Raw genomic sequence first — 55,900 nt, 5'->3', positions numbered from 1 at the left:
GCAGGCACCGCCCAGCCTGCGCCATTTCCATCGGGTGTGGAACGGCCTGGCACCCGGAAAGCTGCCGGTGGTGGACGCTGCACTGCTACAAAATTGGGGAACATGTGTCCGCGCGGCACGTGAACGTTTGCTCGCACAAAACGATTTGTTGACCCAACTACTGGGTTTTTGCGCAAGCAAACGCTAAAATCGCAGGCTTTGCGCAATCAGCGCCGGTCGCATTTTGCTCCGGCGCAGCGCATTCCCCGCCGCGGAACATGCTCCGGCGCGGCTGCCTTCCGGCACGCTAGCGCTTCGCATTGAGCGGCCAAAACCCAGCACTACGCTATGAAAATCGCTCAAGAAATCCGCGCCGGCAACGTCATCATGCACGGCAAAGACCCCATGGTTGTCCTTAAAACCGAATACTCCCGCGGCGGCCGCAACTCGGCCACGGTGCGCATGAAGCTCAAAAGCCTGATCGGCAACTTCGGCACCGAAGTGGTGTTCAAGGCCGACGACAAGATGGACCAGGTCATCCTCGACAAGAAGGATTGCACCTACTCCTACTTCGCCGACCCGATGTACGTCTGGATGGACCCTGACTACAACCAGTACGAAGTCGAAGCCGAGAACATGGGCGACTCGCTCAACTACCTCGAAGACGGCATGACGGCCGAAGTGGTGTTCTACGACGGCAAGGCCATTTCCGTCGAACTGCCGACCAGCGTCGAGCGCGAAATCACCTGGACCGAGCCCGCCGTCAAGGGCGATACGTCCGGCAAGGTCTTGAAGCCCGCCAAGATCGCCACCGGCTTCGAAGTGCCGGTGCCGCTGTTCGTCTCGCAAGGCGACAGGATCGAAGTTGACACCCGCACGGGCGAATACCGCAAGCGCGTCTAAACGCGTTCGGCGCCCATCAAAAAGGCTTCCCTCAGGAAGCCTTTTTGCTTGCCGCGCGGTCTATTCTGCTCAGATGGGTTGTGCTACCAGGTCATGCCCCTGCACGCCAACGATGCGCGCGCGGGTGAATTCGCCCACTTTGAGCTGTTTGCTGATCTTTTCGGGCGGCAGCAGGTGCACCACGCCATCAATTTCGGGTGCATCGGCGTAGCTGCGGCCCACGCCGCCCTTGCGCCCCATGGCCGGCGCGTGGTCCACCAGCACCTGCATGGTGGCACCCACACGGCGCCGCAGCTTGGCAATCGACACCTCTTCGGCCACCGCCATGAAGCGCGCGCGGCGCTCTTCGCGCAGCTCGATGGGGAGCATGCCCGGCAGCCCGTTGGCGGCAGCGCCCGCGACGTCGCTGTAGGCAAAGCAGCCGGCGCGGTCGATCTCCGCCTCGCGCAGGAAGTCCAGCAGATGCTGGAACTCTTCTTCCGTCTCACCAGGGAAGCCGGCGATGAAGGTGCTGCGGATGACGATTTCCGGGCAGGCGGCGCGCCAGCGCTCGATGCGCTCGAGATTTTTCTCGCCGCTGGCTGGGCGCTTCATGCGTTTGAGCACATCGGGGTGGCTGTGCTGGAACGGCACGTCCAGGTACGGCAACACCTTCCCGGTGGCCATCAAGGGGATGATTTCGTCCACGCTCGGGTAGGGGTACACATAGTGCAAGCGCACCCAGGCGCCATAGGGCTCGGCGATCTCGCCCAGCTTTTGCACCAGCTCCAGCATGCGTGTCTTGACCGGCTGGCCATCCCAGAAGCCGGTGCGGTATTTCACATCCACGCCGTAGGCCGAGGTGTCCTGGCTGATGACCAGCAGCTCTTTGACGCCGCCAGCAAACAGCGCCTTGGCCTCCGCCAGCACGTCACCCACCGGGCGCGATACCAGGTCGCCGCGCATCGAGGGGATGATGCAGAAGGTGCAGCGGTGGTTGCAGCCTTCGCTGATCTTCAGGTAGGCATAGTGGCGCGGCGTGAGCTTGATGCCGGCCACGCCAAAGGCTCCGGGAACCAGATCGACAAAGGGATCGTGCGGCTTGGGCAGGTTGCGGTGCACCGCATCCATCACCTCCTGGGTCGCGTGCGCACCCGTCACGGCGAGCACGCTGGGGTGCATCTGCTGCACATAGTTGCCGCCGCTCTCGCCTTGGCGCGCGCCCAGACAGCCGGTGACAATGACCTTGCCGTTTTCGGCCAGCGCATCGCCAATGGTGTTGAGGCTCTCGCGCACCGCGTCGTCAATGAAGCCGCAGGTATTGACGATCACCAGATCGGCGCCCTCGAAGGTCTTGGACGTCTCGTAGCCCTCGGCGCTCAGTTGCGTGAGGATCAATTCGGAGTCGGTCAGATTCTTGGGGCAGCCCAAACTGGCGAAACCGATTTTGGGAATTTTGGGTGGGGAAACAACGTCGTTCATCCCCATATTGTCCTGTACCGCCAGAAAACAGCGGAGGAAACACGCGTCAGCGCTTCAAACCCATGGCGCCGAGCATCTGCTCGGTCTGCTTTTGCATCTGCTCCTGCATTTGAGAAAACAAGGTGCGCGACTGCTCAGCGTAGTTGCCCATCAGGCCCGGCACCATGGGCGACTGGCCACCCATGAACTGCGTCCAGGCCTCGGGCGTCATGCCGTGTGCCTGCTCGGCCAGCTTGGCCTGGATATCGGTGAACGCCTGCACGTTCTTCTCCAGGTAGCTGCCCATGAAGCTCTGCATGGCATGGCCGTAGAAACGAATGATGTTGGCCAGCGCCGCCTCGGTGAACATGGGGCGGCCGCCCGCCTCTTCTTCGAGAATGATTTGCAGGAAGATGCTGCGCGTGATGTCTTCGCCCGACTTCGCATCGCGCACCACCAGCGGCTGGCGCTCCATGACCAATTGCTTGACCTCGGCCAGCGTAATGTAGGTGGAGGTGGCGGTATCGTAGAGACGGCGGTTCGGGTATTTCTTGATCACGCGGACGGTCGCGTGGCTCGAAGCGGCGGATGCTTGCTCAGTCATGTGTGGATATTTCCCTGGGCATCGCCCTCTATTGCACTGCAACAGATTCTAGGCAGGTGCTCTGCCCTAACCGCGCAGGAATACCCTGAGCATGGCGACATGCTTCGCACGGCTGGAGGGATCGTTGGACGACAGGCGCCCGCCCTCGCTCTTTCGCAATCGCCAAATACTCACCGCTGGAGGCTCCCTACGCCCAGTCCTGACTCCCAAGACGTCCAAGAAGCCGAAAAAAGTGGCGCTACGCCCGAAGCACTGGAAGAAGAAACCCCGTCAGATGTAACTCGCATTGAGCGGGAGGATGCGGTCGGCACCAACCCTGAAACGGGCCGCCCCAAAGTGCAAAAAGGTGTGGACACCAGCGTCACACCAAGGCAACAGCGGTACTGGACTTGGTCAGGTTCCGGCAAAGCGCGGCCATAGAAAAAGGGATCAGCATGTCTGCTGACCCCTTGATTTCATTACCATTTCTGGTAGGCGCGATTGGACTCGAACCAACGACCCCCACCATGTCAAGGTGGTGCTCTAACCAGCTGAGCTACGCGCCTGCGTGTATTCGAGAAGCTGAAATTGTAGCAGTAAAAATCGAGCTTTCAGCCGAGTTGAATGCGCTTTAGCGTCTGCGCGCCGAATGCACACCCGCAACCTGCGCGACGGTACCCAGCACTTTGGAGAGCCGCGCTGCGTCAACAATTTCAACGGTAAAGGTCATCCAGGCCGTTCCTTTGACAGACTGCGTCTTGACGCCAATCACGTTCATTTTTTCTTTGGCAAAAATTTCAGAAATATCGCGCAGCAATCCCTGGCGGTCGGCCGCTTCTACCGCCACGTCCACCGGATAGAACGCAGCATTGGCACTGGCCTTGGGAAGGCCCCACTCGACCTCAATCACGCGCTCGGCGTTGCGGGCGGCCATCTCGCGGAAATTGCGGCAGTCGGAGCGATGAACGCTGACCCCTTTGCCCCGCGTCACGAAGCCGCGAATATCATCTGGCGGCGCCGGTTTGCAGCAACCCGCCAGTTGCGTCATCAGCGAATCCATGCCCACCACCAGTACGCCGCCTTTGGGCGCCTTGTCGGGAGCGCGCGCTTTTTTCAGAGGCAGGTAGTCGTCGGGCTGCAGCGCAGGCTCAGGCGGGCGCAGCAGATTTTCAATGTTGCGCAGCGAGAATTCGTCCTTGCCCACCACCTCAAACAAGGCGTCGGCCGAGCGAAAACCCAACTGGCTGGCAAGCTCTTCGAGCCGCATCGCGGTCTTGCCTTCGCGCTGCAAGAGCTTTTCAACGGCCTCACGCCCGCGCGCGATGGTCTCGTGCTGCAGTTGCGCATTGAACCAGGCGCGGACCTTGGCGCGTGCACGGTGGCTGGTGAGGTAGCCAAGCTCGGCGTTGAGCCAGTCGCGCGAGGGGCCGCCTTCCTTGGCCGTGGTCACCTCCACCGTCTGGCCGTTTTGCAACTGCGTGTTGAGCGACACCATCGCGCCATCGACACGCGCGCCGCGGCAGCGGTGGCCGACGCTGGTGTGCACCGCATAGGCGAAATCCACCGGCGTTGCGCCCTGTGGCAATTCGACGATGGCGGCATCTGGCGTCAGCACATAGATGCGGTCATCGAACAGATGGCGGTGCTGCGGCGCCCCCGAGAAATCACGCTCCCATGCGAGCAACTGGCGCAGTACGGCGATCTTGGCGTCGTACTCGCTGCTGGCCGACACACCGGCATAGCCCTTGCTGCCCGCTTCCTTGTAGGCCCAGTGGGCCGCCACGCCGCTTTCGGCATGGTCGTGCATGGCCTGGGTGCGAATCTGGATCTCGACGGCCTTGCCCAGCTCGTCGCGCACGATGGTGTGCAGCGACTGGTAGCCGTTGGGCTTGGGTTTGGCGATGTAGTCGTCAAACTCCTCGACCAGCGGGGTGAAATGGCTGTGCACCCAGCTGAGCGCCTGGTAGCAGTCTTTCACACTCGGGACGATCACGCGCAGCGCGCGCAGATCGAACAGTTGCTCGAACGCCAGCGATTTGCCACGCATCTTCTTGACGATGCTGTAGATGTGCTTGGGCCTGCCCTGTACGGTGGCGCTGATGCTGTGGGCGCGCAGGGCCGATTCGACTCTGGCACGCAGTTGCTCCATATACAGCTCTCGCTCGGCACGCTTCTCGTCGAGCAGCCGCGCGACTTCCTTGTAGGTGTCCGGTTCGAGAAAACGGAACGCCAGATCTTCCAGCTCCCACTTGAACTGCCAGATCCCCAGCCGGTTGGCCAGGGGCGCGAACACATGCAGCGCTTCGTGCGCGATGGCTGGCGACACCGGGCGCTTGCTCGCTGCATAAAAGCGCAGCGTCTGCAGGCGCGACGCCAGGCGCAGCATCACCACGCGCAGGTCGCGCGAGAACGCCAGCAGCATCTTGCGCACGCTCTCGGTCTGCTCGCCAGGGTCGTCCGGCGCGCGCGCCTCGCGCGCCTGCTCTTGCAGGTGCATGAGTTGCGTGGTCTCCACCGCCAGCGTGGCAAAGTTGTCGCCAAACGCCTTGGCGATGACCTCGCGCGGACGATTGAGGTGCGGGCAGGTGTGGACCAGGTAGGCGGCCGCCTGCATGGGTTCAGAGCCGCCAATGCCCTTGAGGATGGCGGCCACGGCATCGGCGTGCTCCAGCGCGTTCTCACCGGTGCCCAGCAATTCGCTGCCGATCAAGGGCTCGGCAAACGCGCGCGCGCGCACCAGCGCATTCGCCTGCTCTGGCACCGCGCCAGCGGTAGCCGCCACCAGCACGGGAACGGTCGATTCGCCAGAGGCACCAGGCTGCACCATGGCCATCACGTTTTTCATGCGCTGCCTTTCGGCGGCGGTGCCAGCAAGAAGCGGGTCACCGCCTCGACCTGGCCAGGTGCCACCAGCGTTGGCGCATGCCCGACACCTGCAAACTCGACACACCGGGCCTTGGGGCCGCGCTCTGCCATGGCCTGCACGGTGGCAGGCGACAGCAAATCGGACTCGGCGCCGCGCAGCACCAAAGTCTGCGCGCTGATCGCGTCATAGAGCTGCCACAGCAGCGCTTCGCCCTTTTCGGCGGCTTCGCGCGTCAGCGCGCGAAAGGGCTGTGCAATAGCCGGGTCGTAGTGCAAGCGGTACTGCCCTTGCGGCGTTGTGCGCAGCATGGGGCGCGTGAGCGCCATCCACTGTTCCGGCGTGTGCGGCCCAAAGCTGGTGGACATGGCCCACAGCTGCGCAGCCGCCTGCTCGGGCGAATCAAAGCGCAGTGGCGCGCCCAGGTACTGGCCAATGCGCTCAAGCGCTGACCACTCGATGGCAGGCCCCACATCGTTGAGCACCAGGCGGCGTACGGGCACCGGCAAAACGCCGGGCGGCAGGCTGGACACCACCATGCCGATCAGGCCGCCCATGCTGGTGCCGACCCAGTCCAGCGCATCAATAGGGGCTTCCTGGTGCAACTGCTGGAGCATGGCGAGCATGTCGCCCGCGTACTGCTGCACGTCATAGGCCATGGGGTCAGCAAGCCAGTCGCTCTCGCCCCGGCCGACGACATCAGGGCAGACAACGCGGGCGTGCGGCGCCAGCGCACGCGCCAGGGTATCGAAATCGCGCCCCTGGCGCGACAGGCCATGCACGCAGACCACCACCTGCGGGTGCTTGGGGTTGCCGGTGGCATTCCATTCCCAATACGCCATGCGGTGGCCGGGAGTGGTCTCGCCGTCTTCGGCGCGGACCGCCTGGGCGCCGGGGCAGCGTACGTAGTTCAGCCTAGGTTCAATCATGGTGTCGGGGAGGCGTACGCTCGCTGGATAATTGCTCGATCGCATCGTAAATCATCCGGAGAAACCCATGCTTCAAGGAAAGACCGCTCTCGTCACAGGCTCCACCAGTGGCATTGGCCTTGGTATCGCCAAGGCGCTGGCCCGCCAGGGCGCGAACGTCATGCTCAACGGATTCGGGGACAGCGAAGGCCCCAAGGCAGAGGTCCTGGCGGCAGGCAAGGGTACTGGCGCACGCGTGGCCTACCACGGGGCCGACATGTCGCGTGTCGCCGACATCGAGGACATGATCGCCAGTTGCCAACGTGAATTTGGCGCTGTGGACATCCTGGTGAACAACGCCGGCATCCAGCATGTGTCCAACATCGAAGATTTCCCTGCCGACCGCTGGGACGCCATCATTGCCATCAATCTCAGCAGCGCTTTTCACACCACGCGCTTGGCGCTTCCGGCCATGAAGGCCAGGAACTGGGGCCGCATCATCAATCTGGCCTCTGTCCACGGCCTGGTCGCATCGGCGCAAAAATCGGCCTATGTGGCAGCCAAGCACGGCCTCGTGGGCCTGACCAAGGTGACCGCACTGGAGACGGCCACGACGGGCGTCACCTGCAACGCCATCTGCCCCGGCTGGGTGCTGACCCCGCTGGTGCAAAAACAGGTGGACGCCAAGGCGGCCGAGCATGGCCTCTCAAACGACGACGCGAAAAAGCTGCTGCTGGGCGAGAAAGAGCCCTCCATGCAGTTCACCACGCCCGAGGAACTGGGAGAGCTGGCGCTGTTCTTCTGCTCGCCCGCCGCCAACAACGTGCGCGGCGCGGCCTGGAACATGGACGGCGGCTGGGTGGCGCAATAAGTTCCGCCGGCCCGGCGCTACGGGCCACCTTGGCTGGAATACTCCTGAAACTATAGCTGCTAGCGCATACTGCATAAGCGCTAGAGGCCATTTTCACCTAAAATTTCAGCGCATTTGCACGCTGCCCGTCACCGTCACGGTGACGCTGGCCTTGCCGGCTTCCACCGGGATCGGCGCGTCGGGCATGCTGGCGCCGCGTGCTTCCATGGCCATCATGCGCGGCTGCAGGCCAGGGCCACTCTGGCTGCTGTGCACGGCCACCTCGCGCAAGCTGTAGCCGCCAAAGCCAAAATTGGTGCTCAACCGCCCTGCCTGCTCCTTGAAGCGGGCAATCGCCTGCTGCTGCGCTTCGCCTTCGACGCTCTCGCGCTGCTCTCGGCTCAGGTCAAAGGCGACGCGGCTGATGGTGAGCGTCGTCGCGCGCGCCGCCGCGCCCGTGATGCGAGGGAAATCGCGCCCCTCCAGCACCAGCTCTGCACGGCCCTGCCAGCCGGTGATCTGCTGGTTCTGGCCATAGCGGGGCGAGAGCGAGAAATTGCCAGTGCGCACGTCCATCAGCTTGGGCTCGGCGGTTTTGCGCACCTCGGCCAGGGCGGTATCAAGCGCCTGGCGCAACTGCGTCTGGACGGTGGCAGCGTCCTTGCCTTCCTTCGCGGTCCCCAGGGTCAGCACAAGCACGTCCTGCTGCACCTCGACGGTGCCAGAGCTTTCCAGCGTGACGACGTTTTGCGGCGCGGGGGTGAGCGTGGCCTGCGCCTGCACGGCGCCCGTGGCGCACGCCAAAGCGGCGGCGGTAATAAGGGGGCGAAAAATGTTCATGAGCGTTCAGCAAGCGAGAAAAGGGCCTGGACCTTAGCGCGAGGCGAGCGCTCGCCCTGTCAGCCAACTGCCTGACTTCCCCTACCCTGCGGGCCGAAGTGTGCGCAGCGGGAAAAACATGTAACCGGAGGTCAGACTCCGCGCACATTGGCGTTTTCCGGCCACAAACTGGTAACAATGGCCGCTGTTACAAATTGGACCGAGGAGTCACCATGGCCACAACCAACAACGCGCGCACCGACAAGGTGCTGGTGGTTGATGACGACGCACGCATCCGCGATCTGCTGCGCCGCTATCTCACCCAAGAGGGTTTCGAAGTCATCCTGGCCGAAGACGGCAAAGCGCTCAACCGCATTCTGCTGCGCGACACCGTCGACTTGATCGTGCTCGATCTGATGATGCCGGGCGAGGACGGCCTGTCCATCTGCCGGCGTTTGCGCGCGGTTCACGATCGCACCCCCATCATCATGCTGACCGCCAAGGGCGAGGACGTGGACCGCATCGTCGGCCTTGAAGTCGGGGCCGACGATTACCTTGGCAAGCCGTTCAACCCGCGCGAATTGCTGGCACGCATCCACGCCGTGCTGCGCCGCCGCCCGCCGCTGGAAGCGCCCGGCGCCCCATCGGGCGACAACGAGACCGTGCACTTCGGCCCGTTCACATTTGACCTGGGCACGCGCGCACTGCAAAAAGGCGGGGAAGAGCTGCCGCTGACCACCGGCGAGTTCGCCATGCTCAAAGCCCTGGTGCGCCACCCGCGCCAACCCTTGTCGCGCGAAAAACTCGCCGTTCTGGCACGAGGCCGCGAATTCGAGCCTTTTGACCGGAGCCTGGACGTGCAGGTCTCGCGCCTGCGCAAACTGATCGAGGACGACGCCGCAGCGCCCCGCTACATCCAGACCGTCTGGGGCGTGGGCTATGTCTTCGTGCCGGACGGAGCGGGTTGATCGACCGTTTCTGCCACTGAACCACTGCCTATGGCCAGCCTTGCCTCATCCGACCCAGAGGTCACCAGTCCCGCGCCGCTGGAGTCTCCAAGCGGAGACAGCACATCGCGCAAGCGCGTGGGGCTCAACCTTTTCTGGCGCACCTTTTTTCTGCTCAGCGTGCTGCTGTTTGGCAGCATCCTGGCCTGGCTGCAAACGCTGCGCGCACTGGAGTTCGAGCCGCGCGCGCTGCACACCGCCCAGCAGATCGCCTCGCTCGTCAACCTGAGCCGCGCCGCGCTGGTGCATGCCGACCCGATTGCGCGTGTCTCGCTCCTCAAGACCATGGCCGATCAGGAGGGCGTGCGCATCCTGCCGCGCGAGCCGGGCGATCGCTTCGAGCTGCTCGACAGCACGGATCTGGGCCTGCGCCTGACCGAAGAGCTCACACGCCGGCTCGGCGAGGGCGCCATCGTGGCGCAAAGCGTGAATGGCGAAAAGGGGCTTTGGGTCGGCTTCACCATCAACGGCGACGCCAACTGGCTGCTCATGGACCGTTCGCGCTTTACGCCCGCTGGCGGGCGCACCTGGCTGATCTGGCTGGCCACTGCGGGCGTACTCTCCCTTGCCGGCGCTGCGGTGATTGCCCGGTTGATCAACCAGCCGCTCAAACGCCTCTCCTACGCCGCCAACCGGGTGCGCGACGGCGACTTTGCCGCCAGCCGCCTCGACGAGGAAGCCGTGACCAGCGAGATCCGGGAGGTCAACATTGGCTTCAACCGCATGGCGCAAAAGCTCGCCAAGCTCGAACAAGACCGCGCCGTGATGCTGGCTGGCATCTCGCACGACCTGCGCACCCCCTTGGCGCGCCTGCGGCTGGAAACCGAGATGAGCGTCTCCGACGAAATCGCCCGCGAGCACATGGTGGCCGACATCGTGCAGCTTGACGCGACCATCGACAAGTTTCTCGACTACGCACGGCCTGACCACGTCACGCTCACGCCGGTGAACCTGCGCGGCGTGGTCACATCCTGCGTGTACGCCGTGCAGGACCATCGCGAACTGCAGATCACCATGGAGGTGCCTGAAGACCTCAACGTTCTGGCCGACGAGGTCGAACTGGCCCGCATCCTCTCCAATCTGCTGGAAAACGCCCGCCGCTACGGCAAGACCAGCGACACCGATATCGCCCATGTGGACATTGCCGCCAAGGGGCGCGAGGAGTGGGTGCTGCTCAAGGTGCGCGACCATGGCCCGGGTGTGGCACCCGAGCAGTTGTCGAACCTCGTCAAACCATTTTTCCGCGGTGACTCCGCACGCACGGCAGCCGCCGGCGCGGGCCTCGGCCTGTCGATTGTGGACAAGACCATTCAGCGCATGGGCGGTATTTTTGCCTTGGCGAACTCGTCCTCCGGCGGACTCGTCGCGCATGTGCAATTGCGGCGCGCCGGCGGTTCCGATGCGCACCCGCGCCTGCAGCGCCCTCAGGTCAAGCGCAAGCTCCCTCCGCTCGCGGGCAGGAGCTGAAGATCAGCGCCACGGCGCGCGCCTCGATCGCCAAACCCTGCCCCACCGGCCCAAGCCGCTCAGCGGTCTTGGCCTTGACGTTGACCTGCTCCACGGCGACGCCGAGCGCGGCGGCAATGCGCAAGCGGATGGCCGCGATATGCGGGGCCAGGCGTGGCGCCTGGGCAACGACGGTGCTGTCGATGTTGCCAATCTCCCAGCCCGCGGCGCGCACACGCCGCGTCGCCTCGGCCAGCAAACGAGCGGAATCTGCCCCCTTGAATTCCGGGTCGCTGTCCGGAAAATGGCTGCCAATATCCCCCAGCGCCGCTGCACCCAGCAAGGCATCGGTAATGGCATGCAGCAGGACATCGGCATCGGAATGCCCGAGCAAGCCCATCGAATGCGGGATGGCCACCCCACCAATCACGAGCGGCCGCCCCGGCACCAAGGCGTGCACGTCCCAGCCCTCGCCTATGCGCATGCCCATGGTCATCCTGTGCTCCTCTGCGCATCAGCGCCTTCAGGCGGGGCGGGCGCTGTGGGTTCGGATACCCGCAGCAGCCCACCAAAACGCGCCAGCGTCCCCGCGTGCATGCGCTGGGCAAGCACGGCCTCTGCCAGGGCAAAGTCCTCTGGGTAGGTGACTTTGAAATTGAGGGCACTGCCCGGTACCAGCCGTGGGTGCTGGCCCGTGGCTTCCATGGCGCTGGCTTCGTCGGTGGCGATGGAACCAAACTTTTCCAGCGCCTCGGCCAGCGGCCCCAGGCGGAACATTTGCGGCGTTTGCGCGAGCCATTTGTCGCCCCGGTCCACCGTCGAAACAACGCGCACACCGCCCGGCCCGCTGCTGGCCGTCTTCAAAGTGTCGGCCAATTGGTGGGCCAGCAGGCCGCCTACCTGGTCGCTGACGCAGGCGTCGATGAGTGCATTGATCTGTTCGGTGGTCACCAGGCAGCGCGCCGCGTCGTGCACCAACACCCAGTCGCGCTCTTGTGCACCGCGCGCGCGCAGCTCTCGCAAGCCGGCAAGTACGGTATCGGCGCGCGCGGGCCCGCCGCAAGGGGCCACGAAATAAAGGGGCGATGGGTGTGCTGCAAAAAACTGATCGCCCGGCGCTACCGCCACCAGTGTGCTGCGCAAGCGGTCCACCCCGGCAAACGCTGCCAGCGTATGCAGCACCAGGGGAAGGCCCGCCACAATGTGGTATTGCTTGGGCAGGTTGGCGCTACTGGCCGCCACGCCTGCAACGGCCCGCGAGCCACTGCCGGCACAGGGCAGAAGTGCCCAGAACTGGGCAGGCGGGCTACCCTGCACGGTCTGCAGTTGCGCGGCAAGAGGCGGCGTGCCCGGAGGTGCGGAAGCGGGGTTCATCCCAGCATTCTAGAATTGCGCTCTCCCGCCGCACCGGGTGGCAGCCTGCCCGGCGCCATCCTGGCGCCGGCACGCTTCTCTGTCGCCTGTGCGCATGCAACTCCCCAAACTCTCTCCCGGCAAGCGCTTCGCCTTGCCCCGCCCCCCTGGCAGTGCCGACGCGCTGCTGCTCGCGCAGCTTGCCGAGCGCGAGCGCAGCCAACACGGTGTCACCGCCATCGTCACCGCCGACGCGTCCGACGCCCGGCGCCTGCTCGATGAAATCGCGTTCTTCGCGCCCGGATTGCGCTGCGCCTTGTTCCCCGACTGGGAAACGCTGCCTTACGACAGTTTCTCACCCCACCAGGACCTCATCAGCGAGCGCCTGGCCACGCTCTGGCGCATCAGCCAACGCGACCGCGACACCGGCGCCGACGTGGTGTTGGTGCCGGCCACCACGGCGCTCTACCGCCTGGCGCCCCCGTCGTTTCTGGCGGGCTACACCTTTCACTTCAAGGTCGGCCAAAAGCTCGACGACGCCAGGCTGCGCGCCCAATTGACGCTGGCGGGTTATGCCCACGTGGGCCAGGTAGTCAGCCCTGGCGAATACGCCGTGCGTGGCGGCTTGATCGATCTGTTCCCCATGGGTTCGACGGTGCCCTACCGGGTCGATCTGTTTGACGACCAGATCGATTCGCTGCGCGCGTTCGACCCGGACAGCCAGCGCAGCCTCTACCCGGTACCCGAGGTGCGCCTGCTGCCCGGCCGCGAGTTCCCCATGGACGACGACGCACGCGCGCGCTTTCGCAGCCGCTGGCGCGAAATGCTGGAGGGCGACCCGACCAAGAGCCGCGTCTACAAGGACATCGGCCAGGGCGTGGCCACGGCCGGCATCGAGTACTACCTGCCGCTGTTTTTTGACGAAACGGCGACCGTATTCGACTACCTGGGCGACAAAGCCACTGTCGTGCTGCACGGCGACCTGGAGCCGGCATTTCAGCGCTTCTGGCAGGACACGCGCGACCGCTACCGCCTGGTACAAGGCGATTCCGAGCGCCCTGCCTTGCCACCCGAAGCCCTGTTTCTTAGCGCCGACCAGTTCTATACACACGCCAAGGAACACGCCCAGCTGACCATTCGCCCTGGCGTGGAAGACGTCGAATCCAGCGCCCAGTTCCAGCGCCTGCCGGAACTCGCGGTTGTGCGCGGCGCAGCCGAGCCGCTCTCGCGCCTGCAGGCGCACGTGCAGGCAGGCCAGCACCGGGTGCTGCTGCTCGCCGAGAGTGCCGGACGGCGCGAGAGCCTGCTCGATTTTCTGCGCGCTGGCGGTGTCAACCCGCCGGCCTTTGATTCGCTCGAAGAATTCGAACAGCACGACAACGAAGTCTTGGGGATTGCCACCGCCGCACTGGCCGAGGGCTTTGCCTGGGTCGAGCACGGCATCGACTTTGTCACCGAAACCGAGCTCTTTTCCACCCCAGCGACCGCCCGGCGCCGGCGCAAGCAGGAACAGGTCAGCGATGTCGAGTCGCTCATCAAAGACCTCTCCGAGCTGAGCCTGGGCGACCCGGTGGTGCACAGCGCACATGGCATTGGACGCTACCGTGGCCTCGTGAACATGGACGTGGGCAACCAGAACCCCGACGGAACGCCCGCGTTGCAGGAGTTCCTGCACCTGGAATACGCCGCGGACGCCGTGCTCTACGTACCGGTGAGCCAGTTGCAGCTCATCAGCCGCTATTCCGGCGTATCGCCCGACGATGCGCCGCTGCACCGACTGGGCAGCGGCCAGTGGGAAAAGGCCAAACGCAAAGCGGCCGAGCAGGTACGCGACAGCGCCGCCGAGCTGCTCAACATCTACGCCCGCCGCGCCGCACGCGAAGGCCATGCCTTCCGCTACAGCGCGCCAGACTACGAGCAGTTTGTGAGCGACTTCGGCTTCGAGGAAACGGCCGACCAGAATGCCGCCATCCACGCCGTCATCCAGGACATGATCAGCCCACGCCCCATGGACCGCCTGGTCTGCGGCGATGTCGGCTTTGGCAAGACCGAAGTGGCCTTGCGCGCGGCCTTCATCGCGGTGACAGGCGGCAAGCAGGTGGCCTTTCTGGCGCCGACCACCTTGCTCGCCGAGCAGCATTACCAGACGCTGGTGGACCGCTTTTCCAAATGGCCGGTGAAGGTCGCTGAGGTTTCGCGCTTTCGCTCGGGCAAGGAGGTGACCGCCGCGCTCAAGGGCATTGCCGACGGCACGGTGGATATCGTGGTCGGTACGCACAAACTGCTCTCGGAATCGACCAAGTTTCATGACCTGGGGCTGCTCATCATTGACGAAGAGCACCGCTTTGGCGTGCGCCACAAAGAGCAGATGAAGCAGTTGCGCGCCGAGGTGGACGTGCTGACGCTCACCGCCACACCCATCCCACGCACGCTGGGCATGGCGCTGGAAGGCCTGCGCGACCTCTCGGTGATTGCCACCGCTCCGCAGCGGCGCCTGGCCATCAAGACCTTTGTGCGCAGCGAAGGCACGGGCGTCATTCGCGAAGCCGTGCTGCGCGAATTGAAGCGCGGCGGTCAGGTGTACTTCCTGCACAACGAGGTCGAGACCATCGAGAACCGGCGCCAAAAGCTCGAAGAAATACTGCCCGAGGCGCGCATCGCTGTCGCCCACGGCCAGATGCACGAGCGCGAGCTGGAAAAGGTCATGCGCGACTTTGTTGCCCAGCGCTACAACCTGCTGCTGTGCTCGACCATCATTGAGACCGGCATCGACGTGCCCACCGCCAACACCATCGTCATGAGCCGCGCCGACAAGTTCGGCCTGGCGCAACTGCACCAGCTGCGCGGGCGCGTCGGCCGCAGCCACCACCAGGCCTATGCCTACCTGATGGTGCCCGACGTCGAGAGCCTGACCAAACAGGCGCAGCAGCGGCTCGACGCCATTCAGGCCATGGAAGAGCTTGGCAGCGGCTTCTACCTCGCCATGCACGACCTGGAGATTCGCGGCGCGGGCGAGGTGCTGGGCGACAACCAGAGCGGCAACATGATGGAGATCGGCTTTCAGCTCTACAACGAGATGCTGAGCGAGGCCGTGCGCAGCTTGAAGGCGGGCAAGGAGCCCGACCTGCTGGCGCCGCTCAACGTCACCACCGACATCAACCTGCACGCCCCCGCCCTGCTGCCCGACGACTACTGCGGCGATGTGCACCTGCGGCTCTCGTTCTACAAGAAGCTGGCCACCGCGCGCACGGGCGATCAGATCGACAGCCTGCTGGAAGAGCTTGTCGACCGTTTCGGCAAGCTACCGGCCCAGGCGCAAACGCTGTTCGATGTGCACCGTCTGCGGGTTCTCAGCGCGCCCTATGGCGTGCTCAAAGTGGACGCGGCACCCGGCGTCACGACCGTGAGCTTCCGGCCAGGCGCCCCGGTGGACCCGATGCGAATCATTGATCTGGTGCAGAAAAACCGGCACATCAGGCTTGCCGGCAACGAGAAGCTGCGCATCGAGCGCGAACTCCCCGACGTGCAGGCGCGCGCCCAATTGGTGCGCGACCTGCTGCGCAGCCTGGGCACGCCGCTGCCAGCAGCGGCATAGGCGCAAAAAAGCCGGCACGCGGCCGGCTGGCTCAGGCAGCTGCGGCTAGCCGCAGCGCCATGGGTTGCCCGTGATCAAGCGGTTGCAGCCATGTTCGCACGTCTACAGCACCGCCTTCTCGTCCATGGTGGAAAGCGCCATTTTCATCGCTGCCCAGCCACGGTGCAGGGCGCCGGCCATGGTGCCGCCTCCGTCCTCACGAATCATGTGAGGTCGCGGTTTGCATCGCCGTGCTCGGACATGAAACCGCCTTGGCTGAATCAACGGCGCCGTTCTGGGAGCCGCTGGGCCGCCACCGGGTGCGCCCTCAGCGCACCTGCACATGGGGCTTGGACGCGCGCAAAAGGGGCGCGTACCGGTTTCAAATTATTATCAAATTGATAGCTTTAAGCGCTTACCCAATAAGCGCTAGAGGCCATTTTCATATATATTTTTTGCCTCCAGGCCAAGGTCCTGGATTTTCCGGGTGATGGTGTTGCGGCCTATGCCCAGGCGCTGTGCGGCCTCCATGCGCCTGCCATGCGTGGTGTCGAGCGTGCTGCTGATAAGGCACGATTCGAATCGCTGCGACAAGCAATCCCAGACGTCGTGCCTACCTGCGGCGAGCAAGCTGCGCACTTCGTTCGCGAGGCCCTGCTCCCAGTCGGCTTTGGATCCGACCGCCGCTGGTGCCGCCGCGAAGCCCGGCCTGGGTTCGCCGAGCGCTCCTGCCCCGGACGCCAAGAAAGCACCATGGCCTGCCGGAACGCTCCCCTGGCCGAGCACCTCGTCGCTCGGAGCCTGCGGGTCTTGCAAAGCGGGTTCCAGAACCGGCTTGAGAGCGCCGCTTGCAGGCAGCGCCGCAACCTCCAGCACTTCAGGCGGCAAATCCTGCACCGAAATGACCTGCGCCGGCGCCATCACGGTCAGCCAGTGGCAGACGTTCTCCAACTGGCGCACGTTGCCTGGAAAACTGAACTGCTCCAGGCGCGCCAGCGCGGCATCGGAAATGCGTTTGGAATCCACACCCAACTGGCGCGCGCTGACCTGCAGGAAGTGGCGCGTCAGCATGGGAATGTCCTCGCGGCGCTCGCGCAGCGCGGGCAGGCGCAGGCGAATCACGTTCAGCCGGTGGAACAGGTCTTCGCGAAAGCCGCCTTCCTTGACGCGCTGCTCCAGGTTCTGGTGCGTCGCGGCCACCACGCGCACATGGGCCTTGACGGCGCTGTGCCCGCCGACGCGGTAGAACTGACCATCCGAGAGCACGCGCAGCAGACGCGTCTGCAAATCGAAGGGCATATCGCCGATTTCATCCAGAAACAGCGTGCCGCCTTCGGCCTGCTCGAAGCGCCCGCGCCGCTGTGTCTGCGCGCCGGTGAAGGCGCCACGCTCATGGCCAAAGAGTTCGGATTCGAGCAGGTCTTTCGGAATGGCAGCCGTATTGATGGCAACGAAAGGCCCCTGTGCCACGGGCGAATGCTTGTGCAGCGCCCGCGCCACCAGCTCCTTGCCGGAGCCCGACTCGCCGGTAATGAGTACCGTCACCAGGCTCTGGCTCAGGCGGCCGATAGCGCGAAACACATCCTGCATGGCGGGCGCCTGACCCAGCATTTCGGGCGCGATCTCGGGGCTGTCCTGCGCGACCTCCTCGCGCTGGCTCTCTTGTACGGCGCGGCGTATCAATTCCACCGCCTTGGGAAGGTCAAATGGCTTGGGCAAATACTCGAAGGCGCCGCGCTGGAAGGCCGAAACGGCGCTGTCCAGATCCGAATACGCCGTCATGATGAGGACGGGCAGAGCGGGATGCAAGGCATGCACCTTCTCCAGCAGTTGCAGACCCGAGCCACCCGGCATACGGATATCGCTGACCAGGACCTGCGGACCGGGCTCGCTGTCGTCCCCCGCCGCAATGGCGGCCAACGCATCGAGCACTTCGCGCGAATGGCTGAAGCTTCGCGTGCTCAGGCCCTCGCGGGCCAAGGCCTTTTCAAGCACGAAGCGGATCGAAGGGTCATCGTCTGCTATCCAGATCGGCTTCATAAGCGTTGCATTTCCTGGGTTGCGGTACTCGTTCCTCAGGGCAGCGGCAGGAGAATGCGGAAATCCGTTCGTCCCGGGACACTCTCGCATTCGACCAAACCATGGTGCTGCTGCACAAACGTCTGCGCCAATGTCAGCCCCAGCCCTGAACCGCCCTCGCGGCCCGATACCAGGGGATAGAAAATTCTGTCCAGAATGGCATCGGGCACGCCGGGCCCGTTGTCAATGACATGCAATTCCAATGCCAGCTTGTAGCGCTGCCGCCCAAAAGTGATCTGGCGCGCCACGCGGGTGCGCAAGGTGATGCAGGCGTCACCCTGCGCCATGCGCGGCGCCAGCGCCTGGGCAGCGTTCTGCACGATGTTGAGGACGGCCTGGATCAACTGCGCGCGATCACCGCGAAATTCGGGAATGGACGTATCGTAATCACGCAGCACCTTCAAACCCAGCGGGTGCTCTACCAGGACGAGAGAACGCACCCGTTCGCACACTTCGTGGATGTTGACATCACCCACCTCGTGCGGGTGGCGGTGCGGCGCCAGCAGGCGGTCCACCAGCGTCTGGAGCCGGTCGGCCTCGTGGACGATCACATCGGTATATTCGGCCAGTTCCGGACTTTGCAGCTCCAGCTCAAGCAACTGGGCAGCACCGCGAATGCCGCCCAGCGGGTTCTTGATCTCGTGAGCGAGGTTTCGAATCAACTCTTTATGGGCCTGCGACTGCTCCAGCAGACGCTCTTCGCGGTCTTGGCGCACCTGCTGCTCCAGCGGCCACAGCTCGACGACCAAGTGTTCGCGCAATTCCCCCACGCCCAAGTTAACGTGCACCGGAATCCCGTCCTGGTGCAGGCGCCGCAGCACGGCTTCAAAACGCACGGCAGCGAAATCGTGGCTGTGCGTGCCGGCCACAGCCGACTGAATCAGTGAGGGATCGGTAAAGTACTGGCTGAAGTCGCTTCCCACCAGCGTGCGCCGCGACACCCCGAGCATCTGTTCCAGCGCAGCATTGGCGTACTGCACCGAGCCGTCTGGTTGCAGCACCGCCACCAGGACCGAAAGCCAGTCGAACGCGGCAAACGACCTGGAACTGCGGCGCGCGGAAGCACGCTCCGGCACCACGGCGTCAGCGCACCGGAGGAAGGCGATCGATCTCGCGCTGAATCCCTGCTACGTCGGCTTCGGCGCGGTCGAGCTGCGCCTTGAGGTCAGCGGTGCGCTCCATGTACTTCTGCGTATTGCGCAAATCGAGCGCGTTGCGCTGCGGCGAGCCATTGTTGTATTCCTGCTTGACGTCAGCCAACCGCGCCTGAGCCTTCTTCAGCTCGGATTGCAATATGGCGCGCGCATCCGCGTCGCGTGCCTTCTGGTCATTGGCATCCACGCGCGGTGCCGAAGGTGGCGAGCTTGCTGCCTTGGCACCCGAGCCAGTTGCGGGACGCGTACCTTGGACCACTGTGACATTGCCACCCTCCACCACCTTGCAGCCGCGGTCCTTGGCGACGCTGGCATTATTGGTGTATTCGTTGCCGCAGCGGTAAATCCGGTCCTGGGCCAAGACCGGAGACTGGGCCACCCCAGCACCGACGCCACAGGCAAATAAAAGGAAAAAGAGTTTTTTCATAAGCATCCGGCTGCACATACGGTGCAGCCCTCGCCGCAGTATCGCCCAAAACGCCGACCACCCTCAATGCACGAAGCGTAACCAAGCAGCCAAATCGAAGCGCTTGCGCAACGGATAGCCGATCCGCGCGTCCGTTCAGCCGAACATAAAAAAAGGCGGCCGAAGCCGCCCCAGGGTGCATTGCAGTCTGGCTGTACCAGCTTACAGCGAGTAGTACATATCGAACTCGACGGGGTGCACGGCTTGGCGGAAGCGCGTCACTTCGCCCATCTTGAGCTCGATGTACGCGTCCAGCATGGCATCGCTGAAGACCCCGCCCTTGGTCAGGAAAGCACGGTCGGCATCCAGCGCTTCGAGGGCCTGGTCCAGGCTGTGGCACACGGTGGGCACCAGCTTGTCTTCTTCCGGCGGCAGATGGTAGAGATCCTTGGTGGCGGCTTCGCCCGGATGAATCTTGTTCTCCACACCATCGAGACCGGCCATCAGCAGAGCGGCAAAGCCCAGGTAGGGGTTCATCAGTGGATCGGGGAAGCGCGCCTCCACACGGCGGCCCTTGGGGTTGGCCACGTAGGGGATACGGATGGAAGCGGAGCGGTTCTTGGCCGAATACGCCAGCTTCACCGGTGCCTCAAAGTGCGGCACCAGACGCTTGTAGCTGTTCGTGCCAGGATTCGTGATGGCGTTCAGGGCACGTGCGTGCTTGATGATGCCGCCGATGTAGTACAGCGCGAAGTCGGAGAGGCCGGCGTAGCCGTCGCCCGCAAACAGGTTCTTCCCGTCTTTCCACACGGACTGGTGCACGTGCATGCCTGAACCGTTGTCGCCGGCATAAGGCTTGGGCATGAAGGTGGCGGTCTTGCCGTAGGCATTGGCCACGTTGTGGACCACGTATTTTTGCAGCTGTGTCCAGTCGGCCCGCTCCACCAGAGTGCTAAAGCGTGTGCCAATCTCGTTCTGGCCGGCACCTGCCACTTCGTGGTGGAACACCTCAACCGGAATGCCCACGGACTCGAGGATCAAAGCCATTTCGGCACGCATGTCGTGCGTGCTGTCAACGGGAGGGACGGGAAAGTAGCCGCCCTTGACCGTGGGGCGGTGTCCGCGGTTGCCGCCTTCGAGCTTGGCTCCCGTATTCCAGGGGGCTTCGTATTCTTCAATTTCAACGCTGACGTTGCCGGGCTCGTTGCTCCAGCGCACGCCGTCAAAAATGAAAAATTCTGGTTCGGGACCGAAGAAAGCCGTATCGCCCAAACCAGAAGCCTTGAGATAGGCCTCGGCACGCTTGGCAATCGAACGTGGATCGCGGTCGTAGGCCTTTCCATCGCTGGGCTCGATCACGTCGCAGGTCATGATCAAGGTGGTTTCCTCGAAGAACGGGTCAATGTTCGCCGAATTGGGATCGGGGATCAGTTGCATATCCGAAGCCTCAATGCCCTTCCAGCCGGCAATGGAGGAACCATCGAATGCATGCCCTGAAGCAAACTTGTCTTCGTCGAAATGCGACACCGGAACCGTGGTGTGGTGCTGTTTGCCCCGGGTGTCCGTAAACCGGAAGTCGACAAACTTGACTTCATTCTCCTTCACCATCTTCATCACGTCTGCAACGGTCTTGGCCATCCGAATCTCCTGGGTAAATCGCGGTTAAGAAAGGGTTTCAAAAAGAAAAGCAGTTTATGTGCCAGCGCAGGGTTGCTGCACTACAAAGGAAGAGCATCTTCGCGACAGCCCCACCGCTTCAATTTGGTGCAAAGAGCCATGATTGCGCCCAATCAGCCAGGACGCACCATTTCGGGGCCAAGTTTCGCGCCAAATTGGTGCAAGCCGGCCAACAAGGCGTCCCAGGCGGGCGGCACGAGTGCCTCCTCACCTTTGACACCCAGCTCAATATGGCGCCCGTAGACCGGATGGTCCACACTGGGCAGACTGAACACCGCAATGCCGGGGTGCAAGCGCTCCAGGGCTTCCATCAACGGCGTGAGCAACGCTTCCTGGCTGTCAAAAACCACCACGGAACGCTCGGTTCGCACGGCTTGGTGAAAATAGCGCCCATAAAAGGTGTCCAGTACCCAGGCGAGCATGGGCCACGCCATGACCGGAAAACCTGGAACGAAATATACCGCTCCTGCCGAGCCGTGCGGCGAACAAAAAAAACCTGGAATCTGGTTGTAGGGGTTGGGGATGATGGACGCTCCTTGTGGGAACTTGCCCATCTGCAGCCGTTGCTGGTTGTCGGCGCGATCCGGTTCATACGGCTCCCCCTTCTCCACGGCCATTTGGCGCATGCGCGCTTCAATAAGTTCACGCGCTTGTGGGTGCAATACGGTGGGCACACCGAGCGCCTGCGCCGCACAGTCGCGGGTGTGGTCGTCTGGCGTGGCACCAATGCCGCCGGTGCAAAAGACCACATCACCAGACGCAAACGCACGCTGCAGCGTGGCCGTAATGCGCGGCGCATCGTCTCCCACATATTCAGACCACGAGAGGCCCAGGCCGCGCTCCCTGAGAAGTTCGATGACTTTGCTCAGATGCTTGTCGATGCGCTTGCCGGACAGAATTTCATCGCCAATGACGATCAGGCCGAAGTGGGGAATCATGGCTGAGAGGCAATGGAGACGGGAATTTCTGCAGCACCGGGCCTCGGAGGTGCACCAGTGCCTCGGATGATCTTCAGCGCCGCCAGACAGTAATGGGTAAACCACAAGGACGAAAACGCAAACACCAGGGTGTATATCCAGATGCCCACCGGAATGAGTACAACAAACGCAGCCGCAAACACCACCCCCGACGCCCAGACAATCGCCGGAGCGGCCCCCAGGTAGCCACTGACCAACCCGATTAGCAGCAAGGGAAGGCGATGGCGTTGCAGGATCAACATGCGCTCCTCGCGATCAGCATGCTCTGCCAGCGCGTCAAATGCCATCACACGGTACGTCAACCATCCCCAGACCAACGGCGGCAGCACCAGCACCAGTGGCGGAATCAACCACAGCGGCATGGACGCAAACAGCGCCAGGAGCGCCAGCGCCGTTGATGAGACCGACCAAGCCATGCTCCGCAGAAAAGAAGCTCCGCGTTTGCGCTCGAGTTCCGGAAAACGGCGCTGTGCAACCAAGCGGATCAACGCAGGCGTCACCATGGTAGCCACCACCAGAAGCGACAGCACCACGACCACAGGCATCACCACGGCCAGCAAAATCAAGGGCGCCACCATGGATGCCAGATTCCCCGTCCCCCAGGCGCTCAGCCAACTCCAGAAACTTCCCATCAAGCCCGAGGAGTTGATCCATACGGCTACGGCTGCCACTGCTGCGTCCCAATAGAAGTAGCCCAGCAGCAAGGCCGCAGCGCCCAGAAGCAGCAGGGGAAAAAGCGAGAGAAAGAGTACGCGCGGCCGCGCACAGTAGGCCATGGCGCGCCAGAACGAATCAATCAAAAGCGGCATACTGCAAGCATACTCGCAGGCGGAACTGTTCAGAGCAGCAAAAAAGCCGCCAATTTTGCAACTGGCGGCTTTTAAAAACTGGCGGAGTGGACGGGACTCGAACCCGCGACCCCCGGCGTGACAGGCCGGTATTCTAACCAACTGAACTACCACTCCTGGCAGGCAGCTTTCGCTTGTCTGAGCCAAAATTCAAACAAGCCAAGCGCTACAACTTGGCGACCCCACGGGGATTCGAACCCCGGTACTCACCGTGAAAGGGTGATGTCCTAGGCCTCTAGACGATGGGGTCAAAACCTTGGAACTAACCGATTACCAACAAACCGACAAATTTTGGTGGAGGTAAACGGGATCGAACCGATGACCTCTTGCATGCCATGCAAGCGCTCTCCCAGCTGAGCTATACCCCCAAACTTCCTTGCATCCCTGGCTTCAGGTCAAAGAAAAACCCTTGCACATCCTGCGACCTGCAAGGGTTTCAAACTGGCGGAGTGGACGGGACTCGAACCCGCGACCCCCGGCGTGACAGGCCGGTATTCTAACCAACTGAACTACCACTCCTGGCAGGCAGCTTTCGCTTGTCTGAACCAAAATTCAAACAAGCCAAGCGCTACAACTTGGCGACCCCACGGGGATTCGAACCCCGGTACTCACCGTGAAAGGGTGATGTCCTAGGCCTCTAGACGATGGGGTCAAAACCTTGGAACTAACCGATACCAACAAACCGACAAATTTTGGTGGAGGTAAACGGGATCGAACCGATGACCTCTTGCATGCCATGCAAGCGCTCTCCCAGCTGAGCTATACCCCCCTGGACAGCCACAAAACATGTTTTGCAGCAATCACCTGAGCCTTGAATTATAGACAGCTTTTTTAGCGCTTACCGAGCCGAGCAAGAACTTTTTCTCGCCCCATCAGTTCAAGCAGGGCGTCCACCGAAGGCGTGTGCGCCGTGCCTGCCACCAGCACACGAACCGGCATCGCGAGCTGTGGCATTTTCAGTCCATGCTCGGCGAGGGTCTTCTTGATGGCCGCAGCAATGGCTGGCCGCTCCCAAGGGCATTCGGCAAGCGCCTTGGCCAGCGTATCCAATGCCGGCACCACCGCTGCCGTGACATGCTCTGCGCGCTCCTGCGCCGCCTCAGGGACGCTCTCGCCCAGCAGGCGCTCTGCCCAATCGGTCAACGCGACGGTGGTGTCACAGCGGTCCTTGAACAACGCACACACGGCGCGCAGTTGGGTTGCATCACACGCGGCGAACCCGCGCTTTGCCAGTTGCGGCGCCACCAATTGGGCCAGTGCTCCGTCCTCCATCGCCTTGAGGTGCTGGGAATTCACCCAGCGCAGCTTGGCTTCGTCGAATTGCGCAGCGCTGCGCCCCAAATGGTCCAGATTGAACCACTCGATAAATTGCTGGCGGCTGAAGATTTCATCGTCGCCATGGCTCCAGCCCAGACGCGCCAGGTAATTGATCATGGCGTCGGGCAGATAGCCTTCGTCGCGGTATTGCGTCACGGGCTTGGCACCGTGGCGCTTGCTCATCTTCTCACCCTGTTCATTGAGCACGGTCGGTAGGTGCGCATACACCGGAGGCTGTGCACCCAGGGCCAGGAAGATATTGATCTGGCGCGGGGTATTGTTCACATGGTCATCGCCGCGAATGACGTGCGTGATGGCCATGTCGATATCGTCCACCACCACGCAAAAGTTGTAGGTGGGCGTGCCGTCAGGCCGGGCAATCACCAGGTCGTCGAGCTCGTCGTTGCGGATTTCAATCCGGCCCTTGACCTTGTCGTCCCACGCGACCACCCCACCCTGCGGGTTGCGAAAACGCAGCACGGGTTGCACGCCTTCGGGGATGGGCGGCAACTGCTTGCCCGGCTCAGGGCGCCACAGGCCGTTGTAGCGCGGTTTTTCCTTGTTCGCCATCTGCTGCTCGCGCAGGGCGTCGAGCTCTTGCATCGACATGTAGCAGGGGTAGACATGGCCACCCGCCTTGAGTTGCTCGAGCACCTCGCGGTAGCGATCCATGCGCTGCATCTGGTAGAGCGGGCCTTCATCCGGCTGCATGCCCAACCAGTCAAGACTTTCCAAAATCACATCGACGGCCGCCTGTGTCGAGCGTTCGACGTCCGTGTCTTCGATACGGAGGATGAAGTCGCCACCTGTGGCGCGTGCAAATGCCCAGGGGTAGAGGGCCGAGCGGATATTTCCCAAATGAATGAACCCCGTCGGCGACGGTGCAAAGCGGGTGCGCACGCGCCGTGCTGCAACAGAATTTTGTGAATCGTTCATTTCAGCATGTCCAGGCCGCGCGCGAGGTCGGCCTTCAAATCGTCAATATGTTCCAGGCCAACGGCGAGGCGGATGAGCCCCTGGCCGATGCCGGCAGCATCGCGCTGCGCATCGGTCAGGCGGCCATGCGAGGTGCTCGCCGGGTGGGTAATCGTGGTCTTGGTATCGCCCAGGTTGGCCGTGATGCTGCAGATGCGGGTGCTGTCAATGACCTGAAAGGCCCTGGCCCGCGCCGCAACTGCATCCTTGCCGCCCACCACAAACGACACCACCGCGCCACCCTGGCCCGATTGCTGGCGCATGGCGAGTTCGTGCTGCGGATGCGAAGCCAAACCAGGATAGAACGTGCGCTGCACCGACGGGTGCGCTTCCAGCCATTGCGCCAGCGCCAGCGCATTGGCGCCTTGCGCCTGCATGCGAATGGAGAGCGTCTCCAACCCCTTCAACACCACCCAGGCGTTAAAAGGCGAAAGGTTCATGCCGGCCGTGCGAATCAAAGGTGCGAGCTTGTCTTCGATGAGCGCGCGCGGGCCACACACGGCGCCCGCCATCACCCTGCCCTGGCCGTCGAGGAACTTGGTGCCCGAATGAATGACCAGGTCTGCGCCCAGTGCCGCTGGTTTTTGCAGCGCTGGCGAAGCAAAACAGTTGTCCACCGCCAGCAGCACGCCCGCTTCGTGCGCCAAATCGGCCAGCGCGCGGATGTCGCACAGCTCGGTCAGCGGGTTGGTCGGGGTTTCAGCAAACAGCAGCCGCGTCTCCGGTCGTATCGCTGCGCGCCAAGCCGCCACATTGGTCTGCGGGACAAAACTCGATTGCACGCCGAAACGCGAGAACTCACCCGCGATGAGCTTCATGGTTGAGCCGAACATCGACTGAGAGCACACCACATGGTCGCCCGCCTTGAGCAGTGCCAAGCACATCAGCAGGATGGCCGACATGCCGCTGGCGGTAGCGATGGCCGCCTCGGTGCCCTCCATTGCCGCCAGCCGCTGCTCGAAACTGGTCACTGTGGGATTGGCCGTACGGGTATAGGTGTAGCCTGCTTCCTCACCGGCAAAGCGCCGTGCCGCCGTTTCGGCGTCAGGCTGAACAAAGCTGCTGCTCAGATACAGCGCTTCGGAGTGCTCGCCATACTGGCTGCGCGGCACGGCCTGGCGAACCGCCAGGGTGTCAGGGTGCAGGCCAGTGCTATCGAATGCCGTCATCAAACTCTTTCTTTCATTGGACACAATGCATTACGCGGCCGCTGCGTTGGGCAGGGCCAGACGCGAGGCGTCTTCTTCCTCTTCGGCCCCAACACCCTTGCGACCCGCATTGAGGCGCGCAATATCGTCGGGCCCAATGTCACCCGTCACATAGATGCCGTCGAAGCAGGAGGCATCGAAACCCGACAAAGCAGGGTTGCCCTCACCCACGGCCTTTTTCATGGCGTCTACATCCTGGTAGATCAGCGCATCGCAACCGATCAGTGCGCGAATTTCTTCAACGGTGCGACCATGGGCCACCAACTCGTCGCTGGTGGGCATATCGATGCCATACACGTTGGGATAGCGCACCGGTGGCGCCGCGCTGGCAAGGTACACCTTGCGCGCCCCCGCTTCGCGTGCCATTTGCACGATTTCCCGGCTGGTGGTGCCACGTACGATGGAGTCGTCCACCAACAGCACATTGCGGCCCTTGAACTCGCTGGCGATCACATTGAGCTTTTGCCGCACCGATTTCTTGCGCACTTCCTGGCCCGGCATGATGAAAGTTCGGCCCACATACCGATTTTTCACAAAACCTTCGCGGTACGGCACCCCCAGCAGATGCGCGAGCTGCGTCGCGCTTGGGCGGCTCGACTCCGGAATTGGAATGATCACATCAATTTCACTGGGCGGCACCGTCGAGACGACCCGCGTGGCCAGCGAAGCGCCCAGATTGAGCCGCGCCTGGTACACCGAAATGCCGTCGAGCACTGAATCGGGACGGGCAAGGTAGACGTACTCGAACACACAAGGAAAGTGCTGCGGCGCATCGGCGCACTGCTGGGCATGCACATTGCCAGCCAGATCAATGAAGAGCGCTTCGCCGGGCGCCACGTCGCGCTCGAATTGGTGTCCTGTCCCCTCGATAGCGACGGACTCGCTGGCCAACATGATGGCGCCGTCCGGGCTGCGCCCCATCGCGAGCGGTCGAATGCCATAGGGGTCGCGAAAGGCTACCAGGCCATGGCCCGCAATCAGGGCGATCACCGCGTACGAGCCGCGAATGCGCTTGTGCACTGCCCGGACCGCCTTGAACACATCGTCGGGTTGCAAGGGTATGCCACGCGTCGCACGCTCTAGCTCATGGGCGAACACGTTGAGCAAGACCTCGGAGTCGCTATCGGTATTCGTGTGGCGGTGGTCGGTGGAAAAAAGCTCCGCTCGCAGGGCCGTGGCGTTGGTCAGGTTGCCGTTGTGCACCAATACGATGCCAAAGGGAGCGTTGACATAAAACGGCTGAGCCTCCTCTTCGCTGAAGGCATTGCCTGCAGTGGGATACCGAACCTGGCCCAGGCCCGAATTGCCGGGCAACGCGCGCATGTTGCGTGTGCGAAACACGTCGCGCACCATGCCTTTTGCTTTGTGCATGAAGAACTTGCGCTCCTCCTGCGTCACGATACCCGCTGCATCCTGACCCCGGTGCTGGAGCAGCAGCAGCGCGTCGTAGATCAATTGGTTGACGGGCGCTCCACTGACCACACCCACAATTCCACACATACTGGTTCCATCCATTCGCAGGCCATGACCCGCATTGCACCGAAGGGACTGGCGATGCCAGTCTTCAAAAATAGCATTCCACGGCCATGACTCAGGCCGGCAGCATGGAGCCGAATTTTTCGGGCAATGCAGGGCGCAAGCCCTGAAGCACGCTCGCGATGCGCGGCCCGCTGAGCGACCCGGTCCACCAGGCAGCAGACCCTATGGGGGTCAATTGCGCCACTACGCCCAGCACCAGCACCAGCACCCCGGCGCGCACCACGCCAAAAACGGCGCCCAACACCCGATCCACCGGCCGCAGCCCAACCGCTTCTATCAGCTTCTTTGCCAACCAGGCCACCAGGCTGCACGCAAACAGCGTAGCGATAAACACAAGGACGAAGCCCGCCGCATAACGAACCGGCTCAGCTGCCTCGCCCATAGGCAAAAGGGCCGCCGCCGCTGCTGCGAACCACTGGGCAACCAAAAACGCCGCCACCCAAGCCAGAAGGGAAAGCACTTCGTATACCAGCCCGCGCCACGCACCCAGCAATAAAGAGGCAAACGCCACCGCCAGCAGCACCCAGTCGAGTGCAGCCAGTTGCAGCGAAGACGCGTCGGGCATTTTTTCTGGCACGCGGCTCACAAGGTGAGGATCGCAGCCGGCAAGCCAAGGGCCTTGATCTTTGCCGAAGCCTTCTCGGCTTGCTCACGCCCCTGGAACGGTCCCACACGCACACGGGTGCGCATTCCATCTTTGGTCTGCACCGCCTGCGTATAGGTCGTGATGCCTGCCCGCTCTAGCTTTTGCCGCGCTTCGCGCGCCTTGGCTTCGTCAGAAAACGCGCCGACTTGCACGATAAAGCGATCGCCGCCAGCCGCAGCCGTCGGCGTTGCCGCCAGAGTGGCGGCGGCCACTTTGCCCGAACGCCCTTCAAGCAGTGCACGCGCCCGATCGGCCTCGTTGACAGACGCAACTGGGGGCGCGGGTGAACGAACGACCACTGCGGGTGGCTCGGTTCTGGCTTCGCTGCGGGACTCGCTCTTGGCCGCACTCCTGGTCTCACTCTTGTTCGCGACGGCCTGCGGCTTGGCCTCGGTAAAGGCAGGTTTGCTGGCATCCTTGTGCACAGGGGCAGGCACAACCGCATGCTCTGGAGCGGGCTTGGCGACTTTGGCCACGGGTTCTGACGCACGCGCAGCCACTACAGGCGCAGCCTCGGTGCTCGCCGCAGGGGGTGCCACCACCGCAGGCACCACCAGGGGCGCTACCTTGTCGCGGTCAGGGATTTCGATGCGGGTGTCGACCGGAATGGGACGCGGCTGGGTGTCAAAGATCAGCGGAAAACCCACCACCCCGAGCAGTACCAGCAAGGCGGCACCGATCAAGCGGTGCCGGGCACGCCGGCGCATGACTTCTACGGTTTCGCCGCGCACTGCCCGTGCTACCTTGGCAGGCTTGCCCTCTGCAGCTTGTTGCCCGGGCCAGCGAATCTTGAAAAGTGCCATGAATGGGTAGAAAACTAAGGCTTGCTTACACCGCTTTTGCTGGTGCTCCAGCCAAGATGCTTGGCCTGCAACTTGGGCGTGCCATGCTCCAGGACACCGCCTACCGTGTAGAAGGAGCCAAAAACGGCGATTCTATCAGCGGCACCCGCCGCGGCCACCGCCGCATCAAGCGCCTCCTGGGGCGTTGCGTGCAAGCTCACCGGGATGCCCTTTCGTCTGCTCAGGCCGGCCGCCAGGCTTTCCCAGAGTTGCGCGAGATCGGCGGCGCTGGCAGCACGCGCAGTGGGCAAATCGGTGAAATACCAGCGGTCCACCAAGAGGCCAATTCTCGCCAGCATGCCTTTGATGTCTTTGTCAGCCATCGCACCGAAGACGACGTGTGTCGTCGGATGAAAGCGCATTGCATCCAGGTTGGCCGTGAGCGCAGCGACAGCATGCGGGTTGTGGGCCACGTCAAGCACCAGCGTCGGCTCGCCGGGCACGATCTGGAAACGCCCAGCCAGTTCGACCATGCCCAGACCATTGCGCACGGCCTGCGCCGTCACTGGAATCCGATCGCGCAGCGCGTCGAGCGCCGCCAGTGCTCCTGAGGCGTTGACCAGCTGGTTGGCGCCGCGCAGTGACGGATAGGCCATGCCGGCATAGCGGCGACCCCGGCCAGCCCAGTTCCATTGCTGTTTGTCACCGGAAAAGTTGAAATCATGGCCGAAACGCCAGAGGTCTGCACCAATTTCGCGCGCATGGTCCACCACGCTCTGCGGCGGCATCGGGTCGCAGACGATGGCCGGGCGGCCGGTGCGCATGATGCCAGCCTTCTCACGCCCGATGCTTTCACGGTCAGGCCCGAGGTATTCGGTGTGGTCGATGTCAATGCTGGTAATGACCGCGCAATCGGCGTCCACGATGTTCGTCGCATCAAGCCGGCCGCCCAGGCCGACTTCCAGAATGGCGAGATCCAGCTTGGCCAGACTCATCAGGCGCAGGATGGCCAGCGTTGTGAATTCAAAGTAGCTGAGCGAGATTTCTTGGCCATTTTGGCCTCTGGCGCTCTCTACGGCTTCAAAGTTTGCTATTAACTCAGAAGCACTTACCGCTTCGCCATGAATGCGGCAGCGCTCTTCGAACTGCACCAGGTGCGGCGAGGTGTACACACCGGTGCGGTAGCCAGCCTGAAGCGCCACGGCCTCGATCATGGCGCAGGTCGAACCCTTGCCATTGGTCCCGGCAACGGTAATCACGGGGCAATCAAAATGCAGATTGAGCCGCTCGGCCACTGCGCGCACGCGCTCCAGGCCCAGGTCGATCTGCTGCGGATGGATGCGCTCGCAGTGGGCGAGCCAATCCTGAAGGGTAAGAGGTGGGGTTGCTGGCATACGGGGCGCGATTGTCCTCCGAGTCGCGGTTTGGGCCATGATGGCTGCATGAAAAACCCTGTGCTTTACGGCCTCTCCAACTGCGACACCGTGCGCAAGGCACGCGCCTGGCTGTCTGGCCGGGGCGTGTCCTACGAGTTCCATGACTTCAAGAAGTCCGGCGTGCCGCAAGACGCGCTGGCGCGCTGGCTTCAGGCGCTGGGCCACGAGAAGCTTGTCAACCGCAAGGGAACCACCTGGCGCCAGTTGGCCCCCGCCGCACAGGCAGCCGTGACGGGCGATACACAGGCGCAGGTACTGCTGCTGGCGCATCCCAGCGCCATCCGCAGGCCCGTGGTCGAATGGCCAAACGGCGACATCACCACGGGGTTTGACCCCACAGACTGGGAGCCGCGCAGCGAAAGCCCGCCGGGCGCCTGATTTCGCACACTTCTTTACGCAGATTTACGGCGCACGCCATCGCCATTCATGGCCGCTGGATAAACTTTCCTTCACCTTGGCGCGTTGTATAGGCGCTTTTGAAAGGGGATCACCATGAAGAAAATTTTGCTGTTTTCGCTGATTGCCAGTGCATCGGCCATGGCCGCCGCACAGGAACGCGGTCGCGTGCTGTCGGTCACGCCCATCATTGAACAGGTCGCCGTGCCGCGGCAAGTGTGCGGGAACGAGACGGTGTACACGGGGCCGCAAACCAGCGGCGGCGGCGCGGTGCTGGGCGCCATCGCTGGCGGCGCAGCCGGCAACGCCATCGGTGGAGGCAGCGGGCGCGCCGCTGCCACGGCGATTGGCGTGATTGGCGGGGCCCTGCTGGGCAACCAGATCGAAGGCAATGGCCGGCCCGAGTACCAGAACGTGCAGCGCTGCAGCACCCAAATGTCCTACGAAAACCGCACCGCAGGCTACGACGTGGTCTATGAATACGCCGGCAAACGCTACACCACGCGCACCCAAACCGATCCGGGCCGCTATATCGCCCTGAGCGTACAACCGCAGCAACAAGGTTACGACCAGCCCTACGACGACAACGGCTACAGCGAGCGCGGGGTGGTCGTCTCGCCCTATGCCACGGCCCCCATGCCGCCGCAGCCTGTGGTAACGCCTGGCGTGACGATCATTGATTACGGCTACGAGAGCCCACGCCCCTACTATCCCTACCCACCGCCGCGCCACCATTGGCGCTAAGCGGCAGACCGCCAGGCCCTTCGGGGCCTTTTTTCATGGCCTACCGTGCGCGCGAGCAGCGGCCCCATGAGGCAGACAGGGCTGGCCTAAAATCTCCCCGTCTCAAGCTCACCCCAAAGCGTTCTGCACCACCATGACCACCGAAAAAATCGACGGCGTGTCCGTCACCACCCAGGCCAGCGTGTATTTCGATGGCAAATGCGTCAGCCACGGCATCACATTCCCTGATGGAACAAAGAAATCGGTGGGCGTGATCCTGCCCGCAACGCTGACCTTCAAAACCGGCGCGCCGGAAACGATGGAAGGCGTTGGCGGCTCCTGCGAGTACCGCCTCGCCGGCAGCGACACCTGGGTGGCATCTGGCACGGGTGAACGTTTCAGCGTGCCCGGCAACAGCCAGTTCGACATCCGCGTCACAGGCGCCTACCACTACATCTGCCACTTCGGCTGAACCATGGCCACCATCCTCCAACACCTCCCTCTCGGCCAGAAGGTCGGTATCGCATTCTCCGGCGGCCTGGACACCAGCGCTGCTTTGCTGTGGATGAAGCAGAAGGGCGCCCTGCCCTACGCCTACACCGCCAACCTGGGCCAGCCCGACGAGGCCGACTACGACGCCATTCCGCGCAAGGCCATGGAATACGGTGCCGAAAAGGCGCGCCTGATCGACTGCCGCACACAACTGGCCCATGAAGGCATCGCCGCGCTGCAATGCGGCGCGTTCCACATCAGCACCGGCGGCCTGACCTACTTCAACACCACGCCACTGGGCCGTGCCGTCACCGGCACCATGCTGGTGGCTGCCATGAAGGAAGACGACGTCAACATCTGGGGCGACGGCAGCACCTTCAAGGGCAACGACATCGAGCGTTTCTACCGCTACGGCCTGCTCACCAACCCCTCGCTCAAGATCTACAAGCCCTGGCTCGACCAGCTGTTCATTGACGAACTGGGCGGCCGCGCCGAAATGTCGGCCTTCATGACGCAGCACGGCTTTGGCTACAAGATGAGCGCCGAGAAGGCCTACAGCACCGACAGCAACATGCTGGGCGCCACGCACGAAGCCAAGGACCTGGAGTTTTTGAACAGCGGCATTCGCATCGTCAACCCCATCATGGGCGTGGCGTTCTGGAAGGAAGACGTGGCCGTCAAGGCGGAAGAAGTCACGGTGCGGTTTGAAGAAGGCCAGCCCGTGGCGCTCAACGGCGTCGCGTTCAACGACCCCGTCGAGCTGATTCTGGAAGCCAACCGCATCGGCGGCCGGCACGGCCTGGGCATGAGCGACCAGATCGAGAACCGCATCATCGAAGCCAAGAGCCGCGGCATCTACGAAGCCCCCGGCCTGGCGCTGCTGCACATCGCCTACGAACGCCTGGTGACCGGCATCCACAACGAGGACACCATCGAGCAGTACCGCATGAACGGCCTCAAGCTCGGGCGCCTCTTGTACCAGGGCCGCTGGTTCGACCCGCAGGCCATCATGCTGCGCGAGAGTGCCCAGCGCTGGATTGCGCGCGCCGTCACCGGCAGCGTGACGCTGGAGCTGCGCCGGGGCAACGACTACTCGCTGCTCAACACCGAGAGTCCCAACCTCACCTACCACCCGGAGCGCCTGTCGATGGAAAAGGTGGAAGACGCGCCTTTCTCGCCGCAAGACCGCATCGGCCAGCTCACCATGCGCAACCTCGACATCGTGGACACGCGTGCCAAGCTCGGCATCTACGCCAACGCGGGCCTGCTGTCGCTGGGTGGCAACGCCGCGCTGGCGCAGCTGGGCGACGGCAGCACCAAGAAATAAGTAAGAAATTGGCCTTTAGCGCTTTATCTATAAGCGCTAGTAGCTACAAAATATATAGCAAACCGCCTGCCTGCAAAGCCAGGCGGTTTTCTTTTGTCACGCCGCGGCGGGCTCCGGTGCACGGCCGATGGAGCGCACGATGGCGGCCAGCACCACACCGTAGGCGGGCACGAACAGCAGCAGGCTCACGCCCAGCTTGATGGCGTAATCGACCCAGGCGATTTCAACCCAGTGCGCAGCCATGAAGGCATCGGGGCTGTGCCAGAAGGCGATAGAGAAAAAGGCCGCCGTGTCCAGCGCCTGGCCGAACACCGAAGCTGCCGCGGGCGCCAGCCACCAGGCCCGGCTTCGCTGGCGGATGCGGTCAAACACCTGGATGTCGAGCAATTGACCCAGTGCATAGGCCGCAAAACTGGCGAATGCGATGCGAAACACGAAGGTGTTGAAGTCGCCCAGGGCGCTCCAACCATTGAAGTGGCCTTGGTGGAACAGCACGCCGACGATGTACGAGGCCAGCAGCGCGGGCAGCATGGCGCGGGTGATCACGCGGCGCGCCTGCGTCTTGCCGATCAGGCGCACGGTCAGGTCGGTCGCCAGAAAAATGAAGGGGAAGCTGAACGCCCCCCAAGTGCTGTGAAAGCCCAGCAGGGTGATAGGCAGTTGCACCAGGTAATTGCTGGCGATGACGATGGCGACGTGGGACGCCACCAGGAGGGACAGGTACAGCGGCACGCGCGTCGGCGTTGCCTGGATGGTGCTCATGGCACTCCTTTTTGATGAATGGGGGCGAGGGAACCCATGTGGTGGCGATAGTGCCGGGTGGCGATTGTATTCACCTCTTGCGTGCCACGCGGATCGGACAGCGCCACGGCCATGCGTTCGCGCAGCACCGCTCGCAGGCTTGTCTGCGTCGCCACCCCATCAAAGAGGTGCCCGCAGCCACCCAAAAAAATGCGTCAAACCACCACCGGCTCCGGCTCCAGCCGGATGCCAAAACGCTCATACACACTGGTCTGTATGGCCTTGGCCAGCGTCATCACCTCCCCGCCGGTCACGCTGTCGGTGCCGTGGCCGCGGTTGACCAGCACCAGCGCCTGCTTTTCATAGACCGCCGCCTTGCCCACGGTTTTGCCCTTCCAGCCGCAGGCGTCGATGAGCCAACCGGCCGCCAGCTTGATGCGGCCGTCGGGCAGCGCGTAGTGCACGATTTTGGGGTCGCGGGCGATGATGTCCTGGCACTGCTCGGGCGTGACGGTGGGGTTCTTGAAAAAGCTGCCGGCATTGCCGATGACGGCGGGGTCGGGCAGCTTGGCGCGCCTGATCTCGCACACCCAGTCAAAAATCTGCTGCGCCGTGGTCGGCACCGCGCCAGCTTCCTGCGCGCGGCGCTCAAGTTCCACATAGCCCAGCTCAGGGCGCCAAAGCTTGGGCAGATGAAAACGCACCTGGACGATGACGGCGCGGCCCGCCAGGCCCATTCCACGCGGCGGGCTGCCGGCTTGCGCCGCTTCAGCAGGCGGGTGTTTGAAGACCGAATCGCGGTAGCCAAAGCCGCATTGCGCCGCGTCCAGCGTGAAAGTCTCGCCAGTCACCAGGTCGATGGCATCCAGCGAATCAAAGCGGTCCTGCAACTCGACACCGTAGGCGCCGATGTTCTGCACGGGCGCGGCGCCCACCGTGCCGGGAATGAGTGCCAGGTTTTCCAGACCGGGCCAACCCTGGGCCAGCGTCCATGCGACCGTGTCGTGCCAGTTCTCTCCGGCGCCAACCTCCACGATCCAGGCATCTGAGGTTTCCGCGACGAGGCGCCGGCCGGGAATTTCCACCTTGACCACCACGCCCTGGACATCGCCGGTGAGCACCACATTGCTGCCGCCGCCCAAAATGAACAAAGGCTGGCTGGCCAGCGCTGGGAAGGCTCGCAGTTCCTGGACATCCTTGACCGAGCGCACATGCACCAGTGTTTCCGCACGGGCCATGATGCCAAAGGTGTTGTAGGGCTGAAGCGAGCAGTTTTTCTCGACTAACATTGGGCGAATTGTCGCATTTGCCCCCTATCCGGGCGCATTTTCTTGAGGAGTCCTGCTGCCATGCCATCGTTCGATACCGTTTGTGAAGCCGATTTTGTGGAAGTGAAGAACGCCGTGGAGAACGCGGCCAAGGAAATCGGCACGCGTTTCGATTTCAAAGGCACATCGGCCGCCGTGGAGCTGAAGGACAAGGAAATCACGATGTTCGGTGACGCCGAATTCCAGCTCACGCAAGTGGAAGACCTGCTGCGGGGCAAGCTGACCAAGCGCAACGTGGACGTGCGCTTCCTCGACATCGGCAAACCACAGAAGGTCGGCGGCGACAAGGTCAAACAGGTCATCAAAGTGCGCAACGGCATCGAGAGCGAGCTGGCCAAGAAGCTGCAAAGACTGATGAAGGACAGCAAGCTCAAGGTGCAGGCGGCCATTCAAGAGGAGAAGGTGCGCATCACCGGCGCCAAGCGCGACGACCTGCAGGCAGCGATGGCACTGATCCGCAAGGAGATCACCGATATGCCGCTGACCTTCAACAACTTTCGCGACTGACATGGCCCGCGCCACGCCCCGTCTTGCCGCAGCGTACCTGGCGCTGGGGCTTGCGCTCGGCGCCGCGGCAACGGCCCAAGCGGCCGATGCCGTGCTGGCCGGCGTACTGGGCAGCAAGGCCTTGCTGGTGGTGGGGGGCAGCGCGCCGCACGCGGTGGCACCCGGCGAGCATTACCTTGGCATCACCCTGATCTCCGTCAACGGCGACAGCGCGGTGGTCGAGGTCGATGGCCAGCGGCGCAATCTGCGCCTGGGCGCCCCAGTGAGCGTCGGGGGGAGCGGCGCGAGCCAGCGCGTGGTGCTGGCGCCCGACAGCCTGGGCCACTATATGCAGCAAGGCCAGGTCAATGGGCGCACGGCCATGTTCATGGTCGATACCGGCGCTTCAATGGTTGCCATGGGCCAAGCCGACGCCGAACGCATGGGGCTAGATTTTCGCAAGGGCCGGATGGTAGGCATACGCACGGCCAACGGTACCGCACAAGGTTGGCAGGTCAAGCTCGATTCGGTGCGCCTGGGCGGTATCGAGCTGTTTGGCATTGATGCTGTCGTCACCCCACAGCCCATGCCTTTTGTGCTGCTCGGCAACAGCTTTTTGTCGGAACTGCAAATGACGCGCAACGCCCAGCAAATGGTGCTAGAGAAGCGCTGATGGCAACCGAGGCGCTGGCGCGCAACCCCCACGACGAAGAGTATGAGGACTTGCTCAGTCTCTGGGGAGATCTGGAATCCGCCCTGTCGGTGCTGCTCTCCAGGCCCACCCATGTGCACGATTTCGGTGCCAAGCTGCGCCAGTTCGACCGCTGGCTACAGGAACTCGTAGCGCACGACATCGATGCATCGCTCTACCTGATGTTCCAGCTTGCCTCGACCTCGACGGTAGGCTACAGCGCATCGCACGCGCTGGTCTGCGGCACGCTGTGCCACATCATGGCACGCGAGTTCAACCTGCCCGACCACGAACGCAATGCCCTGGTGCGCGCCGCGCTCACCATGAACATCGGCATGACACAGATGCAGGACGAACTTGCTGTGCAACGCGAAGCGCCCAGTCCCGCGCAGCGGCAAGCCATTGCCGAACACCCACGCAAAAGCCAGGACCTGCTCGAGCAATTGGACATCAGCAATGACCTGTGGCTCGACATCGTGGGCCAGCACCACGGCAATCTGCCCGCGTCAACACTGCTGGCGCAATTGTCGCCAGTAGACCGCCTTACCCGCATTCTGGGCACCATCGACCGCTACGCCGCCATGATCAGCCCGCGCAAGTCACGCGCCGGGCGCAGCGCCACCGATTCGGTACGCGCCTTGGTCGGCCAGGAGATCGACCAGCACGACGAAGTCGGCCTGATGCTGGTCCGCACCGTGGGCCTGTGCCCGCCTGGTACCTTTGTGCGCCTGGACAACGGTGATACCGCCATCGTGCTGCGCCGGGGCGACAAGCCCAATATGCCGCTGGTGGCCAGCGTGCTCGACGCGAGCGGCGCGCACTGTCACGAACCACAGATTCACCCCACCGCAGCCGGCAAGCCGCGCGTGCAGTCGGCGCTGGCGCACACCAGCGTGACGGTGGACATGAACCACCGCACCATGGTGCGCCTTGGCCTGTACGCGGCGCAGCGGGCAGCGGCACTGGTCACACACAGTGGCGCGGCGGCACTGACACCACACGGCGCCGTGGTTTAAGCCACCGACCTTCGCTGGCGACTGGCTAGTGCTGGTGTCCCCAGACGAGCATGGCATCGCGCCCTTGCACCGCCAGATCGACCCTGGCCCCCACGGGGAGCAGCACCTTGGTCGCGACATGGCCGTACGGCAAACCGGTGAGCACAGGCACCGCCATCTGGCTGCGCAGCCACTGCACCACGCTGTCCATGCCGAACCCCTTGTCGTGCGGCGCCAGGCGAATCCCGGTGAACTGGCCCAGCAGCACCGCTTTTTGCCGCGCCAGCACCCCCGCGTAGAGCAGTTGCGTGAGCAAGCGCTCTATGCGGTAGGGGTGCTCGTTGACGTCTTCCAAGAACAGCACACCGCCTTCGACTTGCGGCAGCCAGGGCGTGCCCACCAACGAGGCCAGTACGGCGAGGTTGCCGCCCCAGAGCGGCGCGTCGTGCAGCTCGAACGCATAGTCCGGCGTGCTCTCGCGGGCGACGCGGCTGCGTGGATACGGCAGGCGCCAGCCCGTGCCTTCACCGTAGCCGGTGAGCAGGTCGTCAAAGCAGGCTTCCATGATGTCGTCTGGCTCGCCTACCACGCCAAAATCGGGGCACAGCGCGGGCCCGGCCCAAGTGGTGGCGCCGGTACGCGCCAGCACCGCGCTCTGGAAGGCGGTGAAGTCGCTCACACCGACAAAGCGCATGCCGCCTTCCACCGCCTTGGCCACTGCGGCGTAGTCGATGCCCGGCAGGATGCGGGTCAGCCCATAGCCGCCGCGCGAGACCAGCGCCACATCGGCGCCGCTGGCAGCCGCGCGGGCAATGGCGGCGATGCGCGTGGCGTCGTCGCCGGCAAAACGGGTGTGCACCGCCAAGGCGTCGCGGTCGACCTCTACCTCGTGGCCGAGCGCCTGCAGCCGTTTGACGCCACGGCGAAACGCCGCCTTGTCGCGCACCGCGCTCGAAGGCGAATAAATATAGATGTGGCGCGGGCCGTGCGTATGGCCGCAATCGCAGCCGCCGCCGGGCGTGTGGAAATGGTGATCGTGGGACAAGGCGAAAGTGCGGCAAGGCGCAAGTAAAACGTTCAGCGGTCCGCGGTTTCAGGCCGCACGACCGGGCTGCCCGAAGTATTCCACAGCCTGCCGCGCAATCGGCCCACCATGCTCCTGCACGAAATGCCCGGCCTGCGGCAGCACCACGGGCGGCGGACAACCACGTACCTGCGCTGCCAGATGCCGCATGACGGAAACGCCCAACACCGGGTCTTGCGCGCCAACAACCATCAGGCTGCGACCGGTCCAGTCGTTCTGCCAGAAATCACGTGCCGCCCGTGACAGAGCGGCGCCCGGCGCATCCAAGGTGCCGGGCACCATGGGCGGAAAGGCACGCGGCGCGGCGCGAAAGCCGGCATCCGGGAAAGGTGCGTCGTAGGCGCCGCATTCCGCCTCGGTCATCTGCGGGTTGCCACGGCCCAGCAGCCGTCCCACGCCAAACAGGGGCTTTTGCGTGCACATCTCGCGCCAAGCCATGAAACCTGGGGGCAGCGGCTGCTCGCCCGTCGCCAGCAGCGTGTTCATGGCCAGCAAACCGGCAAAGCGCGCGGGCATTTCCATCGGCAGGGTGAGTCCCAGAATGCCGCCCCAGTCCTGTACCACCAGCACACAGCGCTGCAGGTCAAGCCGCTCAATCAACTCCAGCAGCACCTGGCGGTGCCATGCGAAGGTGTGAAAGGCGTCTTTCTTGGGCTTGTCGCTCTTGCCAAAACCGATCAGATCGGGCGCCACCACGCGGTGGCCAGCGGCAAGGAACACGGGAACCACGTGCCGGTAGAGGTAGCTCCAGGCCGGGTTGCCGTGCAGGCACAGCCAGGTGAGCGGTGCATCCCGCGGGCCTTCGTCGAGGTAGTGCAGGCGCAGGCCGGCCAGCGCGGGAAGATCGCTGAGGTAATGGGGCTCCCATGGGTAACCCGGCAGGCCGGCAAAGCAGGCATCCGGCGTGCGCAACGCGTCCTGGCGCAGCGGGTGGGCAGCCAGGGCGCGCGTGCGCTGCTCGCTGCGGCGGGCCTTGAAGAAGGAGGCGAGCAAGGCGCCGCATTCCTCTGCCAGCACCCCGCCCACACGCTGCGTCTGGTGGTTGAGCTGCGGATGGGCGAACAGGTCGAGCACCGAACCGGCGGCGCCCGTTTTGGGGTCGGCGGCGCCAAACACCACACGCGCCAGCCGGGCGTGCAGCATGGCGCCGCTGCACATGGCGCAGGGTTCCAGCGTGACGTACAGCGTGCAGTCGCTCAGCCGGTAGTTGCCCAGCGCCTGCGCTCCAGCGCGCAGCGCGGCGATCTCGGCGTGTGCCGTGGGGTCGTGGCCCTGCAAGGGGGCGTTACGGCCGGTTGCCACCACTTCGCCGCCGCGTACCAGCACGGCGCCCACAGGCACTTCGCCTGCGGCCGCGGCGGCGCGGGCCTCGGCCAGCGCCAGTTGCATGAAGTGGGTGTCAGAGTCCAAAGAACTACCAAATTAATAGCTTGTAGCGCTTACTGCATATGCGCTAGAGGCCAATTTGACTTGAAATTCATTCTGCCGGTTCAGGCCGCGGTTGGTTCAACGCGTTTTCCAGCGCCTTCTTGTAGTTCTGCTCAATCTGCTGGCTTTGGTCGCGCACCGTCGCTGGTGCGGAGGCACCGCTGGCCGGAACGCTCTGCAGTGCCGGCACGGCGGCACGGGTGGTGTCCAGGCTCTTGCGGGTCATCAGCGCGACCAGCGCAAGGGCCACCAGCAAAGCAACCAGCCCCAGACCAGCGCGCATGTCATTTCTCCTGTGTCGAAACCAGCCCCAGCGTTTCCATCCAATGTGCAAGCGCCTGGGCGTCGGCATCACCGGCGCGGTAGCGCGCATGCAGCGCCGCGTGCGACTCGGGGCGGTGCTGGTTCAGCTTGAGCGTGCATTGCAGCTCGGTCACGCGCAGTTCGAAGCCGACGATGGCCTTGAGCATCTTGCTGGTGTAGTCCTCGTCCAGGGCGCGCCACTGCGCGGCATAGGGCGGCTCGTGCTGGCCGATCAGCGCTTTGAGGAGTGCGTCCTTGCCCTCTGCCTCGTCCACCAGCGTCGCCTCGACGCGGCAATGCACGGCCAGGTAGTTCCAGCTCGGCACGCGCGCCCGGTCGGGGTAGACCGCGGGCGAGAGGTAGGCGCTCGGCCCCAGAAACGTCACCAGCGCCTGCGGCCGCGCCGCGAGGTAGCGCCAATGCGGGTTGGCGCGCGCGCAGTGGCCCAAAAGCACCAGCGCTTCGCCCGGCTCACCGTCCACCTCCCGCAGGTGCAGCGGCAGGTGCGAGACCACCGGAAACCCGCTGTCGTCGGTGGACACCAGGCTCGCCAAGGGGTGCGAACGCATCAGCGCACGCGCGTGGGCCGGGTCGGTGGAACGGAACTGCGGTGGCTGGTACATGGCGTGCCTTGTGCGGGAATTAGTTCAGCGCTACGCGCGAACCGTCCTTGTAGGTATAGAGCGTGACAGCAGGTTCCGTCAACTCGCCCTTGGGCGTGAACGCAATGTTGGCCGTGACACCGTGGTACTGCGCCTTGTGAATGAAGGGCGTGAAGACCTTGGGGTCGACCGAGTCGGCGCGCTTCATCGCGTCGACCAGCACCATGGCGGCGTCGTAGGCATAGGGGCTGTAGATCTGGAACTGGCCGGGGAACTTGGCGTCGTAGCGCTTCTTCCAGTCGGCACCGCCTTGCATTTTGTCCACCGAAGCGCCACCCGTGGCGCAGGTCACGTTGCGCAGCGTGGCGGCCTTGGCGGCCAACTCGGGCAGCTTGGGCGTGCACAGCGCGTCGCCGCCGAAGAACTTCACATTGGCCAGGCCAAGCTGCTCCATCTGGCGCAGCATGGGGCCAGCCTGCGCATCGAGCCCACCGTAGAAGATGGCATCGGGCTTCTTGCTCTTGATCTTGGTGAGGATGGCCATGAAGTCGGTCGCCTTGTCGGTGGTGAACTCCTCGGCCACCACATTCATGCCCTTTTGCTTGGCCGTTTCCTTGAAAACGGAAGCCACACCCTGGCCGTAAGCCGTGCGGTCGTCAATGATGGCGACGTTCTTGAGCTTGTAGTAGTCGGCCGCAAACAGCGCCAGCGCGCCGCCGAGCGCGTTGTCGTTGGCGATCAGGCGGAAGGTGGTGGGGTAGCCGGGTTTGGTCAAATCGGGGTTGGAAGCCGAGGCGGTAATGTTGGGCAGGTCGCACTTGGCGTACACAGAGGAGGCGGGAATCGACGTGCCCGACTGCAGGTGCCCGACCACGCCGGCGGCTTTCTGGTCGCACAGCTTCTGTGCAACGGCAGTGGCCTGGCGCGGGTCGCCCGCGTCATCCTCGGCAATCAGCTCAAAACGAATCTTGTGCCCGCCGATGGTGAGCTTCTCGGCGTTCAGGTCATCAACCGCCATGCGCACGCCGTTTTCGGTGTCCTTGCCAATGTGGGCAATGCCGCCAGAAACCGGTCCGGCGTGGGCGATTTTCACCACCTGAACGTCCTGCGCCGATGCGGCGGAGGCGCCCAAAACAAGGGCAGTGGCAAGGCACAGAGGCAGGGCCTGTGGCGGGCGGATCGAAAACACGGTCATGACGCTCAAACTCCAAACAGAACACAAAAAAAGCCCACTGCAGGGCAGAAACGCGGGACGCGCCGTGTGACGCATCGGCACCCACATGGTAGTCGTACCGCAACACCCGTGCAGGCAAGTACAGCATTGGAAGTGCTATTTATTTTATAGCTTACAAAGCTTTATATAAAGGCGACAGAGGCCTATTTTGCTTAAAAACTTTTGCAATGCACGCAGGCTTGCCGCACAATGTTTTTCATGCAAAACAACTTCATCGCCAACGAACCGGTTGCCTCGGCCAGCGGTCGCACGCTCGACGTCATTGATCCGTCGGACGGGCAGGTCTTTGACCACCTCCAGCGCAGCGACGCCAGCGACATCGACAGCGCCGTACAGGCGGCGCGCCACTGCTTCGAGACCCTGTGGCGCCCCATGGCGCCGGCCGATCGCGGGCGGCTGTTGATGCGGCTCTCCCATGCCATCACGGCGCATGGCGACCAACTCGCCGCGCTGGAGCAACGCGACTGCGGCAAGCCCACGGGCCAGGCGCGCGCCGATGTCCTGGCACTGGCACGCTACTTCGAGTTCTACGCCGGCGCCTGCGACAAGCTGCACGGGGAGACCCTGCCCTACCAGGAAGGCACCAGCGTCCTGACCTGGCGCGAGGCGCATGGCGTCACAGGCCATGTCATCCCGTGGAACTACCCGATGCAGATTTTCGGCCGCAGCGTGGGCGGCGCGCTGGCAGCGGGCAACACCTGCGTCGCCAAACCGTCCGAAGACGCCTGCCTGTCGCTCTTGCGCGTGGCGCAGCTGGCCGCCGAGGTGGGGTTTCCGCCCGGCGCGATCAACATCGTCACCGGCTACGGGCACGAGGTGGGCGACGCGCTGGCCCGCCACGCCGGCATTGACCACATCAGCTTTACCGGCAGTCCCGGCGTCGGCACGCTGATCGCCCAGGCCGCCGCCGAACGCCACTGCCCGGTGACCCTGGAGCTTGGCGGCAAGAGCCCGCAGATCGTCTTTGCCGACGCCAACCTGGACGCGGCGCTCCCCGCCATCGTCAACGCCATCGTGCAGAACGCAGGCCAGACCTGCTCGGCCGGTTCGCGCCTGTTGGTCGAGCGCAGCCTGTACGAGCCGCTGCTCGAACGCCTGGGCGCCTTGTTTTCAGGCCTGTGCGCCGGGCCGGCCAGCATGGACCTCGACGTCGGGCCCTTGATCCGCGCCACGCAGAAGGAGCGCGTGCTGGGCTTCCTGGAAGATGCCCACACCGCCGGTATTGCCACCGTGGCCCAGGGCAGCGTGGTCCCTGAGGCGCCCCCGGGCGGCTTCTACGCGGCCCCCACCTTGCTGCGCGATGTTCCCCCGGAGCACCGTCTGGCGCAAGAGGAAATCTTCGGGCCGGTGCTCTGTGCCATGCCCTTTGACGACGAGGACCACGCGGTGCAGCTGGCCAATGGCACGCGCTTCGGCCTGGTCGCCGGCGTATGGACTCAGCAGGGCGCACGCCAGTTGCGGATGGCGCGGCGATTGCAATGCGGGCAGGTGTTCATCAACAACTACGGCGCGGGCGGCGGGGTGGAACTGCCGTTTGGCGGCGTGAAGTCGTCGGGCTATGGGCGCGAGAAGGGTTTTGAAGCGCTGTATGGCTTCACCACGCTCAAGACCGTGGCCATCCGCCACGGCTGACGGCCGTTTCAGCGCCGGTCAGGCGTATCGCCAGCGTTTCCGCCCAGCACCTCAGCCCAGCACTTGCTTGAGCGCCGCGTCGTACAGATTCGTAAGGCGGTCGGTCACTTCCAGCAAGCGCTCGCTCGTGGTCGCTACATCAGCCAGGCCGCGCGCATCGGCCTTGCGCTGCAAGGCCGCGCTGAAGAACAGCCATTGCCCATCGCCCAGCGCCAACTCGTCGCGAATGGCGGGCGTGGACAGCGGCGCTGAGGCCAGGGTCGCCATGGCTTTGTGAAACTCGTCCGCATCGCTTGCCAGTTGCGCCCGCGCGCCTTTGAAATCGCCGCCGGTGGCCAGCAGAAAATAGTTCTTGGCAAGGCGCTGCGAGAGCGCACGCTGGCGGCCGGCAAGGTTTACCAGTTTCGCGGTAGACGCTTTGGACGATTTCTCGAACGCCTCGGTCGCCGTGTTGGCGACGGCCAGCATGCGGTCGGCCTGCGCCGCCACGGCGGCCACCGACTGCACGGTGGGCGGCATGACGAGCAGCGCTTCGAGCGTATCCACCGATTTGTGGACCTCGGTGATTTGCTGCGCCAGGTCTGCGGGCCAGGGCACGCTCGCCAAATCGTCAAAGCCCGAGCGCACCAGCTTCCTGGCCGATGCCATGACGCTGGTCGCCTGATCGGGCAGCACCGCCAGTTGCATTTGCGCATAGGCCTTGGCGATGCGCTGCGACAAAGCGCGGTAGCGGGCGATGCGGTTAATGGCCGTGGAGACCGCAATCTGCGCTTGTGCTGCGCTCATGGCGGGAAGCAGCAAGGCGGCTGCCAGGGTTTGCACCACGGCACGGCGGGTGGCGAGGCGAGAGCGGCGGCAGGAAGAATGCGCAATCACAATGGGCTCCAAAAGGCCCGGGTTGGGCCCAAGCCCGGATTGTGTTGCGGCACGGCGCTCAACGACCTGATCCGCATCAAGTCGCAGCAGTGCACGAGACAGCCACTCCGCCCGCCTGCTTCGCGCCAGAATAGGCACTCTTCGGGCCAGCACCCCGTCCCTCCAACTGTCACGAAAGACCCGCCCATGCGTCTCGCCCAGAAGTCCATCATCGTCACCGGCGCCGGCAGCGGCATTGGCGAGGGCATTGCCCTGCGCCTGGCCGCCGAGGGCGCACGCGTCATCGTCAACGACATCAACGCCGATGCGGGCGAGCGCGTGGCCCTGGCGATTCGGGCTGCCGGTGGCGAGGCGCAGTTCTTTCGCGCCGACGTGACCCGCTCTGCCGAGGTGAAAGCCCTGGTGGCGGAGGCCGTGCGCCTCTACGGCCGACTCGACGTGGTGGTCAACAACGCCGGCTGGACGCACCGCAACCGCCCCATGCTGGAAGTGTGCGAGGAGGACTTCGACAAGGTCTATGCGATCAACGTGAAAAGCATCTACCTCTCGGCCATCCACGCCGTGCCAGCCATGCGCGCCAACCCACCGCTGGCCGATGGGGCCAGGAGTGGCGGCAGTTTCATCAACATCGCCTCCACGGCGGGCCTGCGGCCCAGGCCAGGCCTGACCTGGTACAACGGTTCCAAGGGCGCGGTGATCACCACCAGCAAATCCATGGCCGCAGAACTCGGGCCCGAGAACATCCGCGTCAATTGCTTGAACCCCGTGTTCAACCCCGACACCGGCCTGGCCGCCGAATTCGCCGGCGGCCCGGTGGACGAGGCGCGCCGGGCGAAGTTTCTCGCCACCATTCCGCTGGGGCGCTTTTCGACCGCGCTGGATGTGGCCAACGCCGCCTTGTACCTCGCCAGCGACGAGGCGGCGTTCATCAGCGGCGTCTGCATCGAGGTGGATGGGGCGCGCTGCGTGTGAATCTTGCTGACCGCGAATGACCCTATTCGGGGTGTGCGGCAAAATCGGGGCATGGCTGAACGCGTGATTCCTCTGGTCGATGCCCGGGTGGCGGCGCTTGCCGTCCCGGCGGGCACGGGCGCGGCGCCATCGGGCCGTTTGGTCGACACATTGAACAGGCCGCTGCGCGACCTGCGCATCAGCGTGACCGACCGCTGCAACTTCCGCTGCAACTACTGCATGCCCAAGGAAGTGTTCGACAAGGAACACGCTTACCTACCCCACAGCGCGCTGCTCACGTTCGAGGAAATCACCCGCCTGGCGCGCGCGTTCCTGGCGCATGGCGTGCGCAAGATTCGCCTCACCGGCGGCGAGCCGCTGCTGCGCAAGGACATTGAGGATCTGGTGGCGCAACTGGCCGCGCTGCGCACGGTCGATGGTCAGCCTCCTGAACTCACGCTGACCACCAATGGCTCGCTACTGGCACGCAAGGCACACGCCTTGAAGGAAGCTGGCCTGAACCGTGTCACCGTCAGCCTCGACGGGCTTGACGATGCCGTGTTCCGGCGCATGAACGATGTGGACTTCCCGGTGGCCGACGTGCTGGCAGGGATCGACGCGGCACGCGAAGCAGGCCTCTCGGGCCTGAAGGTCAACATGGTGGTCAAGCGCGGCACCAACGAGCACGAAATTCTGCCCATGGCGCGCCACTTTCGCGGCACCGGCATCACACTGCGCTTCATTGAATACATGGACGTCGGCGCCACCAACGGGTGGCGCATGGACGAAGTGCTGCCGTCCCGCGAGGTGATCGCCCTGCTGCGCGCCGAGCTGCCGCTGGTGCCGCTCGATCCCAGCGCGCCAGGCGAAACCGCCGAGCGCTGGGGCTACGCCGACACCGCTGGCCGCCATGACCCGCTGCTTGGCGAGGTGGGCGTGATCAGCAGCGTCACCCAGGCGTTCTGCGGCGCCTGCAACCGCGCCCGCCTCTCCACCGAGGGACGCATGTATTTGTGCCTGTTCGCCGGCCAGGGCTACGACCTGCGCGCGCTGCTGCGCGGCGGCGCCAGCGACGCCAACCTGAACGACGCCATCGCCGCCATCTGGCAAGGCCGGGCTGACCGCTACTCCGAGCTGCGCGCCAGCCTGCCCGCCGACGCCAGCCGAGACAGCGCCGCGCCACGCCGCGTTGAAATGAGCTACATCGGTGGGTAGCGCGCCAACCCTTTCCCTCTTCTTCTCCTGCGCGGCCCCCGCCGCGCAGGCAAACCGCCATGATTGACACCCAGAACATCACCGGACTGATCCTCGCTGGCGGCCGCGGCTCACGCATGGGTGGGGTGGACAAAGGCCTGCAGGCGTTTCGCGGCGTGCCGCTGGCGCTGCACACGCTGCTGCGCCTGCAGAGGCAGGTCGGCGCGACCATGGTCAACGCCAATCGCAACCTGGCGGCCTATGAATCCTTTGGCGTGCCGGTGTGGCCCGATGGCGACAGCGACTTTTCCGGCCCGCTCTCGGGTTTTCTCACCGGGCTGGAGCGCTGCGAGACGCCCTGGCTGCTCACCGTGCCCTGCGACACCCCGCTGTTCCCGCTGGACCTGGCCCAGCGCCTGGCGCAGGCGGCCGAGCAGGAACAGGCCGATATCGCCATGGCCGCCGCGCCCGAAGCGGGCAAGGACGGCAGCCTGCAAGTGCGGCCACAGCCGGTGTTCTGCCTGCTGCGGGTCGAGTTGCTGGAAAGCCTGGTGCGCTTCACCCAGGGCGGCGGGCGCAAGATCGACGCTTGGACAAGCCAGCACCGCTGTGCCATCGTCCCCTTTGATGCACCGGGCGACAACGCCAGCGCCTTCTTCAACGCCAACACCCTCGCCGAGCTGCAAGCGTTGGAATCGCGCAGCCCAACCTGAGCCTGCGCCATGACCAGCATCGAACAGATCGCCGCCAGCCTGGAGGGCTACGACCCGCAGGCGATGAGCAGTACCCAGGTGACGGCGTTTCTCCAGCGCCTGGTGCAGCCGGTGCAAGAGCGTGAAACCGTCGCTCTGCACGACGCCCTTGGCCGCGTGCTCGCTGCAGACGTGGTTTCCCCCGTGAGCGTGCCGCCGCACGACAACTCCGCCATGGACGGCTACGCCTTTGACGGCGGCGCGCTGCGCCCCGGCCAGAGCCTGCGCCTGCGCGTGGTCGGCACAGCCCTGGCGGGTGCGGCCTGGCGCGGCAGCGTGCAGAGCGGCGAATGCGTGCGCATCATGACCGGCGCGGTCATGCCCGAAGGGCTGGACACCGTGGTGCCGCAGGAGTTCACACAGGCCGACGGCGAGCACATCCACATCGCGCCAGACCTGCTGCGCGCCGGCGACAACCGGCGCTTGGCCGGCGAGGACCTGATGCAGGGCGCCGGGGCGCTGGCAGCCGGCGAGCGCATCACGCCCGCGGCAATCGGCCTGCTGGCCAGTCTCGGCATGGCGCAGGTGCAGGTGCTGCGGCGCCTGCGTGTGGCGTATTTTTCGACCGGCGACGAAATCCTGAGCCTGGGCGAGCCCCCGCGCGAGGGCGCCGTGTACGACAGCAATCGCTACACACTGTTCGGCCTGCTCACGCGCCTTGGCGTGGAGGCTATCGACCTCGGCGTGGTGCGGGACGACCCCGCGCTGCTGCGGGACGCCTTTGCGCGCGCTGCCGCCCAGGCCGACGCCGTCATCACCAGCGGGGGCGTGAGCGTGGGCGAAGCCGACCATACCCGCAGCATGATGCGCGAGCTGGGCGACGTGGCGTTCTGGCGCATTGCCATGCGCCCCGGCCGGCCAATGGCGGTGGGGCGCATTCCACGCGACAAAATATGGGTCAAAAATGGCTCTGGCGCATACGCAGAAAGCGCTAGCAGCTCATTTATCAGGAGCAATATATTTCCCAACGAAGCGCTGCTGTTTGGCCTGCCGGGCAATCCGGTGGCGGTCATGGTGACCTTCCTCGCGTTTGTGCGCCCCGCCCTGCTGCGCATGATGGGCTGCACCCAGGCGCCACCACCGCTGCTGCGCGCGCGCAGCAGCGAGGCGATTCGCAAGAAAGCGGGCCGCACCGAATACCAACGGGGCCTGGTCGGTGTGGGCGCCGACGGCCAACTCGAAGTGCGCGTCACCGGCAACCAGGGCTCGGGCGTGCTCAGCTCCATGGTGCGCGCCAACAGTCTGATCGTGCTGCCGCATGCAAGCGGCAACGTGGCCGCCGGCGAAATGGTCGACGTGATGGTATTTGACGGCGTGATTTAAAAAACCTCCAGGACGCCGGCCGGAAGGCGAATGCATCTACAAGCCACGGCATGCTCCCTTCACTGCGCTTGGGACAGATTTTTCACGGAGCCCTTCATGCCCTACACCGCCCGCCCGCTTTCCGCCGAACCCAGCCGCGACCAGATAGACCAGCTTGCCGAACCCACCGTGCTTGAATTCGGCACCCCATGGTGCGGCCATTGCCAGGCAGCGCAACCGCTCATCGAACAGGCCTTCAAGGGCCACCCGAACCTTGTCCACATCAAGGTCGAAGACGGCAAGGGGCGGCCGCTGGGCCGAAGTTTCGCCGTCAAGCTCTGGCCAACGCTGGTCTTCCTGCGCGGCGGGCAAGAAGTGGCGCGCCTGGTGCGGCCGCCGTCTTCCCAGGCGATCGAGGCCGCCATGAGCCGCATGGCAGGCTGAGCGCGGAAGCGGCCACCGCGTCGGTGGAAAGCCGTTTCGTTCGTGTGATTGATACCGGTCAAGGCATGGCCTGGGGCGCCTCTCGATAATTTCCCTATATTTAATAAGGTCATTATTCGATGTTCCGCTTCCTCGCCTTTCTCGCCGCCGTCATCGCATTCATCACCTGCCCGGCCGCCCTCGCTCAGACGGCCCGGGCACGCGCCACCGCTGGCACCGACCTGGACGCGCGCTTTGCCCAAGCGCAGGCCGACCCGGAACTGGCGCAACAGCTCCTGGCCACCGGACGCAAAGTGGCCGCCGTGTGCGCCAACTGCCATGGTGTGGGTGGCAACAGCAGCAAGCCGTCCGTACCCAACCTGGCAGGCCAGAACGCAGCCTATCTGCTCGAGCAAGTGCGCCAGTTCGCAGACGGGCGCCGCCGCGATATGTGGATGGAGGGCATGATCCGCGCCCTGGAAGCCGATGAGAAGATCGGCATGGTGCTCTTCTATTCGGCCCAGACGGTGGCGCCGCAGCCGGCCAAGGACGCAGCGCTCGCGGCCCAAGGCAAGGACTACTTCAGCAAGATCTGCTTTCGCTGCCACGGTGACAACGGACGCGGCAATGCGCAGATTGCCCGCATCGCCGGCCAGCAACCCGACTACCTGAAAAAGACACTCACGCTCTACCGCGACGGCAAAAGCCCGCGCGCCGATTCGCTCATGGTGTCCAACACGCGCCAGATGAGCGATGCCGACATCGCCGCCGTGGTGGCCTATGTCAGCAGCATGCGCTGAACAACCTCGATTCCTTGCTCACGCTTTTGTCTGGCCACGTCTGAGCGCCTGGTCCACGCCCCGATTGGCCAAGCCATCCGCGCGCTCATTGCCCGGGTCACCCGAATGGCCCTTGACCCAGCGCCATTCAATACGGTGCCCGGCATCGCTCACCAAAGCATCCAGTCGCTGCCAAAGCTCGACATTTTTTACCGGTTGCTTGGCCGCTGTGCGCCAACCGCGCGCTTTCCAGCCAGAAATCCACTCGGTAATGCCCTTGCGCACGTATTCGCTGTCGAGGTACAGCGTGACAGCACAGGGGCGCTTGAGCGCTGTCAAAGCCTCAATCACCGCCGTCAGCTCCATGCGGTTGTTGGTGGTGCCCAGTTCCCCCCCAAACAGCTCTTTCTCGGTGGTGCCAGATTTCAGTACGGCACCCCAGCCGCCGGGGCCTGGGTTGCCTTTGCAAGCACCATCGGTGTAAATCACGATTTCGTTCACGCAGTGTTTCCAGTCTTTCCAGTTTCATCAAATTCGTTGGGCCTGAGGGCGATGCTGAACAAGTCGCCGCGATGGCGCGCGCCGTGCATCGGGATGGAATGCAAGGCGCAAACCGCAGCCATAGCCGCAGCTATGGCGAGGATTTGCAACGCCGCAGACCGCCCGAGGTACGGATGCGCGGCGCGTGAGGGACTTGTTCAGCATTGCCTTAAGCGCTGCGGTTGGCCACCGGGATTTGCGCGCCGGCGTGCTTGGCGCCCGTTCGCCAGGCCGGCTCGAGCAAGCGCATGCCGTGCACGCGCTTGACGGCCACCACGAAATAGGCAGCGCCAAAAATCGGCCAGGCGCGCGCACCGACAGCGTCCATCCAGGCAAAGCGATCGAGCCAACGCGCACTGCGCACGGCGGGCCGGTAGCAGCCAAACTCCAGCGATTCCACCTCGAAACTCAGGAGCCGAAGCCAATCGCGCAGGCGCCAGTGGCCGATCACTTCGCCACCATCCGGCAGATACAGGCTTCCACAGCCCATACGGCGGTACCAGCGCGAGCGCGCCTGGCGCCAGGTCCACAAACTCACCGGGTTCAATCCACTGATCACCAGCTTGCCCTCGGGCACCAGCACGCGCGCAGCTTCGCGCAGCGCCGCATGCGGGTCGTGGCTCAGCTCCAGCGTGTGGGGCAGCAGCAGCAGATCGATGCTGCTTTCGGGGAAGGGCAAAGCGACGGGGTCGGCTAGCAATTCAGGGGCCGGCGCTGCGGCCAACAGGTCGGGATGGGCCAGCGCCCGCCAGCGGTGCGGCATGCGGTTGGCACGCAGGCCGTCGAGCAGCGGCATGCCCAATTGCAAGCTGTGGTAGCCGAAGGCATCGGCCACCGCAGCGTCATAGCGCGCTTGCTCCCATTCCAGCAGGTAGCGGCCGGGCGGAGAGTCGAACCATTGATGCAAACCTATAATTTGTGCGGTCATGAAGCTGTTAGCAATCCCCGCATTCTCCGACAACTATCTGTGGTTGCTGCACGACGCATGCCAAGCCATCGTCGTGGACCCGGGGCAGGCAGAGCCCGTGCTGGAGTGCCTGCGGGAACACCGGCTGGCGTTGCAAACCATTCTAGTCACCCACCACCACCCCGATCATGTCGGCGGCGTGGCCGCGCTGCGGGACGCCACCGGCGCCCATGTGGTAGGCCCAGCCCACGAGCGCATCCCTGAACCCTTTGAGCATGTGCAGCAGGGTGACATGGTCGCGGCATTGGGCTTGCGCTTCTCTGTGCTGGACGTTCCCGGCCACACCGCAGGCCATATTGCCTACTACGCCCACTGCCCTGGCGAGGCACCACTGCTGTTTTGCGGTGACACCCTGTTTTCCGGCGGCTGCGGGCGCTTGCTCGAAGGCACGCCAGCGCAGATGCTGGCGTCACTCGATGCCCTGGCTGCCCTGCCCGGCGACACGCGGGTGTGCTGCGCCCACGAGTACACGCTGGCCAACCTGCGCTTTGCCCGTGCGGTGGAGCCTGGCAATACCCAATTGCACGACTACAGCCAGGAGTGCGAGCAACTGCGTGCTCGCGGCCTGCCCACCCTGCCCTCCACCATTGCCATGGAGCACGCCATCAACCCCTTCCTGCGCAGCCGCGAGCACGCAGTCATTGCCAGCGTGGCGGCCCATGCGCCCCACACCGATACACGCGACGAGGCGGCAGTCTTTGCCGCCCTGCGTGAATGGAAAAACCAATTTTGAAGAAACTTCTGCACATCGCCTGCCTCGCAGGCGCCTTGTGGCTGAGCGGTTGCGCAGCGCCCGTCCAGCCCAAGACCCCCACCGAGGAAGGCGCCACGCCGTCTTCAGCCGTGGCCTTCCCGCACACGCCGCTGTACCCGCAAGGCCCGCTGCAACCGATTACGGCCGCACAGACCAGTACCCACACCGTGACGCCGCTGTTTGCACCGACAGATTTGTGGGACCGCATTCGCCGTGGCTTTGCCATGCCCAACTTGGACAACGACCTGGTGCGGGACCGCGAGCAGTGGTACGCCAGTCGGCCCGACTACATGCAGCGCATGACGGAGCGCTCGCGCAAATACCTGTTCCACATCGTTGAAGAGCTGGAACGCCGAGGCATGCCCACGGAGCTTGCGCTGTTGCCCTATGTAGAGAGCGCGTTCAACCCACTGGCCGTCTCCTCTGCCAAGGCGGCCGGCATGTGGCAGTTCATGCCCGCCACGGGCGATTATTTCGAGCTCAAACAGAATGCCTTTCGCGACGACCGGCGCGACGTACTCGCCTCCACCCGCGCGGCGCTGGACTATCTGCAAAAGCTCTACAACATGTTTGGCGACTGGCAACTGGCACTTGCTGCCTACAACTGGGGCGAGGGCAACGTGAGCCGTGCCATTGCACGCAACCAGAAGGCGGGCCTGCCCACAGGCTACGACGACCTGACCATGCCCCCGGAAACCCGGTTGTATGTCCCCAAATTGCAGGCGGTGAAAAATATCGTCGCCAACCCTCGGTTGTTTGCCACCGAGTTGCCGCTGATTGAAAACCACCCGTATTTCGACACCATCGATATTTCCAGAGACATCGATGTGGCACTGGCAGCGCAGTTCGCCGGTGTCCGCGAAGAAGACTTCAAGGAACTCAACCCCTCGCTGCACCGCCCGGTCATCCTGGCCGCCGGAACCCCTCAGATCCTGCTGCCCTGGGACAACGCCAAAGCGTTCGAGCGCAATTTCGAGGCCTATACCCAGGGCCAGTACGCCAGTTGGACGGTATGGACCCTGCCCTCGACCATGAGCGTTGCCCAGGCAGCACGCAGCAGCGGCATGGACGAGCGCGACTTGCGCAGTATCAACGGCATCCCGCCGCACATGCTGATCAAGGCGGGCTCAGCCTTGCTGGTGCCGCGTTCCACCACCGTCAAGGCCGACGTGACATCCACAGTTGCCGACAACGGGCAGATTGCCTTTACCCCCGAAGTGGTGACACGGCGCACCACCGTGAAGGCCGGCCGGCGCGAGAGTGTCACCAGCATTGCCCGGCGCTACCACATTACAACGGCCGATGTGGCCTCATGGAACGACGTGAAGTCGGGCGCTGCCTTCCGTCCGGGCCAGAGTGTGGTGCTCTACCTTCCCGTGCGCATATCTCAGGCCAAGAGCAGCGCGCGTGGCAGTTCAGGCAAACGCACCGCTGGCAAGCCTGCAAAGCACTCACGCAGCGCAGGGAAGGCGGCCAAGATCAGGCGCAAACAGCACAAATAGCACCTGGGGCAATGTTGAACAAGTCCCTCACGCGCCGCGCATCCGTACCTCGGGCGGTCTGCGGCGTTGCAAATCCTCGCCATAGCTACGGCTATGGCTGCGGTTTTCGCCTTGCATTCCATCCCGATGCACGGCGCGCGTCATCGCGGTGACTTATTCAGCATCGCCCTAGAAGCGCAACTGGTGCACGCCAATCAGACCGAACACGCCAATCACGATGAGGTAGAGCGCGACAATGGTGCTGAGCAGCCGGGGAAACACCAGGATGAGAATGCCCGCGACGAGCGCCACCAGCGGGCCAATACTGAGGTTGATGTTCATGGTGGATTCCTTCGTTCAGGCGGTGATCAGCGGTAACCGCTGAACAAGATCGCAATATTGACCATCAGCGCCACACCCCAGACCGTGCTGCGCAGGGTCGCCTTGTCACCCACGTAAAGTGCGATGTAGACGATGCGCAGCAGCACGAAGGCAATCGCCAGCATATCCAGGCGGCCTTGCGGGGCGCCAAGCTGGTGCGCAATGATGACCGCGCCGATGAAAAACGGCAGCGCCTCGAAACTGTTGGCCTGCGCCGCATTGGCGCGAGCGGCCGCACCCTCCTGCTTCGCGAGCCAGGCGCGGGGATTGTGGTTGTCGTAGCCCCCCTCGCTGCGCTTCTTGCCCACGCCGCCGCGCTTGGCAAACAAGCCGCAGAAGAACGGTAGTACGGCCATGATCAGTACGCACCAATAGGCCAGCGTAAACGGGGGAAGTGCAGAAGGGTTCATGGTGGCGGCAGCCCCTGACGGGCATTGTGAAGTTCCGGCGCATTGTGCCGGTTTGCGCGGCTACCTGCTGCGCTATCAGCGCCGGTCGGCCAGCGCATGGGCAATGGTGCCCAGATCGACAAATTCCAATTCACTGCCCACCGGCACACCACGTGCCAGACGCGTCACCGCCAGGCCGCCCTGCCGCAGCGCCTCGCCGATCACGTGCGCGGTCGCCTCGCCTTCGGCGGTGAAGTTGGTGGCAAGAATCACCTCCTGCACCACACCGTCGCGTGCCCGCTCAAGCAGTGCCTTGACGCCGATCTCGGCCGGCCCAATGCCATCGAGCGGGCTGAGCCGCCCCATGAGCACGAAATACAGCCCGCGAAACGCCCCGGTGCGCTCCAGCGCCGCCTGGTCGGCAGGCGTCTCCACCACGCACAAGCGCGTCGCGTCGCGCTCCGGGTCCAGACAGACAGCGCACACCTCAGTCTCGGTGAAGGTATGGCAGCGCGCGCAATGCCGCACCTGCTCCACCGCGCCCGCCAGCGCACGCGACAGCGCCTGCGCACCCTCGCGGTCGTGCTGCAGCAAATGAAACGCCATCCGCGCCGCAGACTTCGCCCCCACGCCCGGGAGGCGGCGCAGCGCCTGGATCAGCAGTTCAAGGGAATGGGTAGCAGGCATAGGCAATTGGAATTGTCACTTGTATTCCGACCCCGCACGCAAGGGCGTAGCGAGCGGGATGAGCGGCTAGGCGGCCGGAGCACAGGAACCGGAACGTACTGGAGGTACGTGAGGATTCCGAGCACCGCCCAACAACGCAGATCGCCCGCCCGGTAGCCAGTCACCCCCACCCTCAAGGGCGTAGCGGGCGGGA

Annotated in this window: 54 protein-coding genes and 7 tRNA genes (1 of these 61 cut by a window edge); 22 read left to right on the top strand and 39 right to left on the bottom strand. The window is 64.1% G+C overall.

The features are described from left to right. Together earP and efp are read left to right on the top strand one after the other, a co-directional pair. A protein-coding gene (earP, locus tag AC07ZH_RS15930; protein ID WP_495200500.1) for an elongation factor P maturation arginine rhamnosyltransferase EarP crosses the window boundary here: on the top strand, nt 1–187 show its final stretch. It extends 953 nt beyond the left edge of the window; only the last 187 of its 1,140 coding nucleotides appear in the window; its start codon lies beyond the left edge, outside the window; the stop codon is at nt 185–187. A gap of 140 nt (nt 188–327) precedes the next feature. Next, a complete protein-coding gene (gene efp / locus AC07ZH_RS15925) occupies nt 328–882 on the top strand; it encodes an elongation factor P (RefSeq protein ID WP_119110506.1) in 555 nt (184 codons plus the stop codon). Between the two features lie 69 nt (nt 883–951). Here efp and rimO read toward each other — a convergent pair whose 3' ends face one another. The 5 genes from rimO to AC07ZH_RS15900 all read right to left on the bottom strand — a co-directional run bounded on the left by rimO (nt 952) and on the right by AC07ZH_RS15900 (nt 6,697). After that, on the bottom strand, nt 952–2,343 hold the full coding sequence (rimO, locus tag AC07ZH_RS15920) for a 30S ribosomal protein S12 methylthiotransferase RimO (protein WP_119110507.1): 1,392 nt from the start codon (nt 2,341–2,343) through the stop codon (nt 952–954). A 46-nt stretch (nt 2,344–2,389) separates the two neighbouring features. Further along, nucleotides 2,390–2,926, bottom strand: coding sequence for a polyhydroxyalkanoate synthesis repressor PhaR (gene phaR / locus AC07ZH_RS15915; protein WP_119110508.1), 537 nt, complete (start codon nt 2,924–2,926; stop codon nt 2,390–2,392). Nucleotides 2,927–3,394: 468 nt separating this feature from the next. Further along, nucleotides 3,395–3,471: transfer RNA gene (locus AC07ZH_RS15910), tRNA-Val, on the bottom strand. 65 nt (nt 3,472–3,536) lie between these two features. Beyond that, complete coding sequence (locus tag AC07ZH_RS15905) at nt 3,537–5,732, bottom strand: RelA/SpoT family protein (protein WP_495200506.1); 2,196 nt, start codon at nt 5,730–5,732, stop codon at nt 3,537–3,539. Nucleotides 5,733–5,746: 14 nt separating this feature from the next. Further along, on the bottom strand, nt 5,747–6,697 hold the full coding sequence (locus tag AC07ZH_RS15900; protein ID WP_495200499.1) for an alpha/beta fold hydrolase: 951 nt from the start codon (nt 6,695–6,697) through the stop codon (nt 5,747–5,749). Nucleotides 6,698–6,764: 67 nt separating this feature from the next. Between AC07ZH_RS15900 and AC07ZH_RS15895 the strand changes: the two genes are divergently transcribed. Then, entirely contained in the window at nt 6,765–7,547 is a 783-nt protein-coding gene (locus AC07ZH_RS15895) for a 3-hydroxybutyrate dehydrogenase (protein WP_495200498.1), read from the top strand. 105 nt (nt 7,548–7,652) lie between these two features. Here AC07ZH_RS15895 and AC07ZH_RS15890 read toward each other — a convergent pair whose 3' ends face one another. Next, on the bottom strand, nt 7,653–8,366 hold the full coding sequence (locus AC07ZH_RS15890) for an SIMPL domain-containing protein (RefSeq protein WP_119110512.1): 714 nt from the start codon (nt 8,364–8,366) through the stop codon (nt 7,653–7,655). Between the two features lie 212 nt (nt 8,367–8,578). Between AC07ZH_RS15890 and ompR the strand changes: the two genes are divergently transcribed. Beyond that, the gene (gene ompR / locus AC07ZH_RS15885) at nt 8,579–9,313 is read left to right on the top strand and encodes an osmolarity response regulator transcription factor OmpR (protein ID WP_119110513.1); all 735 of its coding nucleotides are present in this window, start codon (nt 8,579–8,581) and stop codon (nt 9,311–9,313) included. 30 nt (nt 9,314–9,343) lie between these two features. Beyond that, nucleotides 9,344–10,819 (top strand): ATP-binding protein, encoded by a 1,476-nt coding sequence (locus AC07ZH_RS15880; protein ID WP_495200497.1) that lies wholly within the window; start codon nt 9,344–9,346, stop codon nt 10,817–10,819. Here the strand turns inward: AC07ZH_RS15880 and ispF are convergent. Both ispF and AC07ZH_RS15870 read right to left on the bottom strand, forming a co-directional pair. Beyond that, nucleotides 10,782–11,288 carry a 2-C-methyl-D-erythritol 2,4-cyclodiphosphate synthase gene (gene ispF / locus AC07ZH_RS15875; protein WP_495200505.1) on the bottom strand — a complete coding sequence of 169 codons (507 nt, stop codon included), beginning with the start codon at nt 11,286–11,288 and terminating at the stop codon, nt 10,782–10,784. The two genes, AC07ZH_RS15880 and ispF, sit on opposite strands and share 38 nt — an antisense overlap. Nucleotides 11,289–11,290: 2 nt before the next feature. Then, entirely contained in the window at nt 11,291–12,172 is an 882-nt protein-coding gene (locus tag AC07ZH_RS15870) for an IspD/TarI family cytidylyltransferase (protein ID WP_495200496.1), read from the bottom strand. Between the two features lie 94 nt (nt 12,173–12,266). Here AC07ZH_RS15870 and mfd point away from each other — a divergent pair, with 94 nt between their 5' ends. Continuing rightward, nucleotides 12,267–15,746, top strand: a complete 3,480-nt coding sequence (gene mfd / locus AC07ZH_RS15865) for a transcription-repair coupling factor (RefSeq protein WP_495200495.1) — start codon at nt 12,267–12,269, stop codon at nt 15,744–15,746. 408 nt (nt 15,747–16,154) lie between these two features. Here the strand turns inward: mfd and ntrC are convergent, their stop codons facing one another. From ntrC to folC, 18 genes are all read right to left on the bottom strand, one after another. Continuing rightward, a complete protein-coding gene (gene ntrC / locus AC07ZH_RS15860) occupies nt 16,155–17,765 on the bottom strand; it encodes a nitrogen regulation protein NR(I) (RefSeq protein WP_495200494.1) in 1,611 nt (536 codons plus the stop codon). 35 nt (nt 17,766–17,800) lie between these two features. Then, the gene (glnL, locus tag AC07ZH_RS15855) at nt 17,801–18,883 is read right to left on the bottom strand and encodes a nitrogen regulation protein NR(II) (protein WP_495200493.1); all 1,083 of its coding nucleotides are present in this window, start codon (nt 18,881–18,883) and stop codon (nt 17,801–17,803) included. 4 nt (nt 18,884–18,887) lie between these two features. Further along, nucleotides 18,888–19,385: a hypothetical protein gene (locus AC07ZH_RS15850; RefSeq protein WP_119110518.1), complete on the bottom strand. Its 498-nt coding sequence runs from the start codon at nt 19,383–19,385 to the stop codon at nt 18,888–18,890. 201 nt (nt 19,386–19,586) lie between these two features. Continuing rightward, nucleotides 19,587–21,002: a type I glutamate--ammonia ligase gene (glnA, locus tag AC07ZH_RS15845; protein WP_119110519.1), complete on the bottom strand. Its 1,416-nt coding sequence runs from the start codon at nt 21,000–21,002 to the stop codon at nt 19,587–19,589. Between the two features lie 152 nt (nt 21,003–21,154). Beyond that, nucleotides 21,155–21,979 (bottom strand): competence/damage-inducible protein A, encoded by an 825-nt coding sequence (locus AC07ZH_RS15840; protein ID WP_495200492.1) that lies wholly within the window; start codon nt 21,977–21,979, stop codon nt 21,155–21,157. Beyond that, nucleotides 21,976–22,827, bottom strand: coding sequence for an EI24 domain-containing protein (locus AC07ZH_RS15835; RefSeq protein ID WP_495200491.1), 852 nt, complete (start codon nt 22,825–22,827; stop codon nt 21,976–21,978). The genes AC07ZH_RS15840 and AC07ZH_RS15835 overlap by 4 nt, the downstream gene beginning before the upstream one ends. 79 nt (nt 22,828–22,906) lie before the next feature. Then, nucleotides 22,907–22,983 (bottom strand) — tRNA-Asp (locus tag AC07ZH_RS15830). A 57-nt stretch (nt 22,984–23,040) separates the two neighbouring features. Next, nucleotides 23,041–23,116, bottom strand: a tRNA-Glu gene (locus tag AC07ZH_RS15825). 42 nt (nt 23,117–23,158) lie between these two features. After that, nucleotides 23,159–23,234 (bottom strand) — tRNA-Ala (locus AC07ZH_RS15820). Between the two features lie 74 nt (nt 23,235–23,308). Next, nucleotides 23,309–23,385 (bottom strand) — tRNA-Asp (locus tag AC07ZH_RS15815). Between the two features lie 57 nt (nt 23,386–23,442). Further along, nucleotides 23,443–23,518 (bottom strand) — tRNA-Glu (locus tag AC07ZH_RS15810). 41 nt (nt 23,519–23,559) lie between these two features. Next, a tRNA-Ala gene (locus AC07ZH_RS15805) sits at nt 23,560–23,635 on the bottom strand. A gap of 62 nt (nt 23,636–23,697) precedes the next feature. Further along, complete coding sequence (gene gltX, locus AC07ZH_RS15800; RefSeq protein WP_495200490.1) at nt 23,698–25,119, bottom strand: glutamate--tRNA ligase; 1,422 nt, start codon at nt 25,117–25,119, stop codon at nt 23,698–23,700. Further along, entirely contained in the window at nt 25,116–26,327 is a 1,212-nt protein-coding gene (locus tag AC07ZH_RS15795; protein ID WP_119110526.1) for an O-succinylhomoserine sulfhydrylase, read from the bottom strand. The genes gltX and AC07ZH_RS15795 overlap by 4 nt, the downstream gene beginning before the upstream one ends. Before the next feature lie 30 nt (nt 26,328–26,357). Beyond that, nucleotides 26,358–27,866: an amidophosphoribosyltransferase gene (gene purF, locus AC07ZH_RS15790; RefSeq protein WP_119110527.1), complete on the bottom strand. Its 1,509-nt coding sequence runs from the start codon at nt 27,864–27,866 to the stop codon at nt 26,358–26,360. 91 nt (nt 27,867–27,957) lie between these two features. Beyond that, entirely contained in the window at nt 27,958–28,446 is a 489-nt protein-coding gene (locus AC07ZH_RS15785) for a CvpA family protein (protein WP_119110559.1), read from the bottom strand. Nucleotides 28,447–28,487: 41 nt separating this feature from the next. Beyond that, nucleotides 28,488–29,354, bottom strand: coding sequence for an SPOR domain-containing protein (locus AC07ZH_RS15780; RefSeq protein ID WP_495200489.1), 867 nt, complete (start codon nt 29,352–29,354; stop codon nt 28,488–28,490). 14 nt (nt 29,355–29,368) lie between these two features. After that, nucleotides 29,369–30,727: a bifunctional tetrahydrofolate synthase/dihydrofolate synthase gene (gene folC / locus AC07ZH_RS15775; RefSeq protein WP_495200488.1), complete on the bottom strand. Its 1,359-nt coding sequence runs from the start codon at nt 30,725–30,727 to the stop codon at nt 29,369–29,371. Between the two features lie 48 nt (nt 30,728–30,775). Here folC and AC07ZH_RS15770 point away from each other — a divergent pair, with 48 nt between their 5' ends. From AC07ZH_RS15770 to argG, 4 genes are all read left to right on the top strand, one after another. Continuing rightward, nucleotides 30,776–31,147 carry an arsenate reductase gene (locus AC07ZH_RS15770; protein ID WP_495200487.1) on the top strand — a complete coding sequence of 124 codons (372 nt, stop codon included), beginning with the start codon at nt 30,776–30,778 and terminating at the stop codon, nt 31,145–31,147. Between the two features lie 114 nt (nt 31,148–31,261). Next, nucleotides 31,262–31,909 (top strand): glycine zipper 2TM domain-containing protein, encoded by a 648-nt coding sequence (locus AC07ZH_RS15765; protein WP_495200486.1) that lies wholly within the window; start codon nt 31,262–31,264, stop codon nt 31,907–31,909. A 133-nt stretch (nt 31,910–32,042) separates the two neighbouring features. Further along, nucleotides 32,043–32,360: a pyrimidine/purine nucleoside phosphorylase gene (gene ppnP, locus AC07ZH_RS15760; RefSeq protein WP_119110532.1), complete on the top strand. Its 318-nt coding sequence runs from the start codon at nt 32,043–32,045 to the stop codon at nt 32,358–32,360. 3 nt (nt 32,361–32,363) lie between these two features. Further along, complete coding sequence (gene argG / locus AC07ZH_RS15755; RefSeq protein WP_119110533.1) at nt 32,364–33,707, top strand: argininosuccinate synthase; 1,344 nt, start codon at nt 32,364–32,366, stop codon at nt 33,705–33,707. Between the two features lie 96 nt (nt 33,708–33,803). On the opposite strand, the gene AC07ZH_RS15750 is transcribed toward argG, so the two are convergent. Further along, nucleotides 33,804–34,469, bottom strand: a complete 666-nt coding sequence (locus AC07ZH_RS15750) for a 7-cyano-7-deazaguanine/7-aminomethyl-7-deazaguanine transporter (protein WP_495200485.1) — start codon at nt 34,467–34,469, stop codon at nt 33,804–33,806. 194 nt (nt 34,470–34,663) lie between these two features. After that, nucleotides 34,664–35,737 (bottom strand): UDP-N-acetylmuramate dehydrogenase, encoded by a 1,074-nt coding sequence (gene murB / locus AC07ZH_RS15745; protein WP_495200484.1) that lies wholly within the window; start codon nt 35,735–35,737, stop codon nt 34,664–34,666. 60 nt (nt 35,738–35,797) lie between these two features. On the opposite strand from murB, the gene AC07ZH_RS15740 reads away from it, so the two are divergent. The 3 genes from AC07ZH_RS15740 to AC07ZH_RS15730 are packed head-to-tail and all read left to right on the top strand — an operon-like array spanning nt 35,798 to nt 37,969. After that, the gene (locus AC07ZH_RS15740; RefSeq protein ID WP_119110537.1) at nt 35,798–36,283 is read left to right on the top strand and encodes a YajQ family cyclic di-GMP-binding protein; all 486 of its coding nucleotides are present in this window, start codon (nt 35,798–35,800) and stop codon (nt 36,281–36,283) included. 1 nt (nt 36,284) lies between these two features. Continuing rightward, complete coding sequence (locus AC07ZH_RS15735) at nt 36,285–36,935, top strand: retropepsin-like aspartic protease family protein (RefSeq protein WP_495200483.1); 651 nt, start codon at nt 36,285–36,287, stop codon at nt 36,933–36,935. After that, nucleotides 36,935–37,969 carry an HD-GYP domain-containing protein gene (locus tag AC07ZH_RS15730; protein ID WP_119110539.1) on the top strand — a complete coding sequence of 345 codons (1,035 nt, stop codon included), beginning with the start codon at nt 36,935–36,937 and terminating at the stop codon, nt 37,967–37,969. The genes AC07ZH_RS15735 and AC07ZH_RS15730 overlap by 1 nt, the downstream gene beginning before the upstream one ends. Before the next feature lie 25 nt (nt 37,970–37,994). Here AC07ZH_RS15730 and AC07ZH_RS15725 read toward each other — a convergent pair whose 3' ends face one another. From AC07ZH_RS15725 to AC07ZH_RS15705, 5 genes are all read right to left on the bottom strand, one after another. Then, nucleotides 37,995–38,993 carry an LD-carboxypeptidase gene (locus AC07ZH_RS15725; protein ID WP_495200482.1) on the bottom strand — a complete coding sequence of 333 codons (999 nt, stop codon included), beginning with the start codon at nt 38,991–38,993 and terminating at the stop codon, nt 37,995–37,997. A 48-nt stretch (nt 38,994–39,041) separates the two neighbouring features. After that, the gene (gene tadA / locus AC07ZH_RS15720; RefSeq protein WP_495200481.1) at nt 39,042–40,442 is read right to left on the bottom strand and encodes a tRNA adenosine(34) deaminase TadA; all 1,401 of its coding nucleotides are present in this window, start codon (nt 40,440–40,442) and stop codon (nt 39,042–39,044) included. 67 nt (nt 40,443–40,509) lie between these two features. Beyond that, a complete protein-coding gene (locus AC07ZH_RS15715; RefSeq protein ID WP_495200480.1) occupies nt 40,510–40,743 on the bottom strand; it encodes a hypothetical protein in 234 nt (77 codons plus the stop codon). 1 nt (nt 40,744) lies between these two features. Beyond that, nucleotides 40,745–41,386 carry an FMN-binding negative transcriptional regulator gene (locus tag AC07ZH_RS15710; protein ID WP_495200479.1) on the bottom strand — a complete coding sequence of 214 codons (642 nt, stop codon included), beginning with the start codon at nt 41,384–41,386 and terminating at the stop codon, nt 40,745–40,747. 19 nt (nt 41,387–41,405) lie between these two features. Further along, nucleotides 41,406–42,560 carry a branched-chain amino acid ABC transporter substrate-binding protein gene (locus tag AC07ZH_RS15705; RefSeq protein ID WP_495200478.1) on the bottom strand — a complete coding sequence of 385 codons (1,155 nt, stop codon included), beginning with the start codon at nt 42,558–42,560 and terminating at the stop codon, nt 41,406–41,408. 237 nt (nt 42,561–42,797) lie between these two features. On the opposite strand from AC07ZH_RS15705, the gene AC07ZH_RS15700 reads away from it, so the two are divergent. Further along, on the top strand, nt 42,798–44,231 hold the full coding sequence (locus tag AC07ZH_RS15700; protein ID WP_495200477.1) for an aldehyde dehydrogenase family protein: 1,434 nt from the start codon (nt 42,798–42,800) through the stop codon (nt 44,229–44,231). Nucleotides 44,232–44,282: 51 nt separating this feature from the next. On the opposite strand, the gene AC07ZH_RS15695 is transcribed toward AC07ZH_RS15700, so the two are convergent. Further along, nucleotides 44,283–45,107, bottom strand: a complete 825-nt coding sequence (locus AC07ZH_RS15695; protein WP_495200476.1) for a type IV pili methyl-accepting chemotaxis transducer N-terminal domain-containing protein — start codon at nt 45,105–45,107, stop codon at nt 44,283–44,285. A 186-nt stretch (nt 45,108–45,293) separates the two neighbouring features. On the opposite strand from AC07ZH_RS15695, the gene AC07ZH_RS15690 reads away from it, so the two are divergent. From AC07ZH_RS15690 to AC07ZH_RS15665, 6 genes are all read left to right on the top strand, one after another. Beyond that, nucleotides 45,294–46,079, top strand: a complete 786-nt coding sequence (locus tag AC07ZH_RS15690; protein ID WP_495200475.1) for an SDR family oxidoreductase — start codon at nt 45,294–45,296, stop codon at nt 46,077–46,079. A 51-nt stretch (nt 46,080–46,130) separates the two neighbouring features. Then, entirely contained in the window at nt 46,131–47,273 is a 1,143-nt protein-coding gene (gene moaA, locus AC07ZH_RS15685; protein WP_495200474.1) for a GTP 3',8-cyclase MoaA, read from the top strand. A gap of 59 nt (nt 47,274–47,332) precedes the next feature. Beyond that, a complete protein-coding gene (gene mobA / locus AC07ZH_RS15680) occupies nt 47,333–47,965 on the top strand; it encodes a molybdenum cofactor guanylyltransferase MobA (RefSeq protein ID WP_495200473.1) in 633 nt (210 codons plus the stop codon). 9 nt (nt 47,966–47,974) lie between these two features. Further along, the gene (gene moeA, locus AC07ZH_RS15675; RefSeq protein ID WP_495200472.1) at nt 47,975–49,327 is read left to right on the top strand and encodes a molybdopterin molybdotransferase MoeA; all 1,353 of its coding nucleotides are present in this window, start codon (nt 47,975–47,977) and stop codon (nt 49,325–49,327) included. 96 nt (nt 49,328–49,423) lie between these two features. Further along, nucleotides 49,424–49,750 carry a thioredoxin family protein gene (locus AC07ZH_RS15670; RefSeq protein ID WP_495200471.1) on the top strand — a complete coding sequence of 109 codons (327 nt, stop codon included), beginning with the start codon at nt 49,424–49,426 and terminating at the stop codon, nt 49,748–49,750. 119 nt (nt 49,751–49,869) lie between these two features. Next, nucleotides 49,870–50,529 carry a c-type cytochrome gene (locus AC07ZH_RS15665; RefSeq protein WP_495200470.1) on the top strand — a complete coding sequence of 220 codons (660 nt, stop codon included), beginning with the start codon at nt 49,870–49,872 and terminating at the stop codon, nt 50,527–50,529. A gap of 18 nt (nt 50,530–50,547) precedes the next feature. Here AC07ZH_RS15665 and rnhA read toward each other — a convergent pair whose 3' ends face one another. Both rnhA and AC07ZH_RS15655 read right to left on the bottom strand, forming a co-directional pair. Next, nucleotides 50,548–51,009: a ribonuclease HI gene (gene rnhA / locus AC07ZH_RS15660; protein ID WP_495200469.1), complete on the bottom strand. Its 462-nt coding sequence runs from the start codon at nt 51,007–51,009 to the stop codon at nt 50,548–50,550. A gap of 208 nt (nt 51,010–51,217) precedes the next feature. Then, the gene (locus AC07ZH_RS15655; RefSeq protein ID WP_495200468.1) at nt 51,218–51,976 is read right to left on the bottom strand and encodes a class I SAM-dependent methyltransferase; all 759 of its coding nucleotides are present in this window, start codon (nt 51,974–51,976) and stop codon (nt 51,218–51,220) included. Here AC07ZH_RS15655 and gloB point away from each other — a divergent pair. Together gloB and AC07ZH_RS15645 are read left to right on the top strand one after the other, a co-directional pair. Then, nucleotides 51,975–52,748, top strand: a complete 774-nt coding sequence (gene gloB, locus AC07ZH_RS15650; RefSeq protein ID WP_495200467.1) for a hydroxyacylglutathione hydrolase — start codon at nt 51,975–51,977, stop codon at nt 52,746–52,748. The genes AC07ZH_RS15655 and gloB overlap by 2 nt on opposite strands. Then, nucleotides 52,745–54,271 (top strand): transglycosylase SLT domain-containing protein, encoded by a 1,527-nt coding sequence (locus AC07ZH_RS15645; protein WP_495200466.1) that lies wholly within the window; start codon nt 52,745–52,747, stop codon nt 54,269–54,271. Before gloB ends, AC07ZH_RS15645 begins: the two co-directional genes overlap by 4 nt. A gap of 168 nt (nt 54,272–54,439) precedes the next feature. Here AC07ZH_RS15645 and AC07ZH_RS15640 read toward each other — a convergent pair whose 3' ends face one another. From AC07ZH_RS15640 to recR, 3 genes are all read right to left on the bottom strand, one after another. Then, entirely contained in the window at nt 54,440–54,592 is a 153-nt protein-coding gene (locus AC07ZH_RS15640; protein ID WP_495200465.1) for a DUF3096 domain-containing protein, read from the bottom strand. Nucleotides 54,593–54,618: 26 nt separating this feature from the next. Beyond that, entirely contained in the window at nt 54,619–55,041 is a 423-nt protein-coding gene (locus AC07ZH_RS15635) for an MAPEG family protein (RefSeq protein ID WP_119110555.1), read from the bottom strand. Nucleotides 55,042–55,116: 75 nt separating this feature from the next. Then, entirely contained in the window at nt 55,117–55,707 is a 591-nt protein-coding gene (gene recR / locus AC07ZH_RS15630; RefSeq protein ID WP_119110556.1) for a recombination mediator RecR, read from the bottom strand. Between the last annotated feature and the right edge of the window lie 193 nt (nt 55,708–55,900).

The sequence above is a fragment of the Simplicispira sp. GW247-4R2A genome, assembly GCF_059424465.1.
This window is presented reverse-complemented; position numbering and strand designations above follow the sequence as displayed.

Bases quoted from the DNA above. Each gene is read 5' to 3' on its own strand.
- efp (WP_119110506.1), top strand. From the start codon at position 328: ATGAAAATCGCTCAAGAAATCCGCGCCGGCAACGTCATCATGCACGGC.
- rimO (WP_119110507.1), bottom strand. From the start codon at position 2,343: ATGAACGACGTTGTTTCCCCACCCAAAATTCCCAAAATCGGTTTCGCC.
- phaR (WP_119110508.1), bottom strand. From the start codon at position 2,926: ATGACTGAGCAAGCATCCGCCGCTTCGAGCCACGCGACCGTCCGCGTG.
- AC07ZH_RS15905 (WP_495200506.1), bottom strand. From the start codon at position 5,732: ATGGTGCAGCCTGGTGCCTCTGGCGAATCGACCGTTCCCGTGCTGGTG.
- AC07ZH_RS15900 (WP_495200499.1), bottom strand. From the start codon at position 6,697: ATGATTGAACCTAGGCTGAACTACGTACGCTGCCCCGGCGCCCAGGCG.
- AC07ZH_RS15895 (WP_495200498.1), top strand. From the start codon at position 6,765: ATGCTTCAAGGAAAGACCGCTCTCGTCACAGGCTCCACCAGTGGCATT.
- AC07ZH_RS15890 (WP_119110512.1), bottom strand. From the start codon at position 8,366: ATGAACATTTTTCGCCCCCTTATTACCGCCGCCGCTTTGGCGTGCGCC.
- ompR (WP_119110513.1), top strand. From the start codon at position 8,579: ATGGCCACAACCAACAACGCGCGCACCGACAAGGTGCTGGTGGTTGAT.
- AC07ZH_RS15880 (WP_495200497.1), top strand. From the start codon at position 9,344: ATGGCCAGCCTTGCCTCATCCGACCCAGAGGTCACCAGTCCCGCGCCG.
- ispF (WP_495200505.1), bottom strand. From the start codon at position 11,288: ATGGGCATGCGCATAGGCGAGGGCTGGGACGTGCACGCCTTGGTGCCG.
- AC07ZH_RS15870 (WP_495200496.1), bottom strand. From the start codon at position 12,172: ATGAACCCCGCTTCCGCACCTCCGGGCACGCCGCCTCTTGCCGCGCAA.
- mfd (WP_495200495.1), top strand. From the start codon at position 12,267: ATGCAACTCCCCAAACTCTCTCCCGGCAAGCGCTTCGCCTTGCCCCGC.
- ntrC (WP_495200494.1), bottom strand. From the start codon at position 17,765: ATGAAGCCGATCTGGATAGCAGACGATGACCCTTCGATCCGCTTCGTG.
- AC07ZH_RS15850 (WP_119110518.1), bottom strand. From the start codon at position 19,385: ATGAAAAAACTCTTTTTCCTTTTATTTGCCTGTGGCGTCGGTGCTGGG.
- glnA (WP_119110519.1), bottom strand. From the start codon at position 21,002: ATGGCCAAGACCGTTGCAGACGTGATGAAGATGGTGAAGGAGAATGAA.
- AC07ZH_RS15840 (WP_495200492.1), bottom strand. From the start codon at position 21,979: ATGATTCCCCACTTCGGCCTGATCGTCATTGGCGATGAAATTCTGTCC.
- AC07ZH_RS15835 (WP_495200491.1), bottom strand. From the start codon at position 22,827: ATGCCGCTTTTGATTGATTCGTTCTGGCGCGCCATGGCCTACTGTGCG.
- gltX (WP_495200490.1), bottom strand. From the start codon at position 25,119: ATGAACGATTCACAAAATTCTGTTGCAGCACGGCGCGTGCGCACCCGC.
- AC07ZH_RS15795 (WP_119110526.1), bottom strand. From the start codon at position 26,327: ATGACGGCATTCGATAGCACTGGCCTGCACCCTGACACCCTGGCGGTT.
- purF (WP_119110527.1), bottom strand. From the start codon at position 27,866: ATGTGTGGAATTGTGGGTGTGGTCAGTGGAGCGCCCGTCAACCAATTG.
- AC07ZH_RS15780 (WP_495200489.1), bottom strand. From the start codon at position 29,354: ATGGCACTTTTCAAGATTCGCTGGCCCGGGCAACAAGCTGCAGAGGGC.
- folC (WP_495200488.1), bottom strand. From the start codon at position 30,727: ATGCCAGCAACCCCACCTCTTACCCTTCAGGATTGGCTCGCCCACTGC.
- AC07ZH_RS15770 (WP_495200487.1), top strand. From the start codon at position 30,776: ATGAAAAACCCTGTGCTTTACGGCCTCTCCAACTGCGACACCGTGCGC.
- AC07ZH_RS15765 (WP_495200486.1), top strand. From the start codon at position 31,262: ATGAAGAAAATTTTGCTGTTTTCGCTGATTGCCAGTGCATCGGCCATG.
- ppnP (WP_119110532.1), top strand. From the start codon at position 32,043: ATGACCACCGAAAAAATCGACGGCGTGTCCGTCACCACCCAGGCCAGC.
- argG (WP_119110533.1), top strand. From the start codon at position 32,364: ATGGCCACCATCCTCCAACACCTCCCTCTCGGCCAGAAGGTCGGTATC.
- AC07ZH_RS15750 (WP_495200485.1), bottom strand. From the start codon at position 34,469: ATGAGCACCATCCAGGCAACGCCGACGCGCGTGCCGCTGTACCTGTCC.
- murB (WP_495200484.1), bottom strand. From the start codon at position 35,737: ATGTTAGTCGAGAAAAACTGCTCGCTTCAGCCCTACAACACCTTTGGC.
- AC07ZH_RS15740 (WP_119110537.1), top strand. From the start codon at position 35,798: ATGCCATCGTTCGATACCGTTTGTGAAGCCGATTTTGTGGAAGTGAAG.
- AC07ZH_RS15735 (WP_495200483.1), top strand. From the start codon at position 36,285: ATGGCCCGCGCCACGCCCCGTCTTGCCGCAGCGTACCTGGCGCTGGGG.
- AC07ZH_RS15730 (WP_119110539.1), top strand. From the start codon at position 36,935: ATGGCAACCGAGGCGCTGGCGCGCAACCCCCACGACGAAGAGTATGAG.
- AC07ZH_RS15715 (WP_495200480.1), bottom strand. From the start codon at position 40,743: ATGCGCGCTGGTCTGGGGCTGGTTGCTTTGCTGGTGGCCCTTGCGCTG.
- AC07ZH_RS15710 (WP_495200479.1), bottom strand. From the start codon at position 41,386: ATGTACCAGCCACCGCAGTTCCGTTCCACCGACCCGGCCCACGCGCGT.
- AC07ZH_RS15705 (WP_495200478.1), bottom strand. From the start codon at position 42,560: ATGACCGTGTTTTCGATCCGCCCGCCACAGGCCCTGCCTCTGTGCCTT.
- AC07ZH_RS15700 (WP_495200477.1), top strand. From the start codon at position 42,798: ATGCAAAACAACTTCATCGCCAACGAACCGGTTGCCTCGGCCAGCGGT.
- AC07ZH_RS15690 (WP_495200475.1), top strand. From the start codon at position 45,294: ATGCGTCTCGCCCAGAAGTCCATCATCGTCACCGGCGCCGGCAGCGGC.
- moaA (WP_495200474.1), top strand. From the start codon at position 46,131: ATGGCTGAACGCGTGATTCCTCTGGTCGATGCCCGGGTGGCGGCGCTT.
- mobA (WP_495200473.1), top strand. From the start codon at position 47,333: ATGATTGACACCCAGAACATCACCGGACTGATCCTCGCTGGCGGCCGC.
- moeA (WP_495200472.1), top strand. From the start codon at position 47,975: ATGACCAGCATCGAACAGATCGCCGCCAGCCTGGAGGGCTACGACCCG.
- AC07ZH_RS15670 (WP_495200471.1), top strand. From the start codon at position 49,424: ATGCCCTACACCGCCCGCCCGCTTTCCGCCGAACCCAGCCGCGACCAG.
- AC07ZH_RS15665 (WP_495200470.1), top strand. From the start codon at position 49,870: ATGTTCCGCTTCCTCGCCTTTCTCGCCGCCGTCATCGCATTCATCACC.
- gloB (WP_495200467.1), top strand. From the start codon at position 51,975: ATGAAGCTGTTAGCAATCCCCGCATTCTCCGACAACTATCTGTGGTTG.
- AC07ZH_RS15655 (WP_495200468.1), bottom strand. From the start codon at position 51,976: ATGACCGCACAAATTATAGGTTTGCATCAATGGTTCGACTCTCCGCCC.
- AC07ZH_RS15640 (WP_495200465.1), bottom strand. From the start codon at position 54,592: ATGAACATCAACCTCAGTATTGGCCCGCTGGTGGCGCTCGTCGCGGGC.
- AC07ZH_RS15635 (WP_119110555.1), bottom strand. From the start codon at position 55,041: ATGAACCCTTCTGCACTTCCCCCGTTTACGCTGGCCTATTGGTGCGTA.
- recR (WP_119110556.1), bottom strand. From the start codon at position 55,707: ATGCCTGCTACCCATTCCCTTGAACTGCTGATCCAGGCGCTGCGCCGC.